Below are 54,614 nucleotides of genomic sequence, written 5' to 3' on the forward strand. Positions count from 1 at the left end.
CTTCGCCGAAGGCGTGCCTGGGCTCTATCTGGCCGCGGCGCATCCTGCGATCATTCTGGCCGGAGCAATTGGGGCCCACGTGGCCGGGGACTTCATCTAGCCGTCAAGCTCGAACAGGTAGACAGGATGCTGGGTGCTCAGTTTTCGGTAGGGCGTTTGAGGGTTAGCAACGAGACCACTATGAGGGTAATGCCGAGAACTCCCAAACCGGCCATCGGCCAGTCCACGACGACCGAGGTAGCCGTGGAGTCCACGTCGACTAGATGTGTCGTGCATCTGGCTGCTGGCACAGGCAGCGGAAGACGATGTGCCTTCCACACGGCTGAAAAGTATCCCGGACCAGGCGAGTCGGGGGCGGGATAGTTGTCCTGGCAAAGCGTGTCTGGTGTGGACGCGAGCAACGACATGACCCATAGCGTGCCCCCCGCGATGATTCCGATCCCCGCCCGAAGCCATTGCATACGGCGATAGTACGAGGTTCACGGGGTGTAATAGCAGTTACTAGTTCTCTCTAGGACACGCGCTAGAGAGCGGGATATTCGTCTACTCGGCTTGTACCGTCGATGGGCATGGACCCCGTGCGCAATCCGTATGCCCCCGGTGCCGGTCAACGCCCGCCGGAACTCGCCGGGCGCGACAAGCAGATCGATGCCTTCGACGTCGTGCTCGAGCGAATTGCGCGTGGCCGCCCGGAACGAAGTGTTGTCCTCACCGGATTGCGTGGCGTCGGCAAGACCGTCCTGCTCAATCAGTTGCGCTCGGCCGCGATCTCCCGAAGCTGGGGGACGGGGAAGATCGAAGCGCGGCCCGACCAGGATTTACGACGCCCACTCTCGTCAGCGCTCCACATGGCGGTCCGCGAGATCGCGGTCTCCCATCGCGATCCGGAGCGGGTCGAACAGTTCCTCGGAGTCCTCAAATCGTTTGCCCTACGCGCCACCGCGGACAAAGGCATGCGCGAGCGCTGGCAACCAGGCATCGACGCACCTGCGATCAAAGGTCGCGCGGACAGCGGCGACATCGAGATAGACCTGGTCGAGTTGCTGCTCGACGCGTCGTCGTTGGCCCGGGATGTCGGCGTCGGGATCGCCATCTTCATCGACGAGATGCAGGACCTCGGTGCCGCGGACGTCTCGGCGATCTGCGGGGCCTGCCACGAGTTGAGTCAGGACGCGGCACCGCTGATCGTCGTCGGGGCGGGACTTCCGCATCTACCCGCTGTGCTGTCGGCGTCGAAAAGCTACTCGGAGCGCCTGTTCAGCTACCACCGGATCGACCGCCTCGAGCGTGAAGCTGCAGATCAGGCTCTGATTGCACCTGCCGAGCGTGAGGACGTCGAGTTCACCGAATCCGCGCTCGACGCACTATACGAAGCGGCCGACGGGTACCCGTACTTCGTTCAGGCCTACGGGAAAGCCACGTGGGATGTGGCGGCGTCGAGCCCGATCACGGCAGAAGACGTGCGCGTCGGCGCGCCGACGGCTGAGGAAGAACTCGCTGTCGGATTCTTCGGATCACGGTACGAGAGAGCAACGCCGGCGGAGCGTGAGTACATGCGCGCCATGGCCGACCTCGCCGGTGACGACGGACCTGTCGCGACCGCAAAGATCGCCGTCGAGCTCGGTCGAAAGCCGGCTTCCCTGTCGCCGGCACGGGACGGGCTGATCAAGAAGGGCCTCATCTACTCGGCCGAACGTGGGTCCATCGGATTCACAGTCCCGCACTTCGGCCGATACCTGCGCGGACAAGCGGAGTGAACGCCCTCGAAACCGCGTGGGATCGGGTGGCGGCTGTCAGCCCCAATCCGCCGGCGTGGGTAGTTCAGCTGGCCGCGTTGATTGCCGTGATCATCGTTCTCGAGCCGCACCTGTGGAGGATCGCACGCAACGTCGTCACCATCGCACACGAGGGTGCTCATCTGATTGTCGCCGTCCTGGTCGGTCGACGGTTGAAAGGTCTTCGCCTGCATTCGGATACGTCGGGTGTCGCGATTTCGTCCGGCAAGCCGACCGGCTTCGGCGTCATTCTCATGACGTTCGCGGGGTACGTGGGACCGTCGATTCTCGGCCTCGGTGCGGCCGGTCTGTTGGGGGCACAGCGTGCGGTCTCGGTGCTGTGGATCGGTGTGTTCGTGATCGCGGTCATGATGGTCCTGATCCGAAACCTCTACGGAATCTTCTCACTTGCGGTCGTGGGAGCCGTGTTGTTCGGGCTCGTCTGGTGGGGGACCCAGGAGCAGCAAGTCGCCGCAGCGTACTTCCTGACGCTCTTCCTGCTTTTTGCAGGACCGCGCCCCGTCGTGGAACTTCAACGGCAGCGAATGCGACGAGGTGGGGCACCGGACTCGGACGCAGACCAGTTGGCCAGGCTCTCACCGATACCCGCGATCGTCTGGGTCGGTTTGTTTATGCTCGTGAACGTCGCGGTGCTCGTGCTCGGCGGATGGTGGATCCTGCGTCCGGTGGGTGGCTGATCGCTTTGATCCGTTGTTCCGTCAGGACAACGGATCAATGATTCTTGATGCTCCGCGGACGTAGTCATCGCGGTAAGGCGCTCATATCGTGGAAGTCGACGAGTGGTCGTGTCGGGACTTCCCGCAGCCACATCCGCAGCGACGAAGAACGTCGACGATGACAAGGATTCGTTTTGGACGACAAGAACTTCCGCGGACGAACCGCGATCATGTCCGGGGGAAGCCGCGGTATCGGACTTGCCATCGCCCGTGCGATAGCGCGCCGCGGCGGAAACATCGTGTTGCTCGCCAAGACCGATACGCCAGATCCCCGACTGCCCGGGACAATCCACACCGCTGTCGACGAGTTGAACGAGCTCGAGGGTCATGCCGTTCCTGTAGTCGGTGACGTGAGGAACGACGACGATATCGCGCGGGCCGTGGCGGCAGCGGTAGAGCACTTCGGTGGCATCGACATCGTGGTCAACAACGCGAGCGTCCTCGACATCTCGAAAAGCGAAGACCTCACGATGAAGCGATTCGATCTGATGCAGCAGGTCAACGTCCGTGGCACTTTCGCGCTCACCCGAGCGTGCCTTCCGCACCTTCGGGTTTCGGCAAACGCGCACGTGTTGACGCTGTCGCCGCCGCTCAACTTTTCGCCGCACTGGCTGGGTGCTCATCCGGGCTACATGCTGGCCAAGTACGGAATGACATTGGCGGCCTTGGGTATCGCCGCGGAGTATTCAGGTACACCGATTTCGAGCAATTGCTTGTGGCCCGAGACCATGATCGCCACTGCCGCTGTCGGAAATCTGCTCGGGGGAGACGACAGTATCGATCACTCGCGATCGCCCGAGATCATGGCCGATGCGGCGATGGAGATTCTCGGGCGTCCTGCCGGCACGGATACCGGTCGCACAGTGCTCGACGTCGAGATCTTGCGCGAGGCGGGGATCTCGGATTTCTCGCAGTACGGCGGTCAGTCCCCGTTGACGATCGACATCTTCGTCGATACTCCAACCCTCTGATCTCGAACCATCTACAGGTATCTAGCTAAATTGCTAGATACCTGTAGATCTTCCTCACGCCACCTCGTGCTCACCGCCGGGGGCAACTTTCTGAAGTCCGCGATATGCGTCGCTGGCACTCTGTCGGCCACCGATGACGGCCTCGACCTCCGCGGCAATCGGCATGTCGACGCCGTACTCGCGGGCCAGATCCATGACGGTGGGAGCGGTCTTGACGCCCTCGGCGACCTGGCCGAGCTTGGCGACAGCCTCCTCGACGGTCAGGCCCTGTGCCAGAGCCTCACCGACGCGACGGTTACGAGAAGTCGGAGCCATGCAGGTGGCAATCAGATCGCCGACGCCCGTCAGGCCGGCAAAGGTGCGCGGGTTGGCGCCCATCGCCTCGCCGAGTCGGGTCATTTCGGCGAGGCCGCGAGCGAGCACCATCGCGCGGGTGTTGTCACCGACTCCCAAACCGTCGGCCATGCCCGAGGCGATGGCAACGATGTTCTTGAGGATGCCGCCGAGTTCGCAGCCGAGCACGTCGGTGTTGCGGTAAACCCGGAAGACGGACGACGCGAACAGCGGTTGCAGCGCGGCGGCGACGCGGTCGTCCTGGGTCGCCACGACCGATGCCGCCGCCATGCCGTCGACGATCTCCTTGGCGATGTTGGGGCCGGCGAGCAGTCCGACGGGATGGCCGGGCAGGCACTCGGCGATCACCTCGGTTGGACGCTGCCGGGTGCCGGGCTCGAGGCCCTTGGACAGTGACAGCACCGGGACCCACGCCCGAACTTCGTTGGCGATCTCGGCGAGCGTGGAGCGAACGGCGTGCGACGGCACCCCGCATACGAGTACGTCCGCTTCGCGAGCGGCTTCGACAAGATCCGAGGTTGCCTTGAGGCCCTTGGGAAGTTTGCGCTCACCAAGGTATTTGGAGTTGGTTCGTTGCGAATTGATCTCGTCGGCCGCTTCGGAATTGCGTGCCCACAACAGGGTTGGGGTGTTGCGGGCAGCGAGGCCGGCGACCGTGGTTCCCCACGATCCGGCGCCGAGGACGACGACGCGTACCGGGCGGGCCATCAGAGTGCGCTGTTCTGGGTAGCGAGTGCTGTCATGGCGCCAAGCGTTCCACTTGCGGAGCAGTTGCGGGCCAATTCCGCCGAGTCTGTGGCTCGACTTACAGATGAGGCGGCGGTTCGGGGCTTTCGCGCATTGTTTCGACCGCTTCTGCGGATTCCGCGACGATCGAGCGCATGGCGGCTTCCGCGGCGTCGGCGTCCCCGGCCTGAATGGCAGATGCGACCACTCCGTGCAGGTGAATCGCTTCGGGGTCGGCCTCGTGGGGCATCAACGAGTGGCGGGTGCGGCCTTCGAGTATCTCGACGACGATCTGCGACATCGCCCGCAGCATCGGGTTGCCGGAAGCGGCGAGCAGCGTGCGGTGAAAGTCGGAATCATGGCCGAGATATGCGTCGGTATCGGCAGCGCGCGAGGTAGCTGACATGCCTATTACGGCTGCAGTGAGTGCGCCGCACTGCTCGGGTGTGGCGCGAGTTGCGGCCAGTCGCGCAGCCAGAGGTTCGATGCCGGAACGGAGTTCACTGAGGATCGAAAGTTGCTCGAACCGATCAGGACCGGCCAGTTGCCAGCGGATGACGTTGGGGTCGAGCGAGTTCCAGTGCTCGGAGCCGAGGATGGTGATTCCGACGCGTCGACGAACCGAGGCCAGTCCGAGTGATTCGAGAACGCGGACAACTTCACGGATGACGGTTCGCGACACGTCGTAGCGCGTTGCCACCTCGTCGGCAGAGATCGTCGTACCCGGAGCGAGCGCACCACCGACTATGTCTTGGCCGAGCTGTTCCAGCATCGAGTCGTGTAACTGCTGAAACGGGACAGAAGGCATACGTAGATCGTCCCATGCGTATGGAGTAAGCCCGGTGGAAGCCGGATAAATACTACAAATTAGTGTCTGCTCTTGAAATTGTAGGTTAATTAAGGAACAGTGACCTCAATCACTCATCGGACTGGGAGTCCCTATGAACACCACAGCATTGCTGGCGGCCGAGGTCGTCCCCGCTGGTAGCGACGCACGATTGATCATCGCTGCAGTCGCCGGCGTCGCGGTCATCATCGCGCTGATCACCTGGCTCGACCTGCACCCCTTCCTCGCGTTGTCCATCGGCGCGGTGGGCGTCGGTCTGGCGGCCGGTCTCGGATCGGCCGAGTCGGTTGCGGCGTTCGCCACCGGCTTCGGGTCGACCATGGGAAGCGTCGGAATCCTGATCGGTTTCGGCGCGATGTTCGGCAAACTCCTCGCCGATTCCGGCGGTGCCGACCGAGTGGTCGACACGCTGGTGGGCCGTTCCAGTACCAAGGCGCTTCCGTGGACCATGGCTCTGGTCGGCGCAGTGATCGGTCTGCCGATGTTCTTCGAAATCGGTCTCGTTCTGTTGATGCCGGTCATCATCCTCGTCGCGCGGCGTTCCGGCTTGTCCCTGATGCGCATCGCGATCCCCACCCTCGCCGGCCTCTCGGCCATGCACGGTTTGGTTCCGCCGCACCCCGGGCCGCTGGTTGCGGTCTCGGCCTTGAACGCGAACCTCGGCCTCACCCTCGCGCTCGGTGTTCTCGTCGCGATCCCCACGGTTGTTCTCGCCGGACCGGTTTTCAGTAAGTACGCGGCACGGTGGGTCGACGTGAAGGTCCCGGATCTTTTTGTCACAGGCGAAGATCGAGGCGAGGAAGAGAAGAAGCAACGTCCCTCGTTCGCAGCTACTCTCGCAGCGATCCTCCTCCCGGTTGTTCTCATGTTGGGCAAGGCATTTGCCGACGTGATCGCTCCCGATTCCGAGGCCCTCCCCAAGTCTGTCCTCGACTTCCTCGGAACACCCGTTGTCGCTCTGGGTCTCGCGGTTCTGGTCGGAATGGTGCTTCTGGGGCGCGGCGGCGGTATGGACCGCAAGGCCATCTCGAAGTCACTCGAAAGCTCCCTGCCTCCCATCGCAGGCATTCTGCTGATCGTCGGCGCCGGTGGCGGTTTCAAGCAGGTCCTCATCGATACCGGTATCGCCGGAGTGATCGCCGACGCGATCAAGGGCAGCAGCCTTCCCGTGTTGTTCCTGGCCTGGCTGGTTGCGGTATTGATCCGCGTCGCAACAGGTTCGGCAACGGTGGCAACGGTGACGGCGTCGGGCATCCTCGCTCCGGTCGCGGCCGACCTCTCGTCCGCACACGTCTCACTGATGGTCTTGGCGATCGGTGCAGGTTCGCTCTTCCTCTCGCACGTCAACGACGCCGGATTCTGGTTGGTGAAGGAGTATCTGGGCGTCAGCGTGGTACAGAACCTCAAGACCTGGACCGTGATGGAATGCATCATCTCGGTATCGGGCCTGGCCGGAGTGCTCGTGTTGAGCGCATTCATCTAGGTAGGCGAGCACATGAACAGCGAAGCGGCACAGCAGAAGCAGTACCCCGTTCTCGTCCTGATGGGTGTCTCGGGTTCGGGAAAGTCGACGGTCGGCGGCATGCTCGCCGGAGCGATGGGCTGGGACCTTCAAGAAGGCGACGATCTGCACCCGCAGGCGAACATCGACAAGATGGCGACCGGGCATCCGCTGAACGACGAAGATCGCTGGCCCTGGCTCGACAAGATCGCCGTCTGGATCAAGAGTCACACCGACGCCGGTCAGCCGGGAATCGTCACGTGTTCGGCACTCAAGCGGAGTTACCGCGACGTCCTTCGCGGTGAGCACGTCGTGTTCGTGCACCTCGCCGGTTCGCGGGATCAGATCGGTCAGCGGTTGACCGCTCGCCTCGATCACTACATGCCCGCCTCGCTCCTCGACTCCCAGATCTCGACGCTTGAGGCCGTCGACCCGGATGAGCAGGCCATCGTCGTCGACGTGGGTGGAAGTCCCGCCAAGATCGCGGAGGAGATCCTGCGTCGGGTGGAGACCTTCGAGTACTGACCGGGCCAGGCGCGTAGGCACCCGCAGTTCGGGTTACGGTGCTTGGGTGACTGCTGCTGAAGAAGGCCACGACGTCGATCAATTGCGTGTCGATGCCCAAGCGCGTCTGGAAGTCGCGGTGGGTGAGGGGCGTTTGACCCTCGAGGAGTACTCGGACAAGGCGGCAGTGGTGTGGTCGCCCACCGCAGATCGAGGGCAGCTCGAGCAGATCGTGCCGTTCAGTGCGGCACCGCCTGCTGTGGTGTCGCCGCCGCAAGCAAGGATCGTCGGTGTCTTCGGTGACACGAAGCGCTCCGGCCGTTGGTCTTTGGCGAAAAAGACACTCGCTCTGCTGTTGTTCGGGGACGTCAAGTTCGATCTGCGATCGGCAACCATCACAGCGTCCTCCTCGACGATCACCATCGTGTCGATCTTCGGAGACACGAGGCTGCGGGTTCCGGAGGGGGTTTCAGTCGAACTGGGTGGCTTCGACCTTTTCGGAGATCGGGAATTCGACGGGGGTCGACAGGATCCCGGCCCAGGTGCACCGGTTATTCGTGTCGTCTCGTATTCGTTGTTCGGTGATCTCACAGTGCGCACCGGCTAGCTCGGGCGCCGTGACCGACTTCGACTTCCACAGCGTTTGGACGGTCCCGGCCTCTGCCGACCGTGTCTACGACGTTCTCGCGGACGCCGAGAGGTATTCGCAGTGGTGGCCTCAGATACGCCGAGTGCGGACAACCGATGAGCATTCGGGCTCCATGGCCATCCGCAGCGCCGTACCTCTGACGTTGCTGGTTTTCGGGCGACGCGAGGTCGAAGACCCCATTGCGCGCTACCTGAAAGTGCAACTCACCGGAGCAATGACCGGCTGGAGTAGTTGGGCGGTGCGCCCCGCTGGATCTGGTTGTATCGCCGAATTTCGGCAACAAGTAGCGGTGTCCGGAGCACTCGGCCTGGCCTCGAAGATCGCGAAGCCGCTGTTCGAGTGGAATCATGAAGCGATGATGCGTGGAGGGCACCGCGGACTGTGCGCATATCTCTCCCGGCCGTGATCGCGACCAGAACTTGCACACGCTCGAGCAATTGAGGCCTACCCGTCGTGTCATTTTGACGCAGCGTCAGTTATCGTTCACAACAGCAGCCGATAAGTATGTGTAACTCAAATGCACAAAACGGCTTGACCTGGGAGGACGCTATGCGGACGCGAGATTCGACGGTATGGCATTGGAACGTGAGTCCGCGAGCGCGGGTTATCTTCTGCCTGACCAGGACGTTCGTGAAGCCGATGTTCACGCTCTGGCCGACCACCGAACGCGGTATCCGCCAACTCGAGCGACTCGACGCTATGGCGGACAAGCTGCCGAAGCCGAAGAACCTCGACATCGAGCCCTTCACGCTCGGCGGTGTGCCCAGCGAGAAGGTGAAGCATCCGCGCAAAGCGCAGGGCGAGTTGGCCGGCGCCACGATCCTGTACTTCCACGGCGGCGGTTTCGTCTTCTGCGGTCTGGCAACGCACCGGGCATTGTGCGGCCTGCTGTCGGCGAAGGCCGGCGTACCAGTGATCTCCGTGCGCTACCGCCAGCTGCCGGAAGGTTCCATCGGCACCTCCGTCAAGGACGCAATGGCCGCGTACACCGCGTTGCTCGAGACAGCGGAAGACCCGAACAAGATTGTGGTTGCCGGTGATTCGGCGGGTGGATACCTGGCAATGAAAGTCGCCGAAATTGCCGCGCTGCGCGGAATCACGCGGCCCGCAGCCGTGATCGGCTACTCGCCACTTCTCAATGTGAACCTCGAGGACCACGATCCCGATTTCATGAAACGCGATGCCTACCTGCCGATGTCACAGGTGGCAAAGCTGAAGGACCGGTGGCTCGAAGGTCCGGACGAAATAGTCGGTGCAGAGTCTCCGATCAACGCCGATGCCAGTCTGATTCCGCCGTCGTTCCTGGTGTCCGCCGAATACGAATTGATGCGTCCGGACGTCGAGATCATGACCGAGAACCTGATCAAGGCAGGACAAGCCGTCGAAACGCACATCTGGAGTGGGCAGATCCATGCTTTCCCGGTGATCGGCAAAGCTCTTCGGGAGGGCAAGGCGATCGTCGATCTCACGGTCAAGTTCCTCGAGCGAACGATGGCCTCGCAGAACCAGATCAGCGCCTGACGCTTTCTCAGCCGATCGACGTGAGGATCGCGTAGTCGTCGTCATCGAGAACGCCGTCGACGACTGCGCGAACTTCCGAGGCATGCAACGTGATCGAACCGCCGTGGTTGTCGAGGAACGCTGTGTCCGCGGCGTCTCGGCCGGTCGAGATGCGCACAAGATTGCTCCGCGGCGCCAATTGCGTTGCATCGACCACGCGCCACACGTTGTCGATGTTGGCTTCGACGACAGCGTGAAAATCCATCGGATCGCAACCCGGCGCGTAGACGGCCACCAGTCGAGCGGGAATCCCCACGGCGCGCAGCAGTGAGATGGTCAGGTGCGAGTAGTCGCGGCACACTCCGGCGCCGGCGAGCAAGGTGTCGACCGCACTGTCGGTACCGCGACTGGTGCCGGGAACATAACTCAAATGTGTACTCACCCAGCGAGTGACTTCGAGAAGGAGTTCGGCCGGGGGAGTGGCGAGATCGAATTGCCCGGCGACAAAACCGAAGAACTTGTCCGCCTCGGCATACCGACTGGGGCGCAGATACTTCGACACGTCGTAGTCGCTGACCGACGCCGGTTCGGCGCGGCCGATCACGGTCGCGTCGTAGCTGACGATCAGTTTGCCTGGGGCACAGTCGAGTAGGTGGATGCGGGTACCGTGTTCGGCGGTGATCTCGCGGGGTTCGAGTGGATTGCCGTCATGGACGAACGACATCGTTTCCAGCAGTTCGACACCCGGCGCGCGCGTCACCGCGATCTTGAACTCCAGGTTGGTCGCCTCGTCGATCTCGATGTCGAGCAGGGCGGCGACGGTACGTTTCATCGGATCATCTTTACACCGAATACGGACACCCACCACCTGGGAGGATTGCGGCGTGCGATCAGGCTTCGGGATAGTCGACGTCGACGCCGCTGCTGAGGTCGCTGCACTCCACCAATTCGACCCCGTGTTCTCGTAGGTAGGTATTGGCGCCCCCGTCCCCGGTGAGAGACTCTGCAAGCATCGGCCAATGGTCACGTCCGATCAGGACGGGATGGCCGGGCCTACCGTGAAAAACGGCTCTTCGCAGCATGTTTCGCGCAGGGGCGCTCACACCCACGATCCGCGTCACGGTGTCGGCATCGAGATCCGGGACGTCGACCAGGGAGATCGCTGCCGCATCTGCGTCGTCGATTCTCATGGCGGCCTCGAGTCCGCACCGCAGCGAGGCGCTCATTCCGTGCTGCCAATCCGATATCACTACAACGACATCGGTGGTGGGCAGTAGTTCGAGGGCGTCCTCTGCCTGAGCGCCGAGGACCACGATGACCGGTGAGAGGCCTGCGGACTGCAGTGTCGTCACCCCGTGGCGAAGCCAAGACTGACCGTCGGCGTTTGTGACGAGCGCTTTGGGTTTGCCCATGCGGGATCCGGCCCCGGCAGCCAGCAGGATCCCGCACGTCGACACGACTATGCTCCGGTGACCCGCGGACGCAGCCACTCGATCAGATCGTTCAGAACTTCTTCCTGCTCAGGCTCGTTGAAGATCTCGTGGTACAGGCCGTCGTACACCTTCAAGGTGACGTCCGAAGAGCCGGCCAGATCTGCGACGAGCTTACTGCCGGCGGGGTCCGTCAAACGGTCGTCCGAACCGTGTTGAAGCAGTACGGGAATGGTGAGCGAAGGCAGGCGCGCCGGGAAGCCTTCCGCGGCGGTGATCATGCCGCGCGCGATTCCGGCGGGAACCTTGCCGTGGTGCACCAGCGGGTCGGCGTTGTACTTGTCGACAACCTTCTGATCACGCGATACCGCAGCCGCTTCCAGATTCTCGACGGGCACGTCGGGGAGATATTTGCCGACGATCTTGCCCAACTGCATCACGATTTTCGGAGTTCCGGTTGCAATGATCACAGCAGGTCCGGAAAGTGCGAGCGCCTTCAGATCGGCCTGATGATCGAGGGCGTAGGAAAGCGCGATCGCGCCGCCCATGCTGTGTCCGAGCAGGAACTTGTCCTTGCCGGGATGGGCCGCGGTCACGATCGAGAACAGGGTGTGGACGTCGTCGGTGAAATCGGAGAATTCCTTCAGGTGAACGCGCTTGCCGCCGGACCGACCGTGCCCGCGGTGGTCGGGTGCGTACACGATGAGACCGAGTTCGCCGAGTCGCGCGGCTACGTGGTCGTAGCGCCTCGCATGTTCGCCGAGGCCGTGGCAGAGGACAAGAACCCCCGTGGGTTCGCGGTCCGGAGTCCAGACGTCGTAGACGATCTTGGTGCCGGCTACCCCGGTGAACGACGACTCTTCGTGCTGCATTGTTGCGCCCTCTCTGCGACCGGTTCCGGTACGCGGATTCTCACATGCTATTCGCCCCTTGCGCAGGGCGCGGGTGTTCAGGGGTGAGGTCGTCGAGGAAAACTTCGACACTTGTTTGTTACGTCTGGTTACATTAACTTGGGGGCGTGACCGGACAAACTGTTGATCGTTCCCACACTGCCTCCGCCACCCGCTCGCGTCGGTTGTGGCGACCGGCGGTACGGGCCTTGCTGGACGGTGCGCTTCCGCTGATCGACAAGCGGATGGCCGAGTCGGTACGCCCGTTCGATCGACCGGCGATGATGCGCCCGCATCTTGCTTCGCGGAAATTTGCCTGGACGCACTACGGGATCTTCGTTCCCGAGTTGCCAGGGCCGTTTCGCTATCTCAACACCATGACGTTGATCGGTGCCACCGGGACGGTGGTCTTCGACAACGACTATCTCGCTGCACCCGACGCGCGAAATACCGCAACCGTGCTGAGTTCCACCGCTGCGCCTGGCCACCACTTCTATCGGGCGTACGACGCCGACGACGAGTGCGCTTTCGAAGAAGGCGGTTCGCGAATTGCCTTCGGTGACAACCTGATCATCGAGAACAACTACCCGAATTTCCGTGTCACCGGGCGCTACGACTCTTTCGATGTCGATCTGGAGGTAGTGGCAACAGATCAAGCGTCGTGGTTCGTGCGCAATCCGGTCTACGACCACGTCAGTCTTCTGGCGCAGTGTTCGGGGACGATCTCGAGTCCGGATGGACCGGTGAGCATTTCGGCTCCGTGCACCGTTGAATACGCGCGGTGCATGACGCCACAATCTTTGACTCGCCGCGCCCTTCCCGAGTCGTGGAAGCTCCCGGCCGACTTCTTCACCTATCAGATCGTTCAACTCGACGACCGGCATCAACTGTTGCTCACCGATGTTCGAGCGTCAGGGGTGACGGCGTGCAAGCTCGCCTACGTTCGAACTGTGGACGGTAGCGCAAGGGTTTTCGACGACGTCGTGTTCGACGTGCTCGAGTACGCCGACGCATTGCATGTCGACCCGCAGGGTCGCGAGATGCGTGTGCCGCGCGTACTGCGTTGGCAGGTACGCGATCACGGCAGGACGGTCGTGGAGTTCGAGGCCGAGATCGACTCGGAGTGGCGCTACGGTCACGGCAAGGGATACGTCGGCGCGTACACCTACCGGGGAAGCTTCGACGGTGCGTCGATCAACGGCACCGGTTACATCGAATGGGTGGACTGCGAAGTGTAAGGCCCCTAGTGTGTATCGGTGCCTTTCGTAGACCCCACCGCGCTGACGATTCGTCCGCAGAAGATCCTTGTCGCGGGGACCTCGGGCGCCGGAAAGACGACTCTCGCCGGTCGAATCGGGCGGCTTCTGGAGATCGAACACACTGAGCTGGACTCTCTCTTCCACGGGCCCGACTGGATTCCGCTCGAGAGTTTCGAAACCGAAGTACGACGCTTTTCCAGTGAGCCGGCCTGGGTGACCGAGTGGCAGTACGGTGCGGTGCGTCGGCTTCTGGCCGAGCGTGCGGACCTGATGCTGTGGTTGGATCTGCCTCGGCGGAAGGTGATGCGCCAGGTGATCACACGAACCGTACGTCGGCGTCTGCAGCGAGAGGTGTTGTGGAACCGCAACATGGAGCCGCCCCTGCACACCATTCTCTTCGATCCGGAACACGTGGTTCGGTGGGCCTGGCGAACCGACGGACACAACGCGGAGCGAATGGCCACTGTTCTTGTCGATGTGCCGTCGTTACCGATAGTTCGGCTGCGCAGTCGAGAAGAGATCGAGGCTGTGCTCGAAGTCCTCGGCCGTCTGCCCTCAGATCGTTTGAGCTAGGCGAAATCCCAGGTCGTCGATGGCAAACGTCGGGTGGCTCCGCCGCCTCACGGTAGCGCCGCAACCGCGCTCGCTTTCGGCCCAACTGCCGCCGCGAAAGATCCGGTACGTGCCGTAGACCTCGGGGTCGTAGAGATCCCAGCACCATTCCCAGACATTGCCGATCATGTCGTACAGACCCCAGTTGTTGGGTGCCTTCGTTCCGACGGGATGCGCCCTACCCTCTGAATTGTCGCTGTACCAGGCAATCTCGTCGATCTCGCCGTAGCGGTAGCCGGAGGTGCCGGCCTTGCACGCGTACTGCCACTCCGCCTCGGTGGCGAGTCGGTAGCCGGTTGCAGTCCGGTCCCACTGCGGAGAATCGGTGTCGACGTCTCGATATGCGGGCGTCAGACCGTCCTCGACGGACAGTGTGTTGCAGGTTGCGATGACGTCTTGCCAGGAAAGATCGACTGCGGGCTTGCTCGAATCGGCCGACGAATCTCCGTGAAGCAGTGCCAGGGTCGTGAGATGGCGCGCGAGGCGGAAGGATTCGACTCTCGAGGTCCACGCAGTACCCTTGCGGTCGTCCCGAAGATGCACCTCCCCGGCAGGGATCTCGATCATCAACTCCGCTGCTCCGGTCATACGTCCATCATCGCAGAACGGTAGTTGCTCACCCGGGGAGACGCTCGAACGCGGCCTGCGGATCAAGGCCGGTGCGCATTCGCCATGCGGTCAGTGCAAGTCCGAGACACACCACCTGTGCCGGATCGTCGAGAGAAACTCCCATCAGCTTTTCGATACGAGTCAATCGCGCATAGAGCGACTGGCGCCTGATCCCGAGCAGATCCGCGGTTCTCGCCTTGCCGCCCCGATGTGCGAGGTATGCATCGAGGGTTCGGACGAGATCTGCGGAATGTGCTGTGTCGTAAGCGATCAGCGAACCGAGTTGCTCCGTGACGAACGAGGACAGGGAAGCGGGTGTCGTACCGGCGGCGAGCAGTCGTTGGACTCCGACGTCTCTCGCGAGGATCACGCCGGTTCGGGTGCCGAAACGCCGTGCGATCTGAACGACCTCGCGAGCTTGCGCGACGGCGGCCCCGACGCCGGACAGATCCTCGACCGGTGTCGCGACTCCGAGCGTGCGTACCGCGGAACCGCCGGGTCCGCGGCGTAGCAGCTCGTCGGCTTCGGTGAATGCCGTCCGCACTCGAGCGGGGGATGCGGCCGACCAGCCATGGGCGAGCACGATGACGTGATTCGCCGCAGTCCCGACCACACAGGAGCCGAGCACGGCTCGCACAGCGTTGCGCACCGGGTCCGCGAGCTCTCGAACCGGCGTTTGTCGATCGACGTCGACAGCGGCGACGAGGACATGTTGGCCCTCCGACAACGGCTTCCACCCGGCCGCTGTCAGTCGCTCGGACAAGTCGCCGTGCGATGTGAGCACTCCGCCCACCACGTCTGTGATCACCGACTGTGCGAGTGACTGACTGGGGCCGACATCGCCGTGGCGACCGAGTTCCAGAGCCACAGCCACGGCGGCGCAGTTGGCGACGGCAGTTCGGCGTGTGGTTGCCCGGCCATTCAGGACCAGTCGACCGAGCGAGTTCGTCGGCCCGCGTACGTCGTGGATCGTCCGTTCGGTCTCGGACCGTTCTGCGTCGGTTGTGCTGCGCTCGACGGTTCTGCCATCAGCGTCGAGGAGATCGACACCGCACCCTGCGAGACGTGACACCTTGTTGAGCAGTGCAGTCATGCCTTGGCCCGCCACCACGATCCCCAGAAGTTCTTGCCAGACAGGCTCGCCGGCTCGTGCCGAACCGAGCGTGCGGCGGAGCATGAGGTCGTGAAAGTCTTCGACCATCCGCTCGAAGGGCACTACTGCGTGCAGTGCCAGGAACGCGAGCCCGCGCCGGCGCGAAGCCTCGACGAGCTCGGCAGGGGCGGTGAGGAACGAGCGGCCGACTTCCATCGCGAGGGCGACGCATCCCGCGTCCGCCAATTGGTCGATGTAGGCGGTGAGTTGCTCGGGGGATCGCCCGTGCAGGCCGAGACCCGTTGTCAGAAGGACCTCGCCTCCGGACAACAGCCCGCCCATCTCGTAGACCTCGGACGAATGGACCCAGCGGACCACCGCGGTGTCGACGTCGCCCGCGAGCACTTCGATTGCTGCGGCCTTGAACGAGGGCATCGCGAGAACTTGTCGCAGAGTGGGCAGCATTTCTATATCGTCCGCCGAGGGGGCAGTCCGTCATAGAGCTAGTTCTGCCGAACTGACAGGTTGTCCCTTGTCGGGGTATTACGACCGTGGTCGGATTGTGACACGAGCCACATTCAACGATTTTGGTCAGACTCCAGGAGCGCACATGAATCACCCGGCAGACACCGATGAGTATTTTCTCGGGCTAGCGATCGAACAGGCGAAGATCGGTTGGGAGGAGGGCGGCGTGCCGATCGGCGCGGCACTGATTCATCGCGGCGAGGTGCTTGCAGTGGGACGCAACCGTCGGGTCCAGATGAACAGCGCCATCCGTCACGGCGAGACCGACTGCATCGAGCGAGCCGGTCGGCTCCCGGCCTCGGTGTATCGCGAGTGCGTCCTCTACACGACTTTGTCGCCGTGCTTCATGTGCGCTGGAACTGCGCGACTGTACGAGATTCCTCGAATCGTGGTCGGCGAAAATCGTTCCTTCGAGGCATCGGAAGAATGGTTGCGTAGCAGCGGAATTCAGGTCGACGTCGTCGACGACGCGGAGTGTGTGGCATTGATGGACCGCATGCTGGCCGAGCGCCCGGGCCTGTGGCTCGAAGACATCGGCGAAGTTGTATGAGCAGCGCCGTCGAACCCGCCACGGTCGCAGGTGATTCGGAGAGTGCCGGCCCTCCGGTCGATCCGGACTATCCCGTAACTCCGGTTCCACTTCATGCACGAAAGCCCTTCTTCTCGCTCGCGGTGGTGTTGTTGGGGTTCACCATCTTCACTCCGACGATGTTGGCCGGAGCGGCGCTCGGTACCGCGTTCTCGTTCTGGAAACTGATGGTGGTGATCGCCGCCGGATCTGCCATCTTGGGGGTGTACGTCGCCATGATGGGGTTCGTCGGAGCCCGTACTGGACTGACAACAGTTGTGATGGCGCGCTACAGTTTCGGCACTCGCGGGTCCAAGCTCGCTTCGATCCTGCTCGGCGGTACCCAGATCGGCTGGTACGGAGTCATCATCGGCACGATCGGCGATCTCACCGCCCAGGCATTGGGCTGGGATTCCTATCTCGCCAGGGCGTCGGTGATGATCGCGGCGAGCATCTTGATGTGCATCACCGCCTGCTATGGCTACCGCGGAATGTATTGGGTCTCGCTCGTCTCGACGCCCTTGATCCTCGCGTTGGCCTGCTGGGTCGTATTCCGTTCCCTCGAAGAAGTCGGTGGATTCTCCGGCCTGGTCTCGGTTCAACCCGCGACGACCATGACGATCGCGCTCGCAATCACCACGGTGGTCGGCACGTTTGTATCGGCGGGAACGCAAGCGCCTAACTGGACCAGATTTGCCCGTTCCGGATCACAAGCGGTGTGGGCCTGCGTTATCGGGTTCCTCCTCGGAAACGGGTTGATGATCCTGTTCGGCGCCATCGGAGCTATCACGTTCCACGAGGGTGACTTCGTGCTGATTCTCTACAACCTCGGGCTTGTCGGCTGGGGCCTGGTCTTGCTGTTCGGGAATCTCTGGAAGAGCAACGCCGACACCGCATACGCCTTCGGGGTGGCCGGCGCCGAATTGTTCAGAAAGCCCCGTAAGACTCCGTTCGTCATCGGTGGATGTGTGATCGGCACGGCACTCGCTCTGACCGGTGTGCATAACCATCTCGTCGACTATCTGAGCCTGCTCGGAACATTCATCCCGCCGTTGGGCGGCGTGATCATCGCGGATTTCCTGTGCCGGTGGCGGCGCGGCATTCCCGAGGATTACATCCCGCGGCCGGTGCACTGGCGCAACCTCGCCGTTTATGCCGTCGCAGCGTTCCTCGCTTGGCTTTCCGGTGAGTTCGAGGTGGGAATCCCGCCGCTGATCGGGATCGTGGCAGCCATTGCTCTGACGATGTTCCTGCACAGGGTTTTTGGTAACACATCGGCAAACCGGGAGGTCTCGACCTCCACCGTCTGAATTACGCTTCTGACACAAGCGAGCCCCCGGCGGTATCCACCGCGCCGGGGGCTCGCGTAGTTAATGAGAAGGGCTGCTGACTCCGTCCCAACAATCATCGCAACACAGGCAGGTAGGGTGCCTCGATACCCTGCTCTTCGAATGCAGTCAGTGCCGAGCGCGCAAACGCGCGCTGGACCGCCCATTGGCGGCCAGGCTTGACCTGCGCCGTCACTCGGATGGTAATCGCCTCGGCAGTAACCGAATTGACTCCCAGCATCTCAGGCTTGTCGATCATGTCCGCCCTGATCGGTTCGGACTCCGCCGCCTCGAGGACAGCTCGCGTCGCCACCTCGCACGCTTTGTGCACGTTCGCGTTGTGGGCGATCGGGAGATCGAGAACGGCAGTGGCGTAACCCTGACTCATGTTGCCGACTCGCAGGATTTCACCGTTGCGGCAGTACCACAAGGTGCCGTTGACATCTCGAATCGTGGTGACACGCAGGCCCACTGTTTCGACGGTGCCGACCGCGTCGCCGAGATCGACGACGTCGCCGACGCCGTACTGATCCTCGAGCAGCATGAAGATGCCGGAGAGGAAGTCACGCACCAGATTTTGTGCACCGAAACCGATGGCAAGGCCGATGACACCGGCTGATGCGATGAACGGCGCGACGTTGATCCCGAGAATGCCGAGGATCTGCAGCACACACCAGACGAGGATGACGATGGATACCGTCGATTTGAGTACCGAACCGATGGTCCGCGCCCGCTGCGATCTGCGCTCGTTCACCTTGGCGTTCGGAGACTTGCGAGGCTTCGACATTCGGTCGATCCCGCGGTGCAGTGCGAAGCGCAGCACTACTGCGAGCGCCACGTAGATTGCGATCTCGACAGGTCGGTGAATCAGCCAGTCTCGGTTGGTGTCGGTCAGTTCCCATGCTTGTATTTCGGAAATCATCCCCATGCAGTCTACGGATTCGGGCCGATCCGGGCATCGGTGCAGGGCAACACCTCTTTGATGCCAGGGATACGCGGTTGACTTGGTTGGGTTCTATTGGTGTGGGTGCCAACCGGTGGGCGGTGCCGGTGGAGGGCTCTGCGAAGCTTGCACTGATCCGTATTGTTGAGCCGCGGCGGATCGCGGTGCGGCAGCGGCACGCATGCGAGCCGAAAGTGCCACAGCAAGTGCTGCTATCGCAGTCACCAACGCGATGACGGCGATGACAAGAACGGGAATGTTGACTGGGGCTTCCACTACCACCGGGGTTGGTTGGAAGACTTCTTGGGCCAGTAGATCCGTGAATACCGACAGTCTCGGTGTCATGTGTTCCCTCCGTGAGTAATTGTTGTTCCACCTGGCCATGTTTCGGTCAATTCGCGGGCGCGGCAAGAGTCCATTCGGATGACAAGTCGGTTGTGCGTGTCAGCTCGGACTAGGCTTACGACATGGCTGCGTTCACTGGCATACCCGTTGCTGCACTCGATTTCTACGAAGACCTAGAGGCCGACAACAGCAAGACCTGGTGGGCAGCGCACAAAGAGACGTACGACGAGGTGGTTCGTCGTCCGATGGCGTCGTTGACCGCGGCGTTGGAGGACGAATTCGGCTCAGCCAAGCTCTTTCGGCCGTATCGTGACGTTCGATTCTCGAAGGACAAGATTCCGTACAAGACGCATCAGGGCGCGTTCGTCGGTCTCGCCGAGAGCTGTGGCTACTACGTGCAGGTCGACGCGGCAGGGTTGATGGTGGCCGGCGGGTTCTACGCCAGCAGTTCGGAGACTATCGCGCGATATCGAGCGGCTGTCGACGACGACGTTCGGGGACCGGAACTCGAGAAGATCCTGGCCTCCGTCGAAAAGGCCGGATTCACGATCGGCGGCGACAAGCTCAAGACGGCGCCTCGCGGGTACACGGTGGACCACCCGCGAATCGAGTTGCTGCGTCACAAGTCGCTGACCGCTGGTCGTACTTACCCAAGTCCGCCGTGGCTGGACAGCGCCAGGACATTGAAGGAAGTTCGCACGGCGTGGCGCGCACTGACGCCTTTGGTCGAGTGGTCCGGGCAGGTGCTCGGACCGAACTGACTGTCCGACAAAAAGTGTGACGGAGCCGTAGGAGAGTTCACCTCGAGTTCATCGAAACTCGAGACGCCTGGGGCTACCGTGGTGTGTGTAACCCAAAGTTTCGGCACCGCTTCGAGTCGCAACGCCGCAGTTCGAAGCCATTTTCTCTCGATCGACATCGTGAACAACCCGTGTCAGTGGAGACCATCATGGCTATGTTTCTTGCTCTCGTCCTGATCATCTCGGTTCTCGGAATCGTCGGCACCTACCTCGCGTTCAGCGCGGTCTACTTCGTCGAGATGCGCAAGCTCGACAAGTAGGGCGGCTCGATTTGGCCTGATTCGACTATTTCTGGGCCGATCGCGACGACCCTCTCTGCGTACGCTGTTAGGGCATCCTTATCCGCTCCCAACAGTGGATGAATCATTTCTTCTGGAGGTTCGACACGCATGCCCGCTCAATCCACGCTCTTGCTTCCCGAGGGTTACTCCGACAACCGCCTCGTCTCGGATCTCACTCGTCGGCAATTCGGCTTCGGCGCCGGAATCGCCGGACTGGGCGCGTTCCTGGCGGCGTGCGGTGACAGCGGAAGCAGTTCGGGCGAAACCGAAATGCGTTCCGTGACGACACCTCTCGGAACATACGACATTCCTGTCAATCCGAAGAGAGTTGTCGCGATCGACTCTCGGCTCGACCTCGAACCTGCTGTAGCTCTGGAACTTCCGCTCGTCGGCTACACGTACGCCCAGGCGACGCCGTGGGTGCCTATCGATTCGTCGGTACCGTTCCTGTCGGAGATCCCCAACCGCGAGCAGATCTTGGCGCTCGAGCCCGACCTGATCGTGTGCCTGAACTACGAGAGCGAGTGGTGGCCGGTGGCCGAGATGTCCACCATCGCACCGGTTCTGACGACAGAGTTCACCGACGACTGGCGCACCAACCTCTCGCGGCTGTCGGGCTGGCTCGGTCGAACGGCCACACTCGATCGATTGACGCTCGACTACGACAATCTGATTTCCGACATCCGCAGTCGTCATGCCGAGAAGATTGCGTCCAAGACCGTCGCCAGTGTCTCGTTCATGCCCGACACGAACACGCTGTACGTCACGAGCATCCGTACCTCTGAGAAGGGCGACAAGCCCAGCGACATGACGCTCGGCGACATCGGTGGCAAAACTGCCACCTCGGAGGGGCTTGATCCCGAGGGCGGGGTCAGCCTCGAGGGCCTCGACGTGCTGGCCGGCGTCGACGGCTTCATGATCACCGAAAACGAGGACAGTGCGGCGTACCAGGCATTGGTGGCGAGCAAGCTGTGGCAGCGACTCCCGGCAGTGCAGGCGGGCAACGTCACCAGTCTGGGTGGCTCCACGTTCTACGGTTCGATCTACACGATTTCCTACGTGGCGCAGGGCTGGGATGCCCTCTACAACAAAATCGGCTGAAGCCCCTGCCGACTGGAGCGATGAGTTTCGGTAGCGCGGGCGGTCTAATCAGGTAGGCGTTGACCAGACCTGAGGAGATCGACGTGAAAACAGAGCAATCCCCAGAGGTAGTGCAATCCCGCGACGGTACGACCATCGCGTACGAACGCTCCGGTGCCGGACCAGCAGTAGTCCTGGTCGCCGGAGCGTTCTGCGATCGAGGATGGTTCGATTCTCTCGCTGCGGAGTTGGCGGCGGACTTCACGGTGTATTCGTACGACAGGCGCGGGCGCGGGGACAGCAGTGACAGCCACGCGTTCTCGATCGACGACGAGGTGGAGGATTTGCGAGCAGTCGTCGCGGCTACCGGTGAAACACCGCTGGTCTACGGATTGTCGTCGGGTGCGGCGCTGGCGTTGGAAGCCGCTGCGCAGGCCGTTCCGATGCGTAAGCTCGCCGTCTACGAGGCGCCGTACATGGACGACCAGCAGGACGAAACCGTCCAAAGTGATCTGGAGCGGTTGATTGCGGCCGGCGACAGGGAGGGTGCTGTGACCCGTTTTCTGGACCTGACCGGCGCGTCTCCGGAGATGGTCGACGAGATCAAGCGGAGTGCCGATTGGCCCGACATGTGCGCCATCGCGCACACCTTGCCCTATGACGTCGCTGTGTGTGACCACGGCTGCGAGTCGCTCGACTGGCTGGCCTCGATTACCGTCCCCACGTTGGTTATGTACGGCGGTGACAGTGGTCGATGGGCGCCTGCTTCGGCAATGCGAATCGCCGCAAAAGTCTCGGGAACAAATACTTTGGAGATCCCCGGCCAGGGTCACGGCGTCGCTGATGGCGCCATTCTTCCGGCTTTGCGCGAGTTCTTTTCCGGTTAGTCGTTTGGCGGCAACAAGAAATCATCGTCAACTCGGGGTTGACGTTTTCGAGTGCGTCAACCTAAGGTTGACGCATGAGCAAACCAGTGGAAATGACCAACAAGGTCCGGCTCGACGACCTCATCGAGGCGATCAAAAAGGTGCACACCGACGCGCTCGACCAACTGTCCGACGCCGTGATCGCCGCTGATCGTCTCGGTGAAGTTGCAGACCATCTGATCGGCCACTTCGTCGACCAGGCGCGCAGGTCGGGAGCGTCGTGGACGGAGATCGGCGCGAGCATGGGTGTCTCGAAGCAGGCTGCGCAGAAGCGGTTTGTTCCCAAGGCGCCGAGTGATCAGAAGCCGATGGATCCGAACGAAGGGTTCAACCGGTTCACCCCGCGGGCGAAGAACGTCGTCATGGCCTCGCAGAACGAAGCCCGCGCTGCCGGCAACGCAGAGATCCAGCCTGAGCACCTGCTCCTGGGGCTTGTCGAGGAGCCTGCCGGGTTGGCTGCGAAGGCGATAGTCGCGCAGGGGGTGGAGCTTGGCTCCGTTCGGGACGCGGTGGCCTGTGTACTACCGGCTCCGACTTCCGAACTACCAGAACTCATTCCGTACGACGCTCGTGCGCGCAAGGTTCTGGAACTGACGTTCCGTGAGGCTCTTCGCTTGGGCCACAACTACATCGGCACCGAGCACATCCTGCTCGCACTACTCGAACTCGAAGACGGATCAGGTGTTCTGGCTGACCTCGGAATCTCGAAATCGGTTGCGGAGTCGAACATCGTGGGAGCTTTGGCCGTCATTCAGGATCAGTGATTCATGTGTGAGCCTGATGCAGAAGAGGGCCGCACCCTTGCGGGTACGGCCCTCTTCTTGTGTCACTGATTAGACAGCGCGCACATTGGTGGCCTGAGGACCCTTCTGGCCCTGGCCAACCTCGAACTCCACACGCTGGTTCTCGTCGAGCGACTTGTAGCCGTTGCCCGAGATTTCAGAGTAATGAACGAACACGTCCGGTGTTCCGTCGTCGGGAGCGATGAAACCAAAGCCCTTTTCGCCGTTGAACCACTTCACGATGCCCTGTGCCATACCGATACTCCCTACAAACTCGATCCGGGCCCTCACATCGAAGTCCCGATCTCGATGTGTCTATCCTCCCATGCCGCGCAAGTCGAACGGTGGGCGACGTGCAGAAGCGAGTTTGTCAGGGGCTGACAAGGCGGAGGGATACCGATCTTCAACACTTGTCTGATCAATCCGTCGAAGGCCTGGACTCGTGCCTCGTATGCCAGCCTGCGGGGATAGACCAGCGAGAAAGCTGCCCAGCGGGGTTCTCGCGCTCGGATCGTTCGAAGTCGACAACGTAGGGACCCCATGGGAGCTGAGGGTGGGCTAACCTCTCATTCGCTGTGCCCTCGGCGCGCGCAGCAGACGCCGAGAAGGAGAGTGCGCACATGTACGGAACGATTCGCGAATCACCCACGACTGCTGACCTTGTGGATCAGCTCAACCGCCGCGGGTTCTTCGGTGTAGGCGCAGCGGCAGCGGCGGCCATCCTTGCGGGTTGCTCGACGTCGTCAGATTCCGCTGACGCCGGCGAGCAACGCCAGGTGATCAACGCGCTCGGGACCACGACGATCTCGGGAAAGCCGGAAAGGATCGTTGTCGCCAGCGACTTCACGGATCTCGAATTTCTCCTGTCCCTCGGCGTGCACCCCGTCGCCTACGGCAATACTGGAGCGTGGGACCGCGGTGCTCTGCCGTGGCAGAGCACCGCGGGAATAGCTGATCTCGAAAGCTTCGACACCACAGGCGAAATCAACCCGGAAATCATCGCGCGCTACTCGCCGGACCTCATCATCGGAATGAAGACCTATCTCGAACCGGCGGCTGAGAAGCTCAGTCAGATCGCGCCGGTCGTGGCGTTGGACTGGACCACGTCGTGGCGGGACGGCGTCGCCACGGTCGGGCAGGCCGCTTTTGTCGACGAGGCTGCTACGGCGGCGATCGCCCGGACCGACGCTCTCATCGCCGATACCGCTGCTTCGCTGAACGGTTTGGGTGGCAAGGCGATCATGATCGGCTCGATGTACGGCGACCAGTTGTACGTGCAAGGTGATGCCAGTGCGCCCGGGGTTCTGCTGCGCGAACTCGGACTCAACTATCGCGGATACAACGCCGAGCAGATGGCTGCGCTGTCGATTGAGCAGGCCGAAGTACTCGCGCCCGCAGACATTCTGCTCAGCCTCGCTTCTGATCCGGAGGCGACGGCGAGGTTGGAGAACTTCGCAGTCTTCCAGAACCTCCCCGCCGTGAAGGCGCGAGCCTACGCGCCTGTCGAACTTCTGCTCTCGAATGCCTTCGTCGACAATTTCGGTCCACTGAGCGCGCCCTACGCTTTGCCTCAACTCGCGGAGGTCTTGACCGGACTCGCGGCCGGCCAGGGAAAACAGCTCGCCTGAGCCACTTCCGGGCGTACGGACGCCGCGTCGGCCTAGCATCGAGACATGGTGGACATAGATCTGACGGGCCGCGCCGCAGTAGTCGGCGGATCACAACCGCTGCGAGCGATACTCGAAACACCCACTACCCCCGGCCCGTGGCCGGGGGTAGTGATGATTCACGAGGCCTTCGGGCTCGAAGAGGTGATGCAAAGGCAAGCCAAGCGACTGGCCGCAGCGGGGTTCTTGACGCTTGCTGTCGACCTGTACAGCGCGGGTGGGGCGAAGCGGTGCCTCGTGCCCACCATGACGTCGATGCTTCGAGGGCACGGCAAGGCGTTCACCGACATCGAAGTCGCTCGCAGTTGGCTGGTGGAATCCCCGGACTGCACCGGAAAGATCGGTGTCATCGGATTCTGTATGGGTGGTGGCTTCGCGATGGTCAGCGCCGGAGATTTCGACGCCGCCTCGGTCAACTACGGCCAGCTTCCACGCAAACTCGATGAGGCCGTCGTGGATTCGTGCCCGATCGTCGGGAGCTTCGGAGGCAAGGACTTCTCGCTCCGCGGCGCCGCAACGAAACTGGAGACGGCGCTCAGCAATGCCGGTATCGAGAACGACGTCAAGGAGTACCCCACAGCCGGTCACGCGTTCCTCAACGACGCGGAGGCCGGACCCAAGGTCCTTCGTCCGCTGGAGCGAATCCTCGGAATCGGTCCCGATCCTGTTGCAGCGCAGGATGCCTGGAAACGCATCGACTCGTTCTTCGAGCGTCACCTGGCATGATCAGCGACTGGTTCTCTCACCGCCGTTGACTGCCAATACCTGACCGGTGATCTGCCTGGCACCCGGTGAGGCCAAGAAATGGACGGCTGACGCGATGTCGTCCGGGGTTCCGGCGCGCTTGGTGCTGGTGGATTCGATCAGCATCGCGCGACGCTCGTCCGTCAGAAAGTCTCGGAAGAACTCCGTGTCGGCGATGTAGCCGGGGGAGACGATGTTCGCCGTGATGCCTTCGGGGCCCAGTTCGGCGGCCAGATCGATATTCCATGTCGCAACTGCGGCTTTGGCGGCGCCGTACGCTCCAGCGCCCTTGTCGGCGGCAATCGATCCGATGGTGATGACGGCACCGCCACTGGGGATTCGATCTCGAACTGCTGCTGTGGTCAACACTGCCGAGATCAGATTGGAGTCCAGATTGGCATGCCACGCGGCGGCCACGGATTCCAGATCTGACGGTGCTTCGCGGTCGAAGTCCGTGTTGCCACCGGCGCAGTGAACGACGACGTCGATGGTTCCGGGAAGCGAATCCTGCAGTTGTTTCAGGTCTTTCGGGTCGGAGTTGTCACACGTCACGGCGTGAACATCGGCCCCCAACGCCTGTGCGGTCTTTTCGAGTGTTTCTGTGCGTCGGCCGGTGACAAAGACTGTGTCTCCGTCTCGGGCGAACGCGCCCGCTACTGCGCGCCCGATCCCTGTTCCGCCGCCGGTTACCAGAACTGTGCGTGTCATGCCTACCTCCGTGAGCTACGTTTAGACCTATACGAAGAACGTATCATTTAGAGCTAAACGAGGTGTGCAGTGGTGGGCGACTACAACCCGGACGACGCGGTGGACGCGGTTGCGTTGGCCTGGCTTCGCGAAAGGCCGGGCACGCCCGTAGAAGGTATCGGCATCGTGACCAGGCTGTGGATGTGCGCCAAGTTGCTGGGGGAAGATCGCCGACGGGTACTGGCCTCGGCCGGTGCGGACACGGCGACACTGGATCTACTCAGTGTCCTGCGGCGATCCGGCGAGCCGTATCAGTTGACGACTCGCCAGATCACCGAGCAGACCGGAGTCACGGCCGGTGCGATCTCGCAGCGACTCGCGCGCGCGGAGAACGCGGGTCTGGTGGAGAGATCTCCCGCCGCGGAGGGGTCACGAATTGTGCTCGTGACACTCACTGCCGCCGGCCACGAGTTGGTGGAGCAATTGGTGGACCGAGTTCTCGGCCGTGAAGCCGAACTGACGTCGATTCTTTCCGAGCAGCAGCAGGCCGAACTCACCGACCTGTTGCGTGTCTTTCTCGACGGTCTACGAGGCGAACTCGGAGACCCCGGCGTTGCACACGTCGGGGCTTGATCAGGACAGGCGCTCGAAGACCGCAGCCAAGCCCTGCCCGCCGCCGATGCACATCGTCTCGAGGCCGTAACGCGCTTCGCGACGGTCCATCTCGCGCAACAGGGTGGCCAGGATTCGTCCACCCGTGGCACCGACCGGATGTCCGAGGGAGATGCCGGAGCCGTTGGGGTTGATGCGTGGGTCGTCGGCCTCGAGATTCCAACTCTGCAGGACTGCAAGTGTTTGTGCCGCAAAGGCTTCGTTGAGTTCGATGACGTCCATGTCCGCCAGGGACAGCCCGAGGCGGCCGAGTGCCTTCTCCGACGCCGGTACGGGGCCGATGCCCATGGTGCGCGGCGGAACGCCCGCAACGCTCCAACTCGCGAGGCGTGCGAGCGGTCGCAGTCCGAGGGTACGAGCTCTGTCGGCGGTGGTGACGATCGCCAGTGCTGCGCCGTCGTTCTGCCCGCTGGCATTACCTGCCGTGACAGTGGAGTCGGGGTCGATCTTTCCGCGCATGGGTCGAAGGCGCGCAAGCGATTCCATCGAGGTGTCGGCGCGCGGATGCTCGTCGGTGTCGACGAGGAGGGCCTCACCCTTGCGCTGCGGAACGGATACCGGAACGATTTCCTCGGCGAAGACGCCGTTCTTCTGTGCTGCGACGGCACGCTGATGCGACTGCACCGCGAGTGCGTCCTGATATTCGCGGCTGATCGAGAACTCGGCGCGCAGGTTCTCTGCCGTTTCGATCATTCCGCCGGGGACCGGGAAGTCGCGTCCACCGGCTGTGATGCGGGCGCGGGCCAGGCGATCGTTGAGTGCAACACCCTCACCCTTGACGCCCCAACGCATTCCGGTCGCGTAGAACTCGGCCTGGCTCATCGACTCGGCACCGCCGGCGAGGACCAGATCACTGCCACCGGACTGAACCTGCATGACAGCCTGGATGATTGCCTGCAACCCCGACCCGCACCGGCGATCGACCTGCATGCCGGGAACGTCCACACCCAGACCGGCGTTCAGCGCCGCGATGCGTCCGATCGCAGGGGCCTCGCCGTTCGGTGAAGCCTGGCCGAGGATGACGTCGTCGATCTCCGCGCCGGAAATGCCGGTACGCGTGACGAGTTCGGTGATCAGCGTCGAGGCGAGATCTTCCGGGGCAACGTCGCGGAATACGCCGCCGAAGCGGCCGACAGGGGTGCGGAGCGGTTCACAGATGACAACGTCAGGCATTGGTTCTTCCTTGGGTCTGCCCGGTCAGCGAGTAGCTGCCGAGTGATTGTTGGACGACTGAGTACGTCCGAGATCGATGGAGATGGCGTCTGCGGTGGCGACTGCGGCCGGAACCAGTTCATCGCGAACAGCTTCGGCGCTGTAGCGGGCAGCCTGGGTGGAGATGTTGACGGCCGCGACCACGTCACCGGTTGCGTCCCGGATGGGTGCGGCGAGAGAGCGCAGACCCTCTTCGAGTTCTTGATCGACTATCGCGAATCCGTCGGCGCGAATCTTCTCGAGTTCGGCGCGCAGTCCGTCGGCGGTCGAGATGGTCTTGCCGGTCAGCCGGGCGAAGGACACTCGGGCGAGGTAGGCGTCCAATGCGTCGTCCGGCAAGCCGGCGAGCAGGACCCTGCCCATGGACGTCGCATAGGCGGGAAAGCGCGTGCCGATGGTGATGGACACCGTCATGATGCGGCTGACCGGAACACGAGCCACGTAGACGACGTCGTCACCGTCGAGGATCGACACGGACGTGGATTCACGGACCTTGGCGGACAAAGCTTCCAGATGCGGCCCGGCAATCTCGGGGAGAGACAGACTGGACAGGTAGCTGTAGCCGAGTTCGAGGACGCGAGGCGTCAACCAGAACACCGAACCGTCAGTACGTACGTATTCGAGTTCGACGAGTGTGAGCAGGAAGCGGCGAGCGGTCGCACGCGTGAGATCGGTGTGCCTGGCAACCTCGCTGAGGGTGCGACGCGGGTGCTCACCGTCGAAAGCCTTGATGACGGAAAGCCCACGGGCCAGCGACTGCACGTAGTCCGGGGACGGTCCCGGCGCCTGCTCGCTGCTGTTCTCACTCATGGTGTCTCGTTCTCCTCAGGTTCGGCCGAGAGGTCCGCGAGTGCTTGCTTTCCCAGCGCAAAAGCCAAGTTGCTGTTCGGCACACCCGCGTAGACCGCAGTATGGAGAAATACTTCCACGAGTTCGTCGGGATCGATCCCGGCACGCAGCGCAGCGCGAATGTGCATGTCGAGTTCGTGTTCGTTGCCGACGGCGGTGAGGATCGCGAGAGTGAGGAGCCTGCGGGTGTGGTGATCGAGGCCGGGGCGTGACCAGATGTCGCCCCACGCCGTGCGAGTGATGAAGTCCTGGAACGGGGCCGTGAATTCGGTGGCGCCGGCGATGGAACGGTCGACGTGGGCGTCGCCGAGCACCTGGCGTCGTACGGTCATGCCTGCCGACACCGCGGCGCTACGTTGGGCGAGCGCAGATGTGTGCGAGGCGATATGCGTGGCAAGTAGTTTGGTGACGCGCCCGGCCTGTTCGACGCTGGCGAGGTGTGCGCCGGGATCAACGACGTGCAGTACCGCGTCGGCGATACCGTCGGCGATCGCGCTCAACGTCGCCGGAGGCGTCGCCGGATCCTGCTCGCCAGCGATGAGGAGCGTCGGAGCGACGATGCGTGCCAGGTCGGCGCGGCCGTCCCACACCGAAAGTGCCTCGCAGCAGGCGGCATAACCCTCGTCGGGTGTGGCTTCGACCATTGCGACGTGGCGGGCAACTAGTTCCGGATCGTTGTCGGCCAGTCCCGGCGTGAACCAGCGTCCGACGACGGCGGCCGCGATGGACGCGATACCGTCCGCTCGGACAGCCTGGGCGCGATCGATCCATGGCTGAGCCGGGGCGAACTGCGAGGACGTGCACATCAAGGTCAACGTCTCGACGCGAGTGGGGTTGTGTGCGGCGATCCACTGGCTGACGGCGCCGCCGAGGGAGAGCCCAACGAGATGTACGGACTCGAGTTCGAGCGAATCGAGGAGAGCGATGACATCGCCGGCAAGATCGGCAATGGAGTAGGGGCCGGCAGGTACCGGTGACTTGCCATGGCCGCGATGGTCGACGGCGATGACGCGGTAGCGATTCGACAGCGCGTGAATCTGCGGCTGCCACATGGACAGATCGGATCCGAGTGAACCCAGGAGAACTACTGCGGGAGCATCAGGATTGCCGGTCTGTTGAAAGTTGAGCGCGACGTTCATCGAGATCCTCCTGTAGGGCGTTCGGCGAGGGCACGGTCGACCAGATCGGTGGCGTGGCCCAGATAGTGTGCGGGGTCGAGTAGTTCGGCGATCTCCGCTTCGCTCAGGTGCGCGGCGATGGCGGGATCACGATCCAACCTGATTCCGGAAGTGGCTGCCGCTGTGACGATGTCGCGTGCTCGATCGGTGTGCGCGGACAGTGCCTTGGTGACCCGCTCGGCGAGAATCAGGCCACCGGTGATGTCGAGATTGCGTGCCATCGACTCGGTGTGCACTTGCAGGCCGGTGAGGCTGACGGAAAGCTGGTGCGCTGCTCCGCCTGCCAGACGCAGGAGTTCGGTGACGGTTTCCCACTCGGCGTGCCAGGGGCCTGCAGCGCGGGCGAATTCGTGATCCATGTTCGACAGGGCTGTGGCGACCAGTGCGGGAGCACGTCGCGCTGCTGCGCGGGCGGTGATCGCCGCAACCGGATTCTGCTTGTGCGGCATGGCCGATGAGCCGCCCGGAGCGCTTTCGGCGACCTCGGAGAGTTCGGTGGACGCCATGACGGTGATGTCGGTGGCGGGCTTGGAAACAGCGCCGGCGACGATACCGAGCGTCGTCGCGAGTTCTGCGATGGTCACGCGGTCGGTGTGCCAGGGAGCAACCTGCCTGGCCAGGCCGAGTTCGTCGGCAAGTGCATCGGCGATCCTGAGCCCGTCGGGATACAACGCAGCGAGTGTGCCTGCGGCGCCGCCGAACTGAACCGGCAACGTGGACAGCACGATCTCGAGGCGGATCGCGGCGGCGTCGAGTGCCGTGAACCAACTCGAGGCCAGAAGGCCGAAAGTGGTCGGAAGTGCCTGCTGGCCCAGAGTTCTCGCGACCATCGGAGTGGAGCGATGGAGGCGGGCGAGGTGGGCGGCGGAATCGGCGGCGCGTGTCAGGTCGGCAAGAACCACCGCGCCCGCGCGTCGCGTCAACAGCATGAGAGCGCAGTCCATGATGTCCTGGCTGGTGGCTCCCGGATGCACCACGGAGGCAGGCACACCTTCCTGTCCCACCCTTTCGCGAAGCATCTTCACCAGCGGGATGACAGGATTTCCACCGGCTGCCGACGCCCGGCCGAGCGCCACGATGTCCAGACCACCCGGTTGTGAGAGTTCGGCCGCAGCAGCAGCCACCGCGGCGCAATGTTCCCCGTCCGCCAATCCGACGGTGGCCATCGCGCAGCTCAGCGCGGCTTCCACGTCGAGCAACGCGGTGACCCACGCCTGGTCGGACAGGTGTTCCGCTACTCGGGTGGCCCCGAACACCGGATCGAACAGTGCGCCGCGAGTGGGCATGTGTACTCCTCTTACAGTTCGAAGAAGGGCGTCTCGACGCCGTTCGCGTCCTCGTCCTGAACATAGACCGTCCAGGAGTACCCACCGTCGACCTTGGTTGCAACCAACTTCGCGCGTTCGGTTTCGCTCAGTGAAGACAGCACCGGATCTGTTGCGTGTGCGTCGGTGTCCTCGGGGAAGTACAAGCGGGTGACCAGGCGGTCGAGCATGCCGCGAGCGAAGACCGACACGTTGACGTGCGGGGCTTCGTCCACATCCGTTTCAGTCGGCTGCGCTCCGGGTTTGACGGTGTGAACCAGTGCGGTGCCGGTGTAATCTGCTGCGCTGCGGGCGAATCCGCGAAAACCAGCCGGAGTGAGCTCCACTGCGCCACGGGGATCGTCCGGATGGTTGAAGCGTCCGAGCGTATCGGCCTGCCATGTTTCGATCATCGCGTCCGCGACGGGTGTACGGGCGCCGTCGATCACCGTGATGGCCAGCGTGATTCGTCCGGGGGTATCGCTCGGGGCAGCGTCGGGGCCGTCCGTCCAGGGGAGGCCGATGTGCCAGTACGGCCCGACGGTCTGAGAGGGCGTGACACCGAAGGGGGCAGTGGTGAAGTCGCCGGGGACGACGGGGTATATAGGTGTTTGCCTGTCAGTCATCGTGGTCTTCCTCGTTCTCGAATACGGAGGCATTACGGCCGCGCAGGACGATGTCGAAGCGGAACCCGAGAGCCCAGTTGGGGACTGTGGCGTCGTAGTCGAAGACGCTGACCATGCGATGACGGGCCTCTTCGGGCACCGCGTTGTAGATCGGGTCCTGGAAGAACATCGGATCGTCGGGGAAGTACATCTGCGTCACGAGGCGCTGCGTGAATGCCGTGCCGAACAGCGAGAAATGGATGTGGGCCGGTCGCCAGGCGTTGTCGTGGTTCATCCACGGGTAGGCGCCGGGCTTGATCGTGGTGAAGCTGTAGTGGCCGTTCGCGTCGGTCACACAGCGACCGAGCCCGTTGAAGAACGGGTCCAGCGGCGCGGGCCAGTTGTCGCCGGTGTGGCGGTAGCGTCCACCGGCGTTGGCCTGCCACACCTCGAGCAGCGTGTGGGGGACCGGCTTTCCGTCGCCGTCGAGTACGCGCCCGTGGACGACGATGCGCTGTCCCTGTGCTTCGCCGCCGTTGGCAATGGTCAGGTCGTTTTCGCCGGCGCCGACGCGATCTTCGCCGAATACCGGCCCGGTGAGCTCCGTGAGGCGCTGGGGGAGCAGCTTCAGCGGTTGCTTCGGGTGGCGAAGAGAAGTGGTCTTGTAGTCCGCGAAATCGGCCGGGGCGTTGACGCCAGTCGGCCGCTGGTACCTCGGCGGTAGATGCAGCATAGGGAACCTCGTCGTTCGGTTACGTGAAGGTGTTCGCAATGTGTACATGTGTTGCGCTCTGCGAACAGAATAGTTCGTGAATGTGACCCAGGCAATGCCGGGGGCAAAAAATGTTCGTGATGCGCACGGGGGTTCACAATACGTACGCACCGCGCTACTGTGATCGACATGATGGACAAAGTCATTCCCACTGCTGCCGAGGCCGTCGCCGACGTGCCGGACGGCGTCACGATCGCTGTCGGAGGTTTCGGACTCGTCGGAGTGCCGGAGATCCTCATCGATGCGCTCCTCGCGCAGGGCGCGACGTCACTCGAAACGGTGAGCAACAATTGCGGCACCGACGGGTTCGGGCTCGGAGTGCTCCTGGAGAAGGGGCGCATCCGCCGTACTGTCAGCTCGTACGTCGGCTCCAACAAGGAGTTCGCGCGTCAGTACCTTTCCGGTGAGCTCGAAGTCGAACTGACGCCGCAGGGCACGCTCGCCGAGCGCATGCGTGCCGGGGGAGCCGGAATTCCCGCGTTCTTCACCCCGGCCGGCGTCGGCACCCAGGTTGCGGACGGCGGCCTGCCACTGCGTTACGACGGCAACGGCGGCATAGCAGTTGCCAGTCCGCCCAAGGAGACTCGCGACTTCGACGGCGTCACCTACGTGATGGAGCGCGGCATCGTCGCCGACTACGCACTGGTTCACGCTTGGAAGGGTGACCGGCACGGCAACCTCGTCTATCGCGCGAGTACCCAGAACTTCAATCCGGCTGCAGCAACGTCGGGTCGCATCACCATCGCGCAGGTCGAGCACCTCGTCGAGCCCGGCGAACTCGACCCCGCCGAGATTCACACTCCCGGCATTCACGTTCAGCGCGTTGTCCACGTCGGCCCGGTGACGGTCGGCATCGAGAATCGGACGGTACGAGCATGACTTCCGTAATACCCACCAAGCTCACCCGTGAAGAGATGGCGGCCCGCGTCGCGCGCGAACTCGAGGACGGGCAGTACGTGAACCTCGGCATCGGTATGCCGACGCTGGTTCCGAACTACCTTCCGACCGACATCACCGTCGTATTGCACTCGGAGAACGGCGTTCTGGGCGTGGGGCCTTACCCCACCGAGGACGAACTCGATCCCGAGCTCATCAATGCGGGCAAGGAGACCATCACCGTTCTCCCCGGTGCGTCGTTCTTCGACTCCTCCGCGTCGTTCGGCATGATCCGCGGCGGCCAGGTCGACGTTGCCGTGCTCGGCGCCATGCAGGTCAGTGCCACCGGAGACCTCGCGAACTGGATGATCCCCGGCCACATGGTCAAAGGCATGGGCGGCGCGATGGATCTGGTCCACGGCGCAAAGCGTGTCATCGTGATGATGGAGCACGTGTCGAAGAAGGGTGAGCACAAGATCGTCGAGGAGTGCTCTCTTCCCCTGACGGGTAAGGGCTGCGTCCAGCGAATCATCACCGACATGGCCGTGATCGACGTGACAGACGACGGTCTCCGCCTGGTGGAGACGGCGCCGGGCATCGGCGTCGACGACGTGGTTGCTGCCACCGGTGCGAAACTGATTCTCTGACAGGTCGTTTCATCGATGTGCTCAGCCGCCGGGTCGTGACTTTCCACCGACCCGGCGGAAGCATTACGCCCCGACGTCGTTCAGTTCGCTCTCGACCGGAATCCAAAGTTCGAATCGCGCGACGGTGAAATCGTCGTTGTACTCGGTACGCATTATCTCGGGACCAGGCACGGAGCGAAAAGGGTTGGCCGGGAACCATTCCGTGTAGATGTCTCGCCACAGATACTGCACAGACTCGATTGCCGATCCGTCGGCGGTGAACACGGCCCACGTGTGTGCGTCGACCGAAAGCGCCTCGAAGCCTGAGGGCGCGGTTTCGCCGGTGACCACTCCAAGGTAGTAATCCAGTTCTGTGCCTTCGGTTCTGGGATGCGCCAAATTGTCGACAACACTGACGATTCCCTCCGGTTCTTGATCGGACAACTCGCGCAGCCCTCGCAGCGCGACCTTGTCCACGGTGCGGGTGAAATCTTCGATGGCAGAATTGGGACCTTCGTGAACCAGTGGTACCCGGGTTTTGAAGCCGACTACCGTCAAGGCGGGTTTGTCCACAAGCATGTAGTCCATCGGTGTGGCTCCTTCCAACGTCACGTGAATGACAAGCTTCGGTTGTGATTTGAGAACGGCGGGAGCGCGTTTGACTGCGCCGGGACTCACGCCGTGAAATGTGGTGAACGCTCGTGTGAAGGCTTCCGCGGACGAGTACCCGTACCTCACGGCTGTCTCCAACACTCCTGATCTGCTGACCGACAACTCGGCACCAGCCAGGGTGAGTCGACGACGACGGATGTACTCCGACACAGGAATGCCGGCGAGGGCCGAGAACATCCTTCGGAAGTGATATTCCGAGGTGGTTGCCAGCCTTGCCATCTCGGCTGTGTCGATCTCGCCGCTCAGATTGTCTTCGATGTACTCGAGCGCGCGGTTCAGTCCGTCGATCATCGTGTCTTCCTGTTCACGGGTTTCACGCTACGCAGATCGCCTCGGTCGTACCCGACTATCCGTGCCCGAAAAAGTAGGGCAGGAATGCATCTGGACAACTCAGTTAATCCTCATTATCTTGAATCGAACATCGATGATTGACCAGGAGGCACAGTGAGCACCCGTTTTCCGCAGGCTGAATTGACCGAGGTGCCCGAGGACATCGCCACCAAGATTCTCGAGATCCAGGAGAAGTCGGGGTTCGTGCCCAACGTCTTCCTGATGTTCGCTCGTCGCCCAGCCGAGTTCCGGGCATTCTTCGCGTACCACGACGCGATCATGCTCAAGGAAGATTCCGCGCTCACCAAGGGCGATCGAGAAATGATCGTCACCACGATCTCCGCGGCCAACAAATGTACGTACTGCGTTGTCGCGCACGGCGCGATTCTGCGTATTTACGAAAAGAAGCCACTGGTTGCCGATCAGGTTGCGGTCAACTATCGCACCGCAGAGATCTCCGATCGTCAGCGCGTGATGCTCGACTTCGCCACCAAGGTGAACTCCGCCTCTCACGAAATCGCCGACGCCGATTTCGATGCTCTCCATGAGCACGGCTTCGGTGACGAGGATGCATGGGACATTGCGGCGATCACTGCCTTTTTCGGCCTCAGTAACCGAATGGCGAGTTTTTCCGGCATGCTGCCCAACCCGGAGTTTTACCTGATGGGGCGAGTTCCGAGGTCCTGATTCCCGCTCGCCGAACACATGCTTTCAATTTTTCGGACCGACCGGTCGTAACGTCTGGAACTCAGCCGACGAAGTAAAGGCTGTCCACGCCGGAATTGCCGTCTTCGTAAAGAAGGCCGAAAGGTTGAGCGCTATGTCGGAGAAGTCCATCGCCCATTCTCGGAGGGTCCGCTCTGCGGCCGCCGGTGCCGTACTCGCTCTCGGATTGGCGGTGGGCGGCACGGGAATTGCATCGGCAGAGCCGGAAACCGTGTGTACCCCGAGCGCAGATCCGCTTGTGACCTGCGCTGAGGAAGAGGCAGTTCCCACTACCGACGCCGACGCGGCGACAAGCACCGAGACCGTACCCGAGAAGGCCGAGGCCGGCGCTGCAGAAGCAGGTACTGCCGGAACCGCGGCAACGGACGCCGCGGCACTGGCGGAAGCCGAAGCAAAAGCAAAAGCCGCAGCCGACGCCGCAGCGAAGGCGGCCGAAGCAGCCGCGACGGCAGGGGTCGACTCGTCCGCAGCGACAGACACTTCGGTGAAGGCGACCGAGGCAATGACTCAGGCGAGCGTCGAGGCAACCAAGGCTGCGGTCGAGTCGACCAAGGCCAAGGCTGAGGCCGGGGCAGCGGAACAGTCTGCCAAGGACGCAGAAGAGGCGGCCAAGGTTGCGGAGTCCGCTGCGGCCGACGCCAAAGAGGTAGCAAAAACAGCTCAGGCAGAAGCAGATGCGGCCGCAGCCAAGGCAACGGAACTCGAGGAAGCTGCGAAGGCCGCCGGTTCGGGCACCAAGACCGAGGAGGCGGCACAGGCTCGCGCCGAGGCCAATGCTCTGCAGGCCAAGGCCGATGAGGCGAAGGCTGCCGCGGATGCAAACGCCAAGCTGGTTGCGGACAAGAACAAGGAAGCCGACGAAGCCTTCAAGAACTGGGATTTCGCGAAGGGACTCGCTGCAAAGGCTCAGGCGTTGGCCGCCGCTTGGAATGCCAAGCAGCTCGCGATCACCGTCAAGGAAACTCAGAAGGTGGCCACTGCCGCCGAAACCACCGCCAAGGCAGCTGAGTCCGCAGCCGCCACCGAAGTAGAAGCTGCCACCGCCGCCCGTAAGGCCGCAGACGAAGCGGCTGCTACCGCAGCTTCTGCACAGAAGGACGCCGACGCTGCACAGAAGGCCGCGGAGACGGCCCAGGCAGAGGCCGATGCTGCAGGGGAGGAGGCCACCGACAAGCGAGCAATCGCCGCCGAGAAGGCTGCCGAAGCCGCCAAGAAGGCCGAAGCTGCCGAAGCGGCGAGCAAGAAGGCGCAGGATCTCTACCTGGAGGCCGAAGACGCGAAGGCCGCAGCCGACGCCGCAGCTGCAAAGGCCAAGGAAGCTCAGGCCGCAGCTGCCGCCGCAAAGGCCGAAGCGGATGCAGCGCAGAAGATCGTCGACGAGCTCAAGGCAAAGGGCGAGAAGGAGATTGACAACGGAACAGGTGTCGGCGGTGAAGTGATCATCGGTGAGCACACTGACGACGGTTCCGGAGTCACGAAGGTCGACGAGACCACCGCTGTAGTGAACAAGACCGGAGTGAAGCTGGTCGGCTACTACAACAACAAGGGCGCCTTCGACGTCGTCGACTACTACGTCACTGACTCCGATGGTGATCCGGCACTTGCCGGAACCCTGCCCCCGGTCGATCTTGCTCTCGGTGACACTGCAAGCAGCAGCAGCGGTAGCAGCAGTTCGAATCTTCCGGCTGTACTGATCGGCGTCGGCGTCGTGGGCGCCGCAGCCGCAGCAGCTACGACGGTGGTCGTCCGTCGCAAGCGTCATGACGGTACGGGCAACACGTCTGCGTAGCGCGGGCCTCTCGGCGGTAGCGATCCTCGCACTCCTCGTATCCGGATGTTCGGGCGAGAACGCTGGATCGCTACCAGACCGCTCGCCGGTGCAGTCGCATATCGCAGCTGCACCGGCATCGGTGAGCGTCGGTCCGGCCGAACCCGAGCGGATCGAGTTGAGGTCTGCGTCCGGGGTTACGTACCTGAGCAGTCCGTTGCACGCGGAGAAACTGATGCGCGGCGGCGACAGTGGGCAGCAGCTGAATCCGGTCGGCGAACTGCCGGTGTGGTGGGGTGAGAGCGGACTGCCGGGAACGGTGACCACACAGACGGTTGTCGTGGTCGGGCACAACTACTCCACTCGCGAAGCACCGTTCCGAGCGCTACGGGTAGTCGAGCCAGGTGATCACGTTCTACTGGGTACTCCGAACGGAGTGCTCGAGTACGACGTCGAAACCGTCGGGCCGTTGCACAAAGGTTCACTGTTGGGCGCACACGAGTTGCGCGAATCCGTCCCGGGACGGCTGATCCTCGCCAATTGTGATGTCGTCGAGGGGGAGTCGACGCCGGACAACTACATCGTCGTCGCTCAGCTGGCAACGCACTGAATCCGCGACAGTGCAACAATGGGTACATGGATTCTCTCGGTCTTCTCTCGGAACTGGTAGCCCTCGACACGGTCTCCGGAGAGGCAGCTCCCCAGCGCAGAGCCATGGATTCGATTGTCTCGTTGGTGCTCTCGCATGCGCCGCAGGCAAAGGTGGAGTCGGATCTGACCGGCAATCATCCCTGGGCCTTGATCACCAACGAAGCAGCACCCTCGGCGGCAAGACTGCTGTTCGCCTGTCACGTCGACACGGTGCCGGTGGGCACTGTCTCCGACTGGGAGTTCGATCCGTACGCCGCGGAGGTGGACGGCGAATTGTTCCTCGGCAGAGGCACATCGGATATGAAAGCCGGCCTGGTTGCCGCTACTGCCGCGGTAGTCGACGCCTTCGAACGTGGAGTTCCGGTCGCACTACTGCTGACGAGCGACGAGGAAATCGGATCCCTCGGTGCAGTCCGTTCGGCCGACGCCGTAGCAAATCTCGAGGTCGGGGCAGTCATTGTTCCCGAGGCGACGGGCAATCGAATCAACCTGGGGCACCGCGGCGCCCTGTGGCTCGAAGTGTCCGTCAAAGGAAAAGCCGCGCACGGGAGTACACCGCAGCGAGGAACTAACGCCGTCCTCAAACTGCTTGACGTGGTCGACCGAGCTCGACGTGAGCTTCCGCTGTCGTCGGACGCCTTCCTGGGTGCCGAAACCTGGAACCTCGGCTTGGTCGGCGGAGGTTCAGCTCCGAACATCGTGCCGGACAGTGCACGTGCGGTGATCGATCACCGCACGGTGGGAGACGGCGCAGACCTGCTCGCATGGTGGCGCGCCCAACCGGAGGTCGACTCGGTAGAGACGTCGATTCACCTGGGAGGTGTGCGTACCGACGCGTCGGATCCGTGGTTGGCCACCTTGCTGATCCCTGTTGCAACCGAACCGGTTTCGTACTTCACCGACGCTTCGGTGCTCGCAGCGGCCGCCCCAGGAGCTCCCGTCGTTATCTGGGGGCCGGGCACTCCCTCGCTGATGCATGCGGCCAACGAAAGCGTCAAGGTCTCGGAACTGGACGATGCAATTGCTGCTTACGGTGCGGTGGCCGCTGCTTGGCCGACGGTGGACTGACGGACAATCAGTTCAGGAGCAAGCGCAATGTGGGCTGTCGACTCGGAAGAGTTGTTCATCGCCTGATCCAGAAGTCGCACAGCTTCTTCCGCGATTCTTTCCTGCGGCTGTCCGACGGTGGTCAACGGCGGATTGCACAGTTCGGAGAAGGGGATGTTGTCGAAACCGGTGACCAGAACGTCGCCGGGGACGTCGATGCCCAATGCGTGGCAGGTCTGCAGCACACCGAGCGCGATCAGGTCGTCGGCGCAGACCAAGGCGTCGGGGCGAGTCTTGCCGGTCAGGATGGTGTTGGACGCCGTGCGCCCCCACTCGATCGAATATTCGCCGAGTTGTGTCCACTCGTCACGAGTTTCGATGCCCATCCGATCCGCATGGCGGAAGAATCCGGCCCGGCGAAGTTCGGTCGACGAATTGGTCAGCTCGGAACTGATGAAGGCGGCCGATCGCGCGCCGCGCTCGGACAGATGCTCCATCACGAGTGATTGTGCGGCGTCGTCGTCGACACCGACCCAATCCGTTTGGGTATCCATTGCGAACCGGTCCAGTTGAACGACCGGAAGCGTTGCCGCGCTGGCTCGGACTGCTTCGGCACTCAATTCGCCGTGGCACGGGCTGATGATGATTCCGTCCACCTGCCGCGAGACGAGCGACTTCAGTCGCTGCGCTTCCACGTCGGGGTCGGAACGAGAATCGCACAGGAACAGTTGTAGTCCGCGCTGCGCGAGGACGTGTTCGACATTGACCACCAACGACGTGAAGAAAGGGTTCGCGATACTCGGAACCACCATGCCGACCGTGTCAGTCCGATTACGACGCAGCGAGCTGGCGATGATGTTTCCCGAGTATCCGAGAGAATCCGCGGCTCGTTTGATCGTCGCTGCAAGCTCGTCCGAGACAGGGCGGGATCCGGACAGTGCCCGCGACACGGTGGCAGTTGACACCCCGGCCAGTTCCGCGACATCGCGAATGGTCGCCTTGCGCATGCGTCCCCCGTTTTCTGCTCGATTCGGGTCCGAGGTTATCGAACCGCACGGTCCAGTGTCCCGCATGTAACGCGATTGAGGCAATCGTTTACATATTCGAATTGTGAAATCCTTGACACAACCCGGTGTTGATCGCATAACCTGCTAAATCATCAAGGCAATCGATTACATCGTGTGCAGATCTTGTGCATGGACATACAGCGCAAATCTTGCGCATGGAATGGGGTAGCTGAAGTGACCGCATCACCGCTCGGAGTCTTTCCGCCCAAGCCCTCGGCGTTGGCAGAGATGTTCACCGGCACGCCTTCTCTCATCGGGGCCATCCACCTCCCTGCTCTGCCGGGCAGCCCGCACTACACCGGGCAGCCGGTTTCGGAAATTGCTCGCTTCGCTGTAGAGGAAGCACATGCGTACGTCGACAACGGTTTCGACGGTGTGATCGTCGAAAATCATTGGGACATACCGTTCCTCAAGCCCGGAGAACACGGCTACGAGACGGCCGCCAGCATGGGCGTCATCACGGCAGCGGTGGTCGCCGAGTTCGGCAAGGCGGTCGGCGTCAGCATCCTGTCCAACGCCGGCGAGTGCGGAGTGGCCGCGGCGTGGGCGGCGGGCGCGAGTTTTGTGCGCGTCAATCAGTGGGCCAATGCCTACATTGCCAATGAGGGCTTCATCGAGGGTCAGGCTGCCAAGACGACGCGCTTCCGCCATCGCATCGGCGCCGACCCGGTCAGGATCTTCGCTGACGTGCACGTCAAGCACGGTGCGCATGCCATTGTCGCGGACCGCACTGTCGCGGAACAGACCGAAGACGCCGAGTTCTTCGACGCAGACGTTCTGATCGCGACGGGTTCGCGCACCGGTGACGCCGCTTCGGTCGACGAGGTTTCCGTGATCCGAGACAACACCGTTCTTCCGGTGATCATCGGATCCGGCATCACGGCTGCCAATGTCGCAGCGCTGATGAAGGAATGCGACGGCGCCATAGTTGCATCTTCGGTGAAGGACAATGGACGCTGGTGGGGACGGGTCGCAGGCGAGAAGGTCCGCGAACTGTCCCGGGCTGCAGGAAAGTAACCATGATTGTCTTTTGTGGATACGCCAACAACGATGTGACGGTGCATGTCCCACACGTACCGGTACTCGGGGAGCGCGTTCAGGCAACGGCCATCAGTCAGATCGACGGTGGAATGAATGCAAATGCTGCGGTATCCGCGGCCCGAATGGGCGCGCAGGTGATCTTTGCCGGTGCCGTGGGCCCGGACGCGCGGTCCACCGAGTTTCTCGAAGCCCTCGAGGCAGATGGCGTCGACACCAGTTGGTCGCCGCGAGATGCGTTCCTGTCGACGGCAGTTGTTCTCATCGCGCAGGACGGCGATCGCTCCATCATCAGCCAGGATGACCCGAACGATGCCGAACGCATCGGAGTTGTCGTTACCCGATTGGCCGCTGCCGGCGGTGGACGACTGTTCCTCGACGGATACCGTGCGGTCTTCCTCCCGGATGAATTACCGGGAAGCGTAAGTCTGGTAATCGATCTGGACGGTTGTGAAAACAAAGCCGCGGCACTGCGCGCGTTCGCGCTCGCTGACCACGTCGTCGTAGGGCGTGCCCTGTGGGAAGGCGAGTTCGGGATCGATCTCGATCAGTGGCAGGCACTGGCCGCCGAGCACAATACTCACCTGCTGGTGACCGACGGCTCGCGAGGTTGGACGCTGGCCACACCGGACGGCGAGGTGACGAGCGAACCGGCAGTAGTGGTCGACGTCGTCGATGCAGTCGGGGCCGGCGATTGCTTCGGCGGTACGTACATCGCTTTTGTCGACGCCGGGCGCTCGCCGGTGGACGCCGCACGACTCGCGGGAGCCTCGGCTGCCTTGGCTTGCGCCACCGCAGGACCCCGCGGATGCCCCACCCGAGATGAATTGGACAGCTTCACAGCAATATTGACCCCTCACACCCTTTTGGAGACTCGATGATGAAACGTGCTTTGCCTCTGGCTCTGGGAGCTGCAGTCGCGCTCACGCTCACCGCTTGTGACTCGGCGTCGTCGAGTGACTCGAAGGACGCATCGGGTGGCTCGTCCATCCCGCAGCCGACCCGGGTCGCCGAAAGCTGTGACGGGACGAACGGCAAGCTCAAGGTCGGCCTGGTGACCATCAATCTCCAGGCGCTGTACTTCAACCAGATCAACAATGCCGCGAAGAACGTCGCGGACAAGGCAGGCGTCGACCTGCAGATCATCAGCGGCAACGACGATTCCGTCGCACAGGCCAATGCTTTCGACAATCTGATCGCCGCCGGTGTCGACGCGATCATCGTCGACGCGATCGACACGGACGGAATCAAGCCGTCGGTGGTCAAGGCCAAGAACGCGGGCATCCCGGTTGTCGCTGTCGATGCGACCATTGACGATCCGGCGCTGTCGACTCAGGTCGGTACGGCCAATGCAGAGGGCGGTGCCAAGATCGGAAACACTTTGGCCGATGTCGCGAACAACACCGGAACGGTTGGTATCGTCGGCGCGCTCAACAGCACTGTCCAGTTGGAGCGGCAGAAGGGCTTCACGGAGACCGTGACCGGCCGAGGAATGACCGTCGGCACCGTCGTGGACGGACGTAACATTCAGGAGAACGCACAGACCGCAGCGGAGAACCTGCTGACCGGCGGCGGCGACATGAAGTACGTCTACGCAACCGGTGAGCCGGCCCTGATCGGACTCGTCGCGGCGGTCAACAGTCAGAAGGCGCAGGATCGCATCCAGGCAGTGGGTTGGGATCTTTCGGATCAGGCGGTAGGCGGACTCAAAGCCGGTTGGCTTAAAGGCGTGGTCCAGCAGAACACCTTCGAATTCGGCCACGAGGCAATGAATTCGGCAATCGACCTGGCTTGTGGACGCGGCGCTCCGGCAAACATCCCCGTTCCCACCCAGATCGTGACTCCGGAGAACGTGGCCGACTACATGTACTACTTGGAGAAGTAATCATGGCACCTCCACTGATCGAACTCTCGGGCATCACCAAGTCGTACGGACCGGTGAAGTCCCTTCAAGGAGTGGACCTTCGGCTGGCGAAGGGTGAAGTACTCGGAGTGGTCGGCGACAACGGCGCCGGTAAGTCCACTCTGATGAAGATTCTCGCCGGCGCGGTTCAGCACGACGGCGGTGAAATGCGAGTCAACGGTGAACCAGTACGCTTTTCGACGCCGCTCGACGCGCAGCAGAAGAAGATCGGAATCGTCTACCAGGACCTGGCTCTGTGCGACACGCTCGACGTCGCCAGCAACCTGTTCCTCGGCCGAGAACCGCGAAAGGGTCCCTTCCTCGACCGGCATGCCATGCACGAGAAGGCGGCTCACATTCTTGCTGACCTGCATGTCAAGGTGAAGTCGACCTACCAGGAGATCGGGCAGCTGTCCGGCGGACAGCGGCAAACCGTCGCGATCGCCCGCGCGGTCTCCTTCCGGCCCGACGTGCTGATCCTCGACGAGCCCACCGCAGCGCTTGCCGTCGCAGAGGTCGAGTCGGTGCTCAAGCTGATCACGGACGTGGCAGCGGCCGGGGTGGGCGTCATTCTCGTGACGCACCGCCTGCAGGATCTGTTCCGCGTGTGTGACCGAATCACGGTCATGTACGAGGGGCAGAGCGTCGACGACGTTCCGATCGGCGACCTCAACATCGAGTCTCTCGTCGGACTCATCACTCGAACTCCGGTGCCGCAACGGACACCGGCAGCAGCACAGGGAGTCACGGCATGACCACTCTCGAGAAGACCCAGGCACCGGTCGAGCGAAAGCTCGCCGCCAAGCCGTCGTTGTGGGACAGCGTCAACAAGCCGACGCTTGCGATGCTCGCGGTGACAATTGCTGTCGCAGCTGTCTTCTCGGCGACCACGTCGTCGTTCCTGACATTCACGAACCTGTCGAACCTGGCAACCCAGATCGCTCCGGTTCTGATCATCGCGGTAGCAATGACTTTCGTGATCACGGCCGGTCAGATCGACCTGTCCGTCGGTGCGATCGTCGCGTTCGTCGCGGCGATGAGTGCCGAACTGATCCAGGCGGGCGTCGATTCGTCCTTGGTCTTCGTCGCCGCCCCGGTGATGGGTGCGGCCTGGGGTCTGGTCAATGGATGGCTCGCTGCCTACCAGGGCATTCCGCCGTTCATCGTGACTCTGGCGACGATGTCCGTCATCCGCGGCATCGCGCTGTACCGGACCGAAGGGTTCTCCGTTCCGGTCCCGGCAGACACCTACTTCGCGAAGCTCGGAACTGCAGAGTTCCTCGGGTTCTCCGCCAGCGCCTGGATCGCTCTCGTCGTCGTGGTCATCGGAGCAATTGCGCTCAACCGCATGCGCTTCGGACGCTACGTCACCGGTATCGGTTCCAACGTCGAATCCGTACGACGGTCCGGCGTCAACACGCGTCGTGTGCTCATGATGACGCTCGTCTTCACCGGCCTGGCCGCCGGCATCGCGGGACTGCTTATCGCGGCTCGACTGGGCTCGGGTTCGGCCAACTCCGCAACGGGATTCGAGCTCACCGTGATCACCGCGGTGGTTCTCGGTGGCACCAACCTCTTCGGCGGTCGCGGCACCGTGATCGGTACCGTCATCGGCGCTGTCCTGACCGGAATCATCGCCAACGGATTGACCCTGCTCGGCGTGAGCCCGTTCTTGACGCCGATCATCACCGGTGTCGTTCTGCTACTGGCCATCTGGATCAACATGCGCGGACACACACTGAGCGCGCTGTGGCGACACCTGCAGTCCGCACCCTCGGGGCCTGCACGCTCATGAGCAAGGTTCGTACCGTCACGGGAACTGTGGACAGCTCGGAACTCGGGCTGGTTCTCCCACACGAACATCTGCACAACGACGTCACCGGTGCATACACCGAGGCCCCGGATCCGGTTGTGGCGCAGCGGTTGGCCGGTCCGGTACGTGCCGAGGATGCCTGGCTTCTTCACGACAATCCGTACTACAGCCTCGACAATTGTCGAGTCGACGACGCAGCGGCAGTCGTGGAAGACCTTGCGGACTTCGCTCGCCTCGGTGGTCGGACGATCGTCGATCTGACGCCGCCGGGGCTGGGCCGGGCGCCGGAGAAGTTGGCTGAGTTCTCGCGAAAGTCCGACGTGCGAGTGATCATGGGTTCGGGGTGGTACCTCGAGACGACTCATCCGGTGGAGGTCCACGAACTCGGTGTCGACGATCTGGCGGGTTCGCTCGTCGAGGAGTTCGATCCGGCAAAGGAATTGGCTCCGGGAGTGATCGGGGAGATCGGTGTCTCCCCGCTCTTCACTCAGAACGAGGCGAAAGCGTTGCGGGCGGCGTGCATCGCTCAGCGTGAGGTGGACGTGCCCCTGTTCGTTCACCTTCCGGGATGGCAGCGCGTCGGACATCACGTCGTCGACATCGTGGTCAACGAGATGGGCGTCGATCCGCAAGCAGTGGTCCTGTGCCACATGGACCCGTCGGGACACGACACCGACTACCAACGATCGCTCGCCGACCGCGGAGTTTTCCTCGAGTTCGACATGATCGGAATGCCTTTCGACTTCCCCGGGGAGGGCCTTTCTCCACATCCGGCGGAAACAGCCACTGCGGTAGCCGGATTGGTGACTTCCGGCCACGCCTCACAACTGTTGCTCAGTCACGATCTCTTCCTCAAATCAATGCTCAGAAAGCACGGCGGTAACGGATTCTCCTACGTACCACTCGCCTTCGCCGCACGGTTGGTGCGCGCAGGCGTAGATCCCCAGCAAGTGTCCGCACTGATGCGAGACAACCCGAGGTCGCTCTTCGAGCAGGCCGCGAAAGGAAACAGAAGCAGTCATGGGTAAACGAGTACTGATCGCCGGCGAGAGCTGGATGACGACGTCGACGCACGTCAAGGGCGTCGACGAGTTCAGTGTCCATTCCTACGTGGAGGGTGTCGGTCCGCTGAGGGATGCGCTCACCTCACGTGGCCACGACGTGACACACATGCCCGCACACCTGGTGCCGACGCAGTTCCCCGGTACCGCAGAAGCCCTGTCGCAGTTCGACGTCGTCGTTCTCTCCGACATCGGAGCGAACTCACTGCAGTTGGCTCCCGGTGTGTTCGACCAGTTCCGGGCCGGCGAGGATCGCCTTGTTGCGCTTCGTGACTGGGTGAACGCCGGTGGCTCACTGATGATGATCGGTGGCTACCTCTCGTTCTCGGGGTTCCAGGCACGAGCAGCTTTCCGTCAGACTGCGATTGCCGAGGTGCTGCCGGTGACGATGCTGGCCGAGGACGATCGCGTCGAGACACCGGCCGGGATCGTTCCCACCGTCGTCGATGCTGCTCACCCGGCTCTCGGTGGCGCCGGGGATTCATGGCCGGCGCTCCTGGGATACAACCGCGTCGTCGCGAAAGACGGTGCTGCGGTTCCCGCCACCATCAACGGCGATCCGCTTGTCGCTGCAGGTGAATACGGCGCCGGACGGTCGATCGTCTTCACCTCGGACTGCTCGCCGCACTGGGCTCCGCCGGAGTTCTGTGAGCAGTGGCCCGGATACACCGACCTGTTCGACGGCTTGATCAGTTGGGTCGCCGGCGAATGAGTCGGTCCTCAGACCTGCTCGCGCGGCAGCAGAGTAACCTCGCTGCCGCGCGGGCGGTTCCATTCATCACGGAGACCATCGGCGGGACGTTGAGTGATGAGGGATTCCGCCGGTACCTCGTGATCGAAGAGGCATTTGTACTGACGGCCGTCAAAGTATTGGGGTTGGTGGTCGCCGAGTCCCCGACGCTCGACGATGCGCTCGACCACGTGACGTCGATGTCGAACCTGGTGGGCGAACAGCGCGAGTATTTTGCGCAGTTGCGTTCCCGATTCCCCTACGAGGGTGACGCAGCGGATCTGGTCGAGGAGTCGGCTGTGCTGTCCACGCACGCCTTGGCCCTCGCCCGCGACGAGGGCCGGGCGGCGGCCCTGGTGGGCATGTACGCCGCGGAAACCCTGTATCTGTCGTGGTGCCGGGAGGCTGCGGCCGTCAAGGTCGAGCGCGAACCAGCGTTGCAGGACTGGGTGGACATGCATGTCGCTCCGCCGTTCGTGTCTCAGGTGGCGGTGCTGGCGTGCGAGGTGGATGCCATGCCCGAGTCCGTGAGCGACGAGGACCTGGATCGCTGGTTCTCGGGCATGCTGGCCGCGGAGATCGATTTTCACAAAGTGGCTGTGTGAACCCCTGCTGTGCGCCTTTATTAACCCCCGGCGGTTAATAAAGGCGCACAGCAAAAGGCCCGTAGGTCGCTTTCGCAACCTACGGGCCTCATCTTTGTAGCGGGGACAGGATTTGAACCTGCGACCTCTGGGTTATGAGCCCAGCGAGCTACCGAGCTGCTCCACCCCGCGTCGGTGTGAAACCAACAGTACACGACTTCTGGAGGTGCAATTACCACCCCCTGTCACCGGTCGGTGTGGGCGCTTTCCGAGTAGTAACCGCGGATGTGGCCGACTATGCGCTGACGTGCGAGTTCGCCGTCACCCGCGTTGACCGCCTCCACCAATCCCCGGTGTTCGTGACGAAGCCGCGTGCAGGTGCTCGGCCAAGTGTCGATCTGCACGCCCGCGAGAACGTAGGCCTCGATGGACTCGCGCAGGCCGGTCATCATGGCCGCGATTACCTGATTGCCCGCCGCGTCGGCGAGCGCCACGTGGAACTGGGCGTCGAGTAGCAGGAATTCCTCGGCCGAGAGAGTTGCGTCGTCCATCGAGTCGAGCAGTTCGACGGCCGCGCTGAGGTCGGGCGTCGGAGTCCGCGATGCCAGGGACTTCATGACCTCGGATTCGAGCACGAGTCGTGTCTTCACTACATCCGAGACCGGAAAGCCTTGTGCGGCAACCTGCATCCGCATCAGCATGGTCATGCCGCCGGTCGGTTTGGCGACGATCATCGCGCCGGACGTCGGGCCGGATCCAGTCTGCGCTTTGAGGAGTCCGAGTGCTTCCATGACTCGCAGCGCTTCGCGGACCGATGACCGTCCGACGCCCAGTTCCGCTGCCAGGATTCTCTCTCCCGGCAGGCGCTGTCCGGGAGACACCTCGCCTGAGACGAGCCGACGTTCGAGATGACTCAGTACTTGTTCCCACGCTCGCGGGCTCGGCTCGGTCGGCATGAGGCAAGAGCATAACCGGGTGGACGCCGTTTACGGGGTGGCCTGTCCGGGAATGTATTACTGTGGTCAGACCACACCGACAGATTGCGGGGAACCACATGCGAGTAGCGCTGTTCGCCACCTGCATCGGGGACACGATGTTTCCCGACGCGGCCAAGGCCACCGCCCTCCTGCTCTCCCGTCTCGGGCACGACGTCGTGTTTCCGTCCGGGCAGACTTGTTGCGGGCAGATGCACGTCAATACCGGCTATCAGCCGGGCGCACTGCCGCTGGTTGCGAACTACGCCGAGACGTTCGGTGACACGTCCATCGACGCGGTTGTCGCACCATCGGGGTCGTGCGTCGGTTCGGTCCGTCATCAGCACGAGATCGTTGCCGAGCGCTACGGCACCGCGTCGCTGTGTGGGCAGGTGCAGACCGTGAAGGCGAAGACGTACGAGCTTTCGGAATTCCTCGTGGACGTTCTCGGTGTCACCGATGTGGGCGCGTACTTCCCGCACCGGGTCACCTATCACCCGACCTGTCACTCACTGCGCATGTTGAGAGTGGGAGACAAGCCACTTCAATTGCTGCGCAACGTACGCGACATCGATCTGGTCGAACTCCCCGAAGCAGATTCTTGCTGCGGATTCGGCGGCACTTTCGCCATCAAGAACGCGGAAACCTCGACGGCCATGCTGGCGGACAAGATTCGCCACGTTGCGGATACCGGCGCCGAATTCTGCAGCGCCGGAGACTCCTCCTGCCTCATGCACATCGGCGGCGGAATGTCACGACTGCAGATGGGTGCCAAGACAATTCATCTCGCCGAGATTCTGGCGTCGGTGGAAAGCCGGGTGACAGCATGAGCGCCGTCACGCTGGGTCTGCCCAGCTTCCCGCCTAGATCCCCCGAAGGGGCGGGGTTCCTACGCGGAACCGAAAAGTTCCCCGTCGCAGCGCATCACGAACTGGCCAACGCGCAACTCCGACGCAATATCGGCAAGGCGACACACACCATTCGTGCCAAGCGCATCAACGTGACTGGGGAGCTTCCCGATTGGGAAGAACTGCGTGATGCCGGATCTGCGATCAAAGCCGACGTCATGGCCCGGTTGCCGGAACTGCTCGAACAGTTCGAAGCTGCAGTCATCGCACGCGGCGGGCAGGTGCATTGGGCAGCGGATGCCAACGAGGCCAACGCCATTGTGACCGAACTTGTCAAAGCCACCGGCTCCGAAGAGGTCATCAAGGTCAAGTCGATGGCCACGCAGGAGATCGGTCTCAACGAGCATCTCGAAACCCAGGGAATCACCGCCTACGAGACCGATCTCGCGGAATTGATCGTCCAGCTCGGCCACGACAAACCGTCGCACATTCTGGTTCCCGCCATCCATCGCAACAGGTCCGAGATTCGAGAGATCTTCCTTCGTGAGATGCCAGATGTCGATCCTAACCTCGGGGAGAATCCGGCCGAGCTCGCCGCAGCCGCGCGAAAATTCCTGCGCCACAAGTTCATGACGACGCCGGTCGCAGTCTCCGGCGCCAACTTCGGTATCGCGGACACGGGAACACTGACCGTCGTGGAGTCGGAGGGCAACGGGCGAATGTGCCTCACGCTCCCGAAAACACTGATCACCGTCATGGGCATCGAGAAGATTCTGCCGACGTATCAGGATCTGGAGGTCTTCCTTCAACTGCTGCCGCGGTCGTCGACGGGGGAGCGGATGAACCCGTACACCTCCCTGTGGACCGGCGTGACGCCCGATGACGGTCCACAGGAATTTCACCTGGTCCTTCTCGACAACGGCCGGACCGCCGCGCTTGCCGACAAGATCGGACGGGAAGCCTTGAGCTGCATACGGTGCTCGGCGTGCCTGAACGTATGTCCCGTCTACGAGCGCACCGGTGGTCACGCCTACGGATCTACCTATCCTGGACCGATCGGCGCGGTTCTGACTCCGCAGCTCGCGGGCATGCATGGCAAAGACGATCCCAACTCGACGCTTCCATTTGCCTCGAGTCTGTGCGGTGCGTGCTTCGATGCCTGCCCGGTCAAGATCGACATACCCTCGCTGCTGGTCGAATTGCGGCACCAGAAGGTCGAGCAATCCGGTGTCACGGCAGAGTCTTTGGCGATGAAAGCCGCGTCTGTTGCGATGTCGACTGAGGGCCGGTGGACGTTGGCTCAAAAAGCTGCCGGGCTCGGACGCGTCGTGGCAGGTAAGAAGGGGAAGATCTCGACGCTGCCACCTCCATTGAACGGTTGGACCGCTGCCAGAGACATCCCAGCACCACCCAAGCAGACCTTCCGATCCTGGTGGGACTCAGACGAAGGACGTGAGGCAATGGACGAGGCTCGTCGTGACGGGAAGGCGGACAGGTGAATTCACGTGAGGCGGTACTCGGTCGCATTCGTGATGCGATCACCTTGGCGCCGGCCCGTGAGAGCGAGATACCGCGGAACTATCGAACTGGTAGAACCATGTCCGACGAGAAGCGCATCGAACTGTTCGTCGATCGACTCGAGGACTACAAGGCTCACGTCTACCGATGTGCTGCAACAGAAATCGCCGAGGCTGTCAGCGGAATACTGAGCGCACACGAGCTGCGTACGCTGGGCATCCCTGCCGGACTCGACCGATCATGGGTAGCCGGGTTCGACGGAACGCTGGTGGTGGACAGCTCGGACGTGCCGGCTCCCGAACTCGAGAAGCTCGACGCTGTAGTCACCGGCTCGAAGGTCTCCTGCGCCGAAACCGGCACCATCTTCCTCGACGCTGGTCCATCGCAAGGGCGTCGTGCGTTGACACTGGTGCCGGACACACACATCTGCGTCGTGTATCGCAGCAGTGTGGAAGTGGGAGTGCCGGAGGCGATTGCGAAACTGACGCCGGAACGCCCCACCACCATGATCAGCGGCCCGTCGGCGACCTCCGACATCGAACTCGAGCGCGTCGAAGGTGTCCATGGTCCGAGGAATCTTCACGTCGTCATCGTCGACGGTTGATTCCCGTCGAGCGGGAACTCGGAGGCAGCGGGCCACATCAGCGTCTAACGTCCCGGCCATGACACAACTGTTGGCAGGCAAGGTCGTTTTCATCACCGGTGCAGCGCGGGGTCAGGGACGCAATCATGCGATTCGACTCGCGCAGGAAGGTGCCGACGTCATCGCTGTCGATGTGTGCGCGTCGGTGTCCGAGGACGTGGGCTACGCGGCCGCAACTGAAGCCGACCTCGATGAAACGGCGCGCCTGGTTCGAGCCGAGGGACGCGAGATCGTCACTGCTGTAGCGGACGTCCGTGACCTCGAGGCGCTCCGCGCGGCAGTGGCGTCGGGCGTCGAAAAGTTCGGTCGCCTGGACGTCGTGATCGCCAACGCGGGCATCGCAACGTGGAATCGTTTCTGGGAGATGCCGGAAGAGCAGTGGTCGACGCTGGTGGACATCAATCTCAATGGTGCGTGGCGCACGATGGCGGCTGCGGTTCCCGCCATGATCGAGGCGGGCAACGGTGGTTCCATCGTGCTCGTCAGTAGTGCTGCCGGCGTCGCCGAAGCGCCCGGTTGCGCGCACTACTCGGCTGCCAAGCACGGGCTCGTCGGTTTGGCACGCACTGCGGCAACGGAATTGGGCGGCTTCGATATTCGAGTCAACAGCATTCATCCGGGGGCAGTGGAGACCGAGATGGGCAACGATCCCAACGTCGGCAAGATACTCACGGCGCACCCGGAGTACATGAAATCCTACAAGTGGCCGCTCACCTCGGTCCCGCGCACGACGGTCGAGGACATCTCCAATGCCGTGGTCTACCTCGCGACAGATCTCTCCCGCGCGGTCACCGGGACGAAGATCGTCATCGACATGGGCCAGACGATGGCCTAGCTCACCTCAAAGCAGATTGAACTGCGCCACCTCGATGGTGTTCTCGACTGCCTCCGAGAGTGTGCGTATACGTTCGTCGGCGCCTGGCGCGGTCAAAATCGCCAGGCGATCGGCGTCACCCATCGGAATGCTCCTGGCGAGGGCATACAGCCGAGAACCCAGCGGATCCAAGGGATCCGGTGGGACAGGCATTCGCGGAGTCTGTTCGCCGGCCCGAAGTGCGAGCTTTCCCAACATTCCGTACATGAACTCGATGCGCTCGAGGAGTGAGTCGTATTCGTAGGCGGTGACGGGTGTTCCGTTGTTCTCGTCCGGCCACAGTTCGACCTCGGCACGCGGGAAGGGATCGTCCGGCAGCCAGCGATTGACCCGGATGCGGCCTTCGGTCCGGCAATACAGCTGATATCGTCCGGCACCCATTGCGACATGGGATTCGATCCGAGCCAGAGTGCCGACGTCGTGGCGTGATTCGCCGCCACCGACCTCGTGGCCACGGGCGATGAGTACTACTCCGAACAGTGGGCCGTCGGCAGCTTCGAGAACGTTCTCGACCAGTGCGCGGTACCGAGGTTCGAAGATGTTCAGCGGCAACACCTCACCCGGTAGCAATGCGGAGCCGAGCGGAAACATGGGGAAGATGGGCATCAGGGGATTCTCAACCTCGGAATCGGAGGGGCGGGGAAATCGCCGGGGCGATCGATTTCGGCGAGCAGGTGTTCGGACCACGTCAGCAGACCGGGGATGTCGAGTCCGTGTGGACTCTCGACCTCGTAGTGCCTGATGCGATCGTGACCCTGACCGAGGAGCGAGACGGCGCCGGTGGTGTTGCCCCGAAGTAGATGTGTGAGCCCGACGGCCAGTTGTGCCAGCCCCTGCCACAGGTCGCGCTCCTCGGGCGGCGCGTTCTTCCACGTTCCTTCGAGAATCTCGTGTGCATGAAAGGGCATGCCGTGGTCGAGGAGGCGCTGAGCCTCGGTGATCGACTCGTCCGGCGGCAGGCGCACATCGTCCGGAATGCGCGGGACACCACCCGCTGCGTCGCGTGGCAGTGGACGGCCGAGCCCGTCGCGGGGCCGCGAATTGAGGGGCTTCCCAGCGGCGTCCCGGTCGCGTTCGGTCATACACTCAGCCTAACGGCAGCGCCTCCGACGAACCCGCCGAAAGTTTTTTCGAGTCGCCTGTCGATTCCGGGGAGAACCGTTCGTCGTCATGTTGTAAGGCAAGAGAGCCTGAAGAAAAACAACAGACCAAGGAGTCAGTCATGAAGTACATGTTGCTCATCTACACCGCACCCGGCGGAGACACCGAACCCCAGTGCACGTTCGAGGACTGGCAGCAATACGACAAGGAAATGAAGGACGCCGGCATCTGGGTGTCCGGCGATGCCCTCGCCGACCTGACCACCACGACGACGGTTCGAGTCTCGCAGTCCGGGGAAAAGACCGTCACCGACGGGCCCTTCGCAGAAACCCGCGAGATCCTCGGCGGCTACGACGTCATCGACGTTCCTGATCTGGATGCGGCGCTGTCCTGGGCCGCGCGGTGCCCCGGCGCGCGCGACGGCGGCAGCGTCGAGGTGCGTCCGCTGGCCGGGTTCGGGGACTGATTCGCCGTGGACGAGCAGGCAGAGAACTCCATCGAGTCAGTGTTCCGGGAGGAACGTGGACGGCTCTTGGCCTCGCTCGTCCGCCGTTTCGGTGATCTGGATCTGGCAGAAGAAGTCACCTCCGAGGCCGTCGAGTCTGCGTTGGTGCACTGGCCCGTGGACGGTGTGCCGGCCAAACCCGGCGCCTGGCTGCTGACCACGGCGCGTCGGAAAGCTGTCGACAGGCTTCGTCGTGATCAGGCCTATGCGGCGCGCTTGGCGGTGATGCAGGTGGACGCCGATCGTGCCGACCCTGCGCCGCCCACGGTCGACGGGGAACTTCCCGACGAGCGGTTGCAGCTGTTCTTCACCTGCTCGCACCCAGCGCTTGCCGAGGACGACCGAATCGCGCTCACCTTGCGTTGCCTCGGCGGGTTGACGACGCCCGAGGTTGCTCGGGCCTTCCTCGTTCCTTCGGCGACGATGGCGCAGCGGATCGTGCGCGCGAAGAAGAAAATCCGTCAGGCTCGGATTCCCTTCCGGACTCCCAGCGCCGAAGAACTCCCGGAACGTTTGCCCGGTGTTCTGCAGGTG

62 protein-coding genes and 1 tRNA gene (2 of these 63 only partly in view) are annotated in these 54,614 nt (G+C 62.7%); 40 read left to right on the top strand and 23 right to left on the bottom strand.

Going from position 1 to position 54,614, the window contains the following annotated elements; translation table 11 throughout:
• From ACFWAD_RS06395 to ACFWAD_RS06410, 4 genes are all read left to right on the top strand, one after another.
• Window positions 1-100 carry the 3' portion of an NAD(P)/FAD-dependent oxidoreductase gene (locus tag ACFWAD_RS06395; protein WP_378542248.1) on the top strand. 941 nt of this gene lie to the left of the window's left edge, so only the last 100 of its 1,041 coding nucleotides appear in the window; its start codon lies off the left edge, out of view; its stop codon occupies window positions 98-100.
• A gap of 469 nt (window positions 101-569) precedes the next feature.
• Window positions 570-1,757 (top strand): ATP-binding protein, encoded by a 1,188-nt coding sequence (locus tag ACFWAD_RS06400; protein ID WP_007729973.1) that lies wholly within the window; start codon window positions 570-572, stop codon window positions 1,755-1,757.
• On the top strand, window positions 1,754-2,473 hold the full coding sequence (locus ACFWAD_RS06405; RefSeq protein WP_378447295.1) for a M50 family metallopeptidase: 720 nt from the start codon (window positions 1,754-1,756) through the stop codon (window positions 2,471-2,473). Before ACFWAD_RS06400 ends, ACFWAD_RS06405 begins: the two co-directional genes overlap by 4 nt.
• Window positions 2,474-2,646: 173 nt before the next feature.
• Window positions 2,647-3,483, top strand: a complete 837-nt coding sequence (locus tag ACFWAD_RS06410) for an SDR family oxidoreductase (protein WP_378542250.1) — start codon at window positions 2,647-2,649, stop codon at window positions 3,481-3,483.
• Window positions 3,484-3,537: 54 nt separating this feature from the next.
• On the opposite strand, the gene ACFWAD_RS06415 is transcribed toward ACFWAD_RS06410, so the two are convergent.
• Both ACFWAD_RS06415 and ACFWAD_RS06420 read right to left on the bottom strand, forming a co-directional pair.
• A complete protein-coding gene (locus ACFWAD_RS06415) occupies window positions 3,538-4,545 on the bottom strand; it encodes an NAD(P)H-dependent glycerol-3-phosphate dehydrogenase (protein WP_003940093.1) in 1,008 nt (335 codons plus the stop codon).
• A 97-nt stretch (window positions 4,546-4,642) separates the two neighbouring features.
• Window positions 4,643-5,371, bottom strand: a complete 729-nt coding sequence (locus ACFWAD_RS06420; protein WP_378542252.1) for a FadR/GntR family transcriptional regulator — start codon at window positions 5,369-5,371, stop codon at window positions 4,643-4,645.
• A 133-nt stretch (window positions 5,372-5,504) separates the two neighbouring features.
• On the opposite strand from ACFWAD_RS06420, the gene ACFWAD_RS06425 reads away from it, so the two are divergent.
• The 5 genes from ACFWAD_RS06425 (at window position 5,505) to ACFWAD_RS06445 (ending at window position 9,585) form a co-directional block, all read left to right on the top strand.
• On the top strand, window positions 5,505-6,893 hold the full coding sequence (locus tag ACFWAD_RS06425; RefSeq protein ID WP_003939838.1) for a GntP family permease: 1,389 nt from the start codon (window positions 5,505-5,507) through the stop codon (window positions 6,891-6,893).
• 12 nt (window positions 6,894-6,905) lie between these two features.
• Window positions 6,906-7,436, top strand: a complete 531-nt coding sequence (locus ACFWAD_RS06430; RefSeq protein ID WP_003940404.1) for a gluconokinase — start codon at window positions 6,906-6,908, stop codon at window positions 7,434-7,436.
• Window positions 7,437-7,482: 46 nt separating this feature from the next.
• Window positions 7,483-8,022, top strand: a complete 540-nt coding sequence (locus ACFWAD_RS06435; RefSeq protein WP_378542254.1) for a LiaF domain-containing protein — start codon at window positions 7,483-7,485, stop codon at window positions 8,020-8,022.
• A gap of 10 nt (window positions 8,023-8,032) precedes the next feature.
• Window positions 8,033-8,470: an SRPBCC family protein gene (locus tag ACFWAD_RS06440; protein ID WP_378542256.1), complete on the top strand. Its 438-nt coding sequence runs from the start codon at window positions 8,033-8,035 to the stop codon at window positions 8,468-8,470.
• 143 nt (window positions 8,471-8,613) lie between these two features.
• Window positions 8,614-9,585, top strand: coding sequence for an alpha/beta hydrolase (locus ACFWAD_RS06445; RefSeq protein ID WP_378542258.1), 972 nt, complete (start codon window positions 8,614-8,616; stop codon window positions 9,583-9,585).
• Between the two features lie 7 nt (window positions 9,586-9,592).
• Here ACFWAD_RS06445 and ACFWAD_RS06450 read toward each other — a convergent pair whose 3' ends face one another.
• Genes ACFWAD_RS06450 through ACFWAD_RS06460 form a run of 3 tightly spaced genes read right to left on the bottom strand, consistent with a single transcriptional unit; the run spans window position 9,593 to window position 11,866 of the window.
• On the bottom strand, window positions 9,593-10,396 hold the full coding sequence (locus ACFWAD_RS06450) for a transglutaminase family protein (RefSeq protein ID WP_378542260.1): 804 nt from the start codon (window positions 10,394-10,396) through the stop codon (window positions 9,593-9,595).
• A 58-nt stretch (window positions 10,397-10,454) separates the two neighbouring features.
• On the bottom strand, window positions 10,455-11,021 hold the full coding sequence (locus tag ACFWAD_RS06455) for an NTP transferase domain-containing protein (protein ID WP_378531187.1): 567 nt from the start codon (window positions 11,019-11,021) through the stop codon (window positions 10,455-10,457).
• Between the two features lie 2 nt (window positions 11,022-11,023).
• Window positions 11,024-11,866, bottom strand: coding sequence for an alpha/beta hydrolase (locus tag ACFWAD_RS06460; RefSeq protein WP_019745522.1), 843 nt, complete (start codon window positions 11,864-11,866; stop codon window positions 11,024-11,026).
• Between the two features lie 146 nt (window positions 11,867-12,012).
• Between ACFWAD_RS06460 and ACFWAD_RS06465 the strand changes: the two genes are divergently transcribed.
• Both ACFWAD_RS06465 and ACFWAD_RS06470 read left to right on the top strand, forming a co-directional pair.
• The gene (locus tag ACFWAD_RS06465; protein ID WP_378542262.1) at window positions 12,013-13,122 is read left to right on the top strand and encodes a DUF6670 family protein; all 1,110 of its coding nucleotides are present in this window, start codon (window positions 12,013-12,015) and stop codon (window positions 13,120-13,122) included.
• Between the two features lie 18 nt (window positions 13,123-13,140).
• Window positions 13,141-13,716 (top strand): AAA family ATPase, encoded by a 576-nt coding sequence (locus ACFWAD_RS06470; protein ID WP_378542264.1) that lies wholly within the window; start codon window positions 13,141-13,143, stop codon window positions 13,714-13,716.
• Here ACFWAD_RS06470 and ACFWAD_RS06475 read toward each other — a convergent pair.
• Together ACFWAD_RS06475 and ACFWAD_RS06480 are read right to left on the bottom strand one after the other, a co-directional pair.
• Window positions 13,699-14,343 carry a formylglycine-generating enzyme family protein gene (locus ACFWAD_RS06475; protein WP_378542266.1) on the bottom strand — a complete coding sequence of 215 codons (645 nt, stop codon included), beginning with the start codon at window positions 14,341-14,343 and terminating at the stop codon, window positions 13,699-13,701. The genes ACFWAD_RS06470 and ACFWAD_RS06475 overlap by 18 nt on opposite strands.
• Before the next feature lie 28 nt (window positions 14,344-14,371).
• Window positions 14,372-15,922 carry a PucR family transcriptional regulator gene (locus ACFWAD_RS06480; protein ID WP_378542268.1) on the bottom strand — a complete coding sequence of 517 codons (1,551 nt, stop codon included), beginning with the start codon at window positions 15,920-15,922 and terminating at the stop codon, window positions 14,372-14,374.
• Between the two features lie 145 nt (window positions 15,923-16,067).
• Between ACFWAD_RS06480 and ACFWAD_RS06485 the strand changes: the two genes are divergently transcribed.
• Window positions 16,068-16,532, top strand: coding sequence for a nucleoside deaminase (locus ACFWAD_RS06485; protein ID WP_378542270.1), 465 nt, complete (start codon window positions 16,068-16,070; stop codon window positions 16,530-16,532).
• Complete coding sequence (gene codB, locus ACFWAD_RS06490; RefSeq protein WP_378542272.1) at window positions 16,529-17,860, top strand: cytosine permease; 1,332 nt, start codon at window positions 16,529-16,531, stop codon at window positions 17,858-17,860. The genes ACFWAD_RS06485 and codB overlap by 4 nt, the downstream gene beginning before the upstream one ends.
• Before the next feature lie 94 nt (window positions 17,861-17,954).
• Here codB and ACFWAD_RS06495 read toward each other — a convergent pair whose 3' ends face one another.
• Entirely contained in the window at window positions 17,955-18,800 is an 846-nt protein-coding gene (locus tag ACFWAD_RS06495; RefSeq protein ID WP_003939801.1) for a mechanosensitive ion channel family protein, read from the bottom strand.
• A gap of 93 nt (window positions 18,801-18,893) precedes the next feature.
• Complete coding sequence (locus ACFWAD_RS06500) at window positions 18,894-19,166, bottom strand: hypothetical protein (RefSeq protein WP_378531201.1); 273 nt, start codon at window positions 19,164-19,166, stop codon at window positions 18,894-18,896.
• A 122-nt stretch (window positions 19,167-19,288) separates the two neighbouring features.
• Here ACFWAD_RS06500 and ACFWAD_RS06505 point away from each other — a divergent pair, with 122 nt between their 5' ends.
• The 4 genes from ACFWAD_RS06505 (at window position 19,289) to ACFWAD_RS06520 (ending at window position 23,017) form a co-directional block, all read left to right on the top strand.
• The gene (locus ACFWAD_RS06505; RefSeq protein ID WP_378542274.1) at window positions 19,289-19,927 is read left to right on the top strand and encodes a DUF2461 domain-containing protein; all 639 of its coding nucleotides are present in this window, start codon (window positions 19,289-19,291) and stop codon (window positions 19,925-19,927) included.
• A gap of 428 nt (window positions 19,928-20,355) precedes the next feature.
• Window positions 20,356-21,348 (top strand): ABC transporter substrate-binding protein, encoded by a 993-nt coding sequence (locus ACFWAD_RS06510; protein WP_378531205.1) that lies wholly within the window; start codon window positions 20,356-20,358, stop codon window positions 21,346-21,348.
• Between the two features lie 83 nt (window positions 21,349-21,431).
• Entirely contained in the window at window positions 21,432-22,214 is a 783-nt protein-coding gene (locus ACFWAD_RS06515) for an alpha/beta fold hydrolase (RefSeq protein ID WP_378531208.1), read from the top strand.
• A 74-nt stretch (window positions 22,215-22,288) separates the two neighbouring features.
• On the top strand, window positions 22,289-23,017 hold the full coding sequence (locus tag ACFWAD_RS06520; protein WP_378542276.1) for a Clp protease N-terminal domain-containing protein: 729 nt from the start codon (window positions 22,289-22,291) through the stop codon (window positions 23,015-23,017).
• Window positions 23,018-23,086: 69 nt separating this feature from the next.
• On the opposite strand, the gene ACFWAD_RS06525 is transcribed toward ACFWAD_RS06520, so the two are convergent.
• On the bottom strand, window positions 23,087-23,290 hold the full coding sequence (locus ACFWAD_RS06525) for a cold-shock protein (protein ID WP_003939930.1): 204 nt from the start codon (window positions 23,288-23,290) through the stop codon (window positions 23,087-23,089).
• Between the two features lie 320 nt (window positions 23,291-23,610).
• On the opposite strand from ACFWAD_RS06525, the gene ACFWAD_RS06530 reads away from it, so the two are divergent.
• Together ACFWAD_RS06530 and ACFWAD_RS06535 are read left to right on the top strand one after the other, a co-directional pair.
• Window positions 23,611-24,663: an ABC transporter substrate-binding protein gene (locus ACFWAD_RS06530; RefSeq protein ID WP_378542278.1), complete on the top strand. Its 1,053-nt coding sequence runs from the start codon at window positions 23,611-23,613 to the stop codon at window positions 24,661-24,663.
• 45 nt (window positions 24,664-24,708) lie between these two features.
• Window positions 24,709-25,428, top strand: coding sequence for a dienelactone hydrolase family protein (locus tag ACFWAD_RS06535; RefSeq protein ID WP_378542280.1), 720 nt, complete (start codon window positions 24,709-24,711; stop codon window positions 25,426-25,428).
• Here ACFWAD_RS06535 and ACFWAD_RS06540 read toward each other — a convergent pair whose 3' ends face one another.
• Entirely contained in the window at window positions 25,429-26,154 is a 726-nt protein-coding gene (locus ACFWAD_RS06540) for an SDR family NAD(P)-dependent oxidoreductase (RefSeq protein WP_378542282.1), read from the bottom strand.
• Between the two features lie 72 nt (window positions 26,155-26,226).
• On the opposite strand from ACFWAD_RS06540, the gene ACFWAD_RS06545 reads away from it, so the two are divergent.
• Window positions 26,227-26,766 carry a MarR family winged helix-turn-helix transcriptional regulator gene (locus ACFWAD_RS06545; protein ID WP_378446947.1) on the top strand — a complete coding sequence of 180 codons (540 nt, stop codon included), beginning with the start codon at window positions 26,227-26,229 and terminating at the stop codon, window positions 26,764-26,766.
• Here the strand turns inward: ACFWAD_RS06545 and ACFWAD_RS06550 are convergent, their stop codons facing one another.
• From ACFWAD_RS06550 to pcaH, 6 genes are read right to left on the bottom strand one after another with little or no spacing between them, the layout of a single operon-like run.
• Window positions 26,767-27,978 carry an acetyl-CoA C-acetyltransferase gene (locus tag ACFWAD_RS06550; RefSeq protein ID WP_378542284.1) on the bottom strand — a complete coding sequence of 404 codons (1,212 nt, stop codon included), beginning with the start codon at window positions 27,976-27,978 and terminating at the stop codon, window positions 26,767-26,769.
• Window positions 27,979-28,002: 24 nt separating this feature from the next.
• Window positions 28,003-28,827 carry an IclR family transcriptional regulator C-terminal domain-containing protein gene (locus ACFWAD_RS06555; RefSeq protein WP_378531222.1) on the bottom strand — a complete coding sequence of 275 codons (825 nt, stop codon included), beginning with the start codon at window positions 28,825-28,827 and terminating at the stop codon, window positions 28,003-28,005.
• Window positions 28,824-30,005 (bottom strand): 3-oxoadipate enol-lactonase, encoded by a 1,182-nt coding sequence (gene pcaD / locus ACFWAD_RS06560; protein ID WP_378542286.1) that lies wholly within the window; start codon window positions 30,003-30,005, stop codon window positions 28,824-28,826. The genes ACFWAD_RS06555 and pcaD overlap by 4 nt, the downstream gene beginning before the upstream one ends.
• The gene (pcaB, locus tag ACFWAD_RS06565) at window positions 30,002-31,330 is read right to left on the bottom strand and encodes a 3-carboxy-cis,cis-muconate cycloisomerase (RefSeq protein ID WP_378542288.1); all 1,329 of its coding nucleotides are present in this window, start codon (window positions 31,328-31,330) and stop codon (window positions 30,002-30,004) included. The genes pcaD and pcaB overlap by 4 nt, the downstream gene beginning before the upstream one ends.
• An 11-nt stretch (window positions 31,331-31,341) precedes the next feature.
• Window positions 31,342-31,974 carry a protocatechuate 3,4-dioxygenase subunit alpha gene (pcaG, locus tag ACFWAD_RS06570; RefSeq protein ID WP_378542290.1) on the bottom strand — a complete coding sequence of 211 codons (633 nt, stop codon included), beginning with the start codon at window positions 31,972-31,974 and terminating at the stop codon, window positions 31,342-31,344.
• Window positions 31,967-32,686, bottom strand: coding sequence for a protocatechuate 3,4-dioxygenase subunit beta (gene pcaH, locus ACFWAD_RS06575; protein WP_095972088.1), 720 nt, complete (start codon window positions 32,684-32,686; stop codon window positions 31,967-31,969). Before pcaH ends, pcaG begins: the two co-directional genes overlap by 8 nt.
• 171 nt (window positions 32,687-32,857) lie before the next feature.
• On the opposite strand from pcaH, the gene ACFWAD_RS06580 reads away from it, so the two are divergent.
• Window positions 32,858-33,604: a CoA transferase subunit A gene (locus tag ACFWAD_RS06580; protein WP_378542923.1), complete on the top strand. Its 747-nt coding sequence runs from the start codon at window positions 32,858-32,860 to the stop codon at window positions 33,602-33,604.
• Window positions 33,601-34,248, top strand: a complete 648-nt coding sequence (locus ACFWAD_RS06585) for a CoA transferase subunit B (RefSeq protein ID WP_378542292.1) — start codon at window positions 33,601-33,603, stop codon at window positions 34,246-34,248. Before ACFWAD_RS06580 ends, ACFWAD_RS06585 begins: the two co-directional genes overlap by 4 nt.
• A gap of 63 nt (window positions 34,249-34,311) precedes the next feature.
• On the opposite strand, the gene ACFWAD_RS06590 is transcribed toward ACFWAD_RS06585, so the two are convergent.
• The gene (locus tag ACFWAD_RS06590) at window positions 34,312-35,190 is read right to left on the bottom strand and encodes a GyrI-like domain-containing protein (protein ID WP_378542294.1); all 879 of its coding nucleotides are present in this window, start codon (window positions 35,188-35,190) and stop codon (window positions 34,312-34,314) included.
• Window positions 35,191-35,343: 153 nt separating this feature from the next.
• Between ACFWAD_RS06590 and ACFWAD_RS06595 the strand changes: the two genes are divergently transcribed.
• The 4 genes from ACFWAD_RS06595 (at window position 35,344) to ACFWAD_RS06610 (ending at window position 39,442) form a co-directional block, all read left to right on the top strand.
• The gene (locus ACFWAD_RS06595; RefSeq protein WP_378542296.1) at window positions 35,344-35,916 is read left to right on the top strand and encodes a peroxidase-related enzyme; all 573 of its coding nucleotides are present in this window, start codon (window positions 35,344-35,346) and stop codon (window positions 35,914-35,916) included.
• A gap of 133 nt (window positions 35,917-36,049) precedes the next feature.
• Window positions 36,050-37,744: a hypothetical protein gene (locus ACFWAD_RS06600; RefSeq protein ID WP_378542298.1), complete on the top strand. Its 1,695-nt coding sequence runs from the start codon at window positions 36,050-36,052 to the stop codon at window positions 37,742-37,744.
• Entirely contained in the window at window positions 37,716-38,333 is a 618-nt protein-coding gene (locus ACFWAD_RS06605) for a sortase domain-bontaining protein (RefSeq protein ID WP_378542300.1), read from the top strand. Before ACFWAD_RS06600 ends, ACFWAD_RS06605 begins: the two co-directional genes overlap by 29 nt.
• 26 nt (window positions 38,334-38,359) lie before the next feature.
• Window positions 38,360-39,442, top strand: a complete 1,083-nt coding sequence (locus tag ACFWAD_RS06610) for a M20/M25/M40 family metallo-hydrolase (RefSeq protein WP_378542302.1) — start codon at window positions 38,360-38,362, stop codon at window positions 39,440-39,442.
• Here the strand turns inward: ACFWAD_RS06610 and ACFWAD_RS06615 are convergent.
• Window positions 39,403-40,428 carry a LacI family DNA-binding transcriptional regulator gene (locus ACFWAD_RS06615; protein ID WP_019745496.1) on the bottom strand — a complete coding sequence of 342 codons (1,026 nt, stop codon included), beginning with the start codon at window positions 40,426-40,428 and terminating at the stop codon, window positions 39,403-39,405. The two genes, ACFWAD_RS06610 and ACFWAD_RS06615, sit on opposite strands and share 40 nt — an antisense overlap.
• Window positions 40,429-40,662: 234 nt before the next feature.
• On the opposite strand from ACFWAD_RS06615, the gene ACFWAD_RS06620 reads away from it, so the two are divergent.
• From ACFWAD_RS06620 to ACFWAD_RS06655, 8 genes are read left to right on the top strand one after another with little or no spacing between them, the layout of a single operon-like run.
• A complete protein-coding gene (locus ACFWAD_RS06620) occupies window positions 40,663-41,505 on the top strand; it encodes a BtpA/SgcQ family protein (RefSeq protein WP_378542304.1) in 843 nt (280 codons plus the stop codon).
• Window positions 41,506-41,507: 2 nt separating this feature from the next.
• On the top strand, window positions 41,508-42,407 hold the full coding sequence (locus ACFWAD_RS06625) for a carbohydrate kinase family protein (protein WP_378531236.1): 900 nt from the start codon (window positions 41,508-41,510) through the stop codon (window positions 42,405-42,407).
• Window positions 42,404-43,411, top strand: a complete 1,008-nt coding sequence (locus tag ACFWAD_RS06630; RefSeq protein ID WP_378542306.1) for a substrate-binding domain-containing protein — start codon at window positions 42,404-42,406, stop codon at window positions 43,409-43,411. Before ACFWAD_RS06625 ends, ACFWAD_RS06630 begins: the two co-directional genes overlap by 4 nt.
• A gap of 2 nt (window positions 43,412-43,413) precedes the next feature.
• Entirely contained in the window at window positions 43,414-44,184 is a 771-nt protein-coding gene (locus ACFWAD_RS06635; RefSeq protein ID WP_372025254.1) for an ATP-binding cassette domain-containing protein, read from the top strand.
• The gene (locus ACFWAD_RS06640) at window positions 44,181-45,224 is read left to right on the top strand and encodes an ABC transporter permease (RefSeq protein WP_372025252.1); all 1,044 of its coding nucleotides are present in this window, start codon (window positions 44,181-44,183) and stop codon (window positions 45,222-45,224) included. Before ACFWAD_RS06635 ends, ACFWAD_RS06640 begins: the two co-directional genes overlap by 4 nt.
• Window positions 45,179-46,270, top strand: coding sequence for a phosphotriesterase (locus ACFWAD_RS06645; RefSeq protein ID WP_378446934.1), 1,092 nt, complete (start codon window positions 45,179-45,181; stop codon window positions 46,268-46,270). The genes ACFWAD_RS06640 and ACFWAD_RS06645 overlap by 46 nt, the downstream gene beginning before the upstream one ends.
• Window positions 46,263-47,015: a glutamine amidotransferase gene (locus ACFWAD_RS06650; RefSeq protein ID WP_317825854.1), complete on the top strand. Its 753-nt coding sequence runs from the start codon at window positions 46,263-46,265 to the stop codon at window positions 47,013-47,015. The genes ACFWAD_RS06645 and ACFWAD_RS06650 overlap by 8 nt, the downstream gene beginning before the upstream one ends.
• A complete protein-coding gene (locus ACFWAD_RS06655) occupies window positions 47,012-47,638 on the top strand; it encodes a TenA family protein (RefSeq protein WP_378542308.1) in 627 nt (208 codons plus the stop codon). The genes ACFWAD_RS06650 and ACFWAD_RS06655 overlap by 4 nt, the downstream gene beginning before the upstream one ends.
• A gap of 97 nt (window positions 47,639-47,735) precedes the next feature.
• Here the strand turns inward: ACFWAD_RS06655 and ACFWAD_RS06660 are convergent.
• Both ACFWAD_RS06660 and ACFWAD_RS06665 read right to left on the bottom strand, forming a co-directional pair.
• Window positions 47,736-47,809, bottom strand: a tRNA-Met gene (locus ACFWAD_RS06660).
• A 53-nt stretch (window positions 47,810-47,862) separates the two neighbouring features.
• A complete protein-coding gene (locus ACFWAD_RS06665; protein WP_378542310.1) occupies window positions 47,863-48,573 on the bottom strand; it encodes a FadR/GntR family transcriptional regulator in 711 nt (236 codons plus the stop codon).
• A gap of 98 nt (window positions 48,574-48,671) precedes the next feature.
• Here ACFWAD_RS06665 and ACFWAD_RS06670 point away from each other — a divergent pair, with 98 nt between their 5' ends.
• Genes ACFWAD_RS06670 through ACFWAD_RS06685 form a run of 4 tightly spaced genes read left to right on the top strand, consistent with a single transcriptional unit; the run spans window position 48,672 to window position 52,435 of the window.
• Window positions 48,672-49,421, top strand: a complete 750-nt coding sequence (locus ACFWAD_RS06670; RefSeq protein WP_378542312.1) for a (Fe-S)-binding protein — start codon at window positions 48,672-48,674, stop codon at window positions 49,419-49,421.
• Window positions 49,418-50,938: a LutB/LldF family L-lactate oxidation iron-sulfur protein gene (locus tag ACFWAD_RS06675; RefSeq protein ID WP_378542314.1), complete on the top strand. Its 1,521-nt coding sequence runs from the start codon at window positions 49,418-49,420 to the stop codon at window positions 50,936-50,938. Before ACFWAD_RS06670 ends, ACFWAD_RS06675 begins: the two co-directional genes overlap by 4 nt.
• On the top strand, window positions 50,935-51,561 hold the full coding sequence (locus ACFWAD_RS06680) for a lactate utilization protein C (RefSeq protein ID WP_378542316.1): 627 nt from the start codon (window positions 50,935-50,937) through the stop codon (window positions 51,559-51,561). Before ACFWAD_RS06675 ends, ACFWAD_RS06680 begins: the two co-directional genes overlap by 4 nt.
• A gap of 58 nt (window positions 51,562-51,619) precedes the next feature.
• Entirely contained in the window at window positions 51,620-52,435 is an 816-nt protein-coding gene (locus ACFWAD_RS06685; protein ID WP_378542318.1) for a mycofactocin-coupled SDR family oxidoreductase, read from the top strand.
• Between the two features lie 6 nt (window positions 52,436-52,441).
• Here the strand turns inward: ACFWAD_RS06685 and ACFWAD_RS06690 are convergent, their stop codons facing one another.
• Window positions 52,442-53,080: an LON peptidase substrate-binding domain-containing protein gene (locus ACFWAD_RS06690; protein ID WP_378542320.1), complete on the bottom strand. Its 639-nt coding sequence runs from the start codon at window positions 53,078-53,080 to the stop codon at window positions 52,442-52,444.
• Window positions 53,080-53,556 (bottom strand): DUF309 domain-containing protein, encoded by a 477-nt coding sequence (locus ACFWAD_RS06695; protein ID WP_378542322.1) that lies wholly within the window; start codon window positions 53,554-53,556, stop codon window positions 53,080-53,082. Before ACFWAD_RS06695 ends, ACFWAD_RS06690 begins: the two co-directional genes overlap by 1 nt.
• A gap of 140 nt (window positions 53,557-53,696) precedes the next feature.
• Between ACFWAD_RS06695 and ACFWAD_RS06700 the strand changes: the two genes are divergently transcribed.
• The gene (locus tag ACFWAD_RS06700) at window positions 53,697-54,041 is read left to right on the top strand and encodes a YciI family protein (protein ID WP_003939718.1); all 345 of its coding nucleotides are present in this window, start codon (window positions 53,697-53,699) and stop codon (window positions 54,039-54,041) included.
• A gap of 6 nt (window positions 54,042-54,047) precedes the next feature.
• Window positions 54,048-54,614, top strand: the beginning of a protein-coding gene (locus ACFWAD_RS06705) for an RNA polymerase sigma factor (RefSeq protein WP_378542324.1). 675 nt of this gene lie beyond the right edge of the window; 567 of the gene's 1,242 nt are visible here — the first part of the coding sequence; it begins with the start codon at window positions 54,048-54,050; its stop codon lies beyond the right edge, outside the window.

This window comes from Rhodococcus sp. NPDC059969 (assembly GCF_042738325.1).
GTDB lineage: Bacteria > Actinomycetota > Actinomycetes > Mycobacteriales > Mycobacteriaceae > Rhodococcus_F.

Coding starts and splice junctions, on each gene's coding strand:
- ACFWAD_RS06400 (WP_007729973.1), top strand. CDS start 570: ATGGACCCCGTGCGCAATCCGTATGCCCCCGGTGCCGGTCAACGCCCG.
- ACFWAD_RS06415 (WP_003940093.1), bottom strand. CDS start 4,545: ATGGCCCGCCCGGTACGCGTCGTCGTCCTCGGCGCCGGATCGTGGGGA.
- ACFWAD_RS06420 (WP_378542252.1), bottom strand. CDS start 5,371: ATGCCTTCTGTCCCGTTTCAGCAGTTACACGACTCGATGCTGGAACAG.
- ACFWAD_RS06425 (WP_003939838.1), top strand. CDS start 5,505: ATGAACACCACAGCATTGCTGGCGGCCGAGGTCGTCCCCGCTGGTAGC.
- ACFWAD_RS06430 (WP_003940404.1), top strand. CDS start 6,906: ATGAACAGCGAAGCGGCACAGCAGAAGCAGTACCCCGTTCTCGTCCTG.
- ACFWAD_RS06445 (WP_378542258.1), top strand. CDS start 8,614: ATGCGGACGCGAGATTCGACGGTATGGCATTGGAACGTGAGTCCGCGA.
- ACFWAD_RS06450 (WP_378542260.1), bottom strand. CDS start 10,396: ATGAAACGTACCGTCGCCGCCCTGCTCGACATCGAGATCGACGAGGCG.
- ACFWAD_RS06460 (WP_019745522.1), bottom strand. CDS start 11,866: ATGCAGCACGAAGAGTCGTCGTTCACCGGGGTAGCCGGCACCAAGATC.
- ACFWAD_RS06475 (WP_378542266.1), bottom strand. CDS start 14,343: ATGACCGGAGCAGCGGAGTTGATGATCGAGATCCCTGCCGGGGAGGTG.
- ACFWAD_RS06480 (WP_378542268.1), bottom strand. CDS start 15,922: ATGCTGCCCACTCTGCGACAAGTTCTCGCGATGCCCTCGTTCAAGGCC.
- ACFWAD_RS06485 (WP_378542270.1), top strand. CDS start 16,068: ATGAATCACCCGGCAGACACCGATGAGTATTTTCTCGGGCTAGCGATC.
- codB (WP_378542272.1), top strand. CDS start 16,529: ATGAGCAGCGCCGTCGAACCCGCCACGGTCGCAGGTGATTCGGAGAGT.
- ACFWAD_RS06495 (WP_003939801.1), bottom strand. CDS start 18,800: ATGATTTCCGAAATACAAGCATGGGAACTGACCGACACCAACCGAGAC.
- ACFWAD_RS06500 (WP_378531201.1), bottom strand. CDS start 19,166: ATGACACCGAGACTGTCGGTATTCACGGATCTACTGGCCCAAGAAGTC.
- ACFWAD_RS06505 (WP_378542274.1), top strand. CDS start 19,289: ATGGCTGCGTTCACTGGCATACCCGTTGCTGCACTCGATTTCTACGAA.
- ACFWAD_RS06510 (WP_378531205.1), top strand. CDS start 20,356: ATGCCCGCTCAATCCACGCTCTTGCTTCCCGAGGGTTACTCCGACAAC.
- ACFWAD_RS06520 (WP_378542276.1), top strand. CDS start 22,289: ATGAGCAAACCAGTGGAAATGACCAACAAGGTCCGGCTCGACGACCTC.
- ACFWAD_RS06525 (WP_003939930.1), bottom strand. CDS start 23,290: ATGGCACAGGGCATCGTGAAGTGGTTCAACGGCGAAAAGGGCTTTGGT.
- ACFWAD_RS06535 (WP_378542280.1), top strand. CDS start 24,709: ATGGTGGACATAGATCTGACGGGCCGCGCCGCAGTAGTCGGCGGATCA.
- ACFWAD_RS06540 (WP_378542282.1), bottom strand. CDS start 26,154: ATGACACGCACAGTTCTGGTAACCGGCGGCGGAACAGGGATCGGGCGC.
- ACFWAD_RS06550 (WP_378542284.1), bottom strand. CDS start 27,978: ATGCCTGACGTTGTCATCTGTGAACCGCTCCGCACCCCTGTCGGCCGC.
- ACFWAD_RS06555 (WP_378531222.1), bottom strand. CDS start 28,827: ATGAGTGAGAACAGCAGCGAGCAGGCGCCGGGACCGTCCCCGGACTAC.
- pcaD (WP_378542286.1), bottom strand. CDS start 30,005: ATGAACGTCGCGCTCAACTTTCAACAGACCGGCAATCCTGATGCTCCC.
- pcaB (WP_378542288.1), bottom strand. CDS start 31,330: ATGCCCACTCGCGGCGCACTGTTCGATCCGGTGTTCGGGGCCACCCGA.
- pcaG (WP_378542290.1), bottom strand. CDS start 31,974: ATGACTGACAGGCAAACACCTATATACCCCGTCGTCCCCGGCGACTTC.
- pcaH (WP_095972088.1), bottom strand. CDS start 32,686: ATGCTGCATCTACCGCCGAGGTACCAGCGGCCGACTGGCGTCAACGCC.
- ACFWAD_RS06580 (WP_378542923.1), top strand. CDS start 32,858: ATGGACAAAGTCATTCCCACTGCTGCCGAGGCCGTCGCCGACGTGCCG.
- ACFWAD_RS06585 (WP_378542292.1), top strand. CDS start 33,601: ATGACTTCCGTAATACCCACCAAGCTCACCCGTGAAGAGATGGCGGCC.
- ACFWAD_RS06590 (WP_378542294.1), bottom strand. CDS start 35,190: ATGATCGACGGACTGAACCGCGCGCTCGAGTACATCGAAGACAATCTG.
- ACFWAD_RS06600 (WP_378542298.1), top strand. CDS start 36,050: ATGTCGGAGAAGTCCATCGCCCATTCTCGGAGGGTCCGCTCTGCGGCC.
- ACFWAD_RS06605 (WP_378542300.1), top strand. CDS start 37,716: ATGACGGTACGGGCAACACGTCTGCGTAGCGCGGGCCTCTCGGCGGTA.
- ACFWAD_RS06610 (WP_378542302.1), top strand. CDS start 38,360: ATGGATTCTCTCGGTCTTCTCTCGGAACTGGTAGCCCTCGACACGGTC.
- ACFWAD_RS06615 (WP_019745496.1), bottom strand. CDS start 40,428: ATGCGCAAGGCGACCATTCGCGATGTCGCGGAACTGGCCGGGGTGTCA.
- ACFWAD_RS06625 (WP_378531236.1), top strand. CDS start 41,508: ATGATTGTCTTTTGTGGATACGCCAACAACGATGTGACGGTGCATGTC.
- ACFWAD_RS06630 (WP_378542306.1), top strand. CDS start 42,404: ATGATGAAACGTGCTTTGCCTCTGGCTCTGGGAGCTGCAGTCGCGCTC.
- ACFWAD_RS06635 (WP_372025254.1), top strand. CDS start 43,414: ATGGCACCTCCACTGATCGAACTCTCGGGCATCACCAAGTCGTACGGA.
- ACFWAD_RS06640 (WP_372025252.1), top strand. CDS start 44,181: ATGACCACTCTCGAGAAGACCCAGGCACCGGTCGAGCGAAAGCTCGCC.
- ACFWAD_RS06650 (WP_317825854.1), top strand. CDS start 46,263: ATGGGTAAACGAGTACTGATCGCCGGCGAGAGCTGGATGACGACGTCG.
- ACFWAD_RS06655 (WP_378542308.1), top strand. CDS start 47,012: ATGAGTCGGTCCTCAGACCTGCTCGCGCGGCAGCAGAGTAACCTCGCT.
- ACFWAD_RS06665 (WP_378542310.1), bottom strand. CDS start 48,573: ATGCCGACCGAGCCGAGCCCGCGAGCGTGGGAACAAGTACTGAGTCAT.
- ACFWAD_RS06670 (WP_378542312.1), top strand. CDS start 48,672: ATGCGAGTAGCGCTGTTCGCCACCTGCATCGGGGACACGATGTTTCCC.
- ACFWAD_RS06675 (WP_378542314.1), top strand. CDS start 49,418: ATGAGCGCCGTCACGCTGGGTCTGCCCAGCTTCCCGCCTAGATCCCCC.
- ACFWAD_RS06685 (WP_378542318.1), top strand. CDS start 51,620: ATGACACAACTGTTGGCAGGCAAGGTCGTTTTCATCACCGGTGCAGCG.
- ACFWAD_RS06690 (WP_378542320.1), bottom strand. CDS start 53,080: ATGCCCATCTTCCCCATGTTTCCGCTCGGCTCCGCATTGCTACCGGGT.
- ACFWAD_RS06695 (WP_378542322.1), bottom strand. CDS start 53,556: ATGACCGAACGCGACCGGGACGCCGCTGGGAAGCCCCTCAATTCGCGG.
- ACFWAD_RS06700 (WP_003939718.1), top strand. CDS start 53,697: ATGAAGTACATGTTGCTCATCTACACCGCACCCGGCGGAGACACCGAA.